This is a genomic window from Kitasatospora sp. NPDC002040 (assembly GCF_040296785.1).
In the GTDB taxonomy this organism is placed as follows: Bacteria; Actinomycetota; Actinomycetes; order Streptomycetales; family Streptomycetaceae; genus Kitasatospora.
Genome location: NZ_JBEOXV010000020.1, coordinates 1 through 57,117 on the forward strand (window position 1 = coordinate 1; position 57,117 = coordinate 57,117).

Annotated in this window: 49 protein-coding genes and 1 pseudogene (1 of these 50 only partly in view); 26 read left to right on the top strand and 24 right to left on the bottom strand. The window is 73.8% G+C overall.

The genetic code is table 11. The features are described from left to right. Positions 1-84 precede the first annotated feature (84 nt). On the bottom strand, positions 85-1,338 hold the full coding sequence (locus tag ABT118_RS28780) for a glycerophosphodiester phosphodiesterase (protein WP_350675150.1): 1,254 nt from the start codon (positions 1,336-1,338) through the stop codon (positions 85-87). A gap of 362 nt (positions 1,339-1,700) precedes the next feature. Between ABT118_RS28780 and ABT118_RS28785 the strand changes: the two genes are divergently transcribed. The 9 genes from ABT118_RS28785 (at position 1,701) to ABT118_RS28825 (ending at position 10,601) form a co-directional block, all read left to right on the top strand. Continuing rightward, positions 1,701-2,003: an urease subunit gamma gene (locus tag ABT118_RS28785; protein ID WP_350675152.1), complete on the top strand. Its 303-nt coding sequence runs from the start codon at positions 1,701-1,703 to the stop codon at positions 2,001-2,003. Between the two features lie 11 nt (positions 2,004-2,014). After that, a complete protein-coding gene (locus ABT118_RS28790; RefSeq protein ID WP_350675155.1) occupies positions 2,015-2,326 on the top strand; it encodes an urease subunit beta in 312 nt (103 codons plus the stop codon). Further along, complete coding sequence (locus ABT118_RS28795; protein ID WP_350675158.1) at positions 2,319-4,040, top strand: urease subunit alpha; 1,722 nt, start codon at positions 2,319-2,321, stop codon at positions 4,038-4,040. The genes ABT118_RS28790 and ABT118_RS28795 overlap by 8 nt, the downstream gene beginning before the upstream one ends. A 1-nt stretch (position 4,041) precedes the next feature. Then, positions 4,042-4,698 (top strand): urease accessory protein UreF, encoded by a 657-nt coding sequence (locus ABT118_RS28800; protein ID WP_350675160.1) that lies wholly within the window; start codon positions 4,042-4,044, stop codon positions 4,696-4,698. Beyond that, positions 4,688-5,362 (top strand): urease accessory protein UreG, encoded by a 675-nt coding sequence (gene ureG, locus ABT118_RS28805; RefSeq protein WP_350675162.1) that lies wholly within the window; start codon positions 4,688-4,690, stop codon positions 5,360-5,362. The genes ABT118_RS28800 and ureG overlap by 11 nt, the downstream gene beginning before the upstream one ends. Continuing rightward, a complete protein-coding gene (locus tag ABT118_RS28810; RefSeq protein ID WP_350675164.1) occupies positions 5,359-6,117 on the top strand; it encodes an urease accessory protein UreD in 759 nt (252 codons plus the stop codon). Before ureG ends, ABT118_RS28810 begins: the two co-directional genes overlap by 4 nt. Before the next feature lie 163 nt (positions 6,118-6,280). Continuing rightward, a complete protein-coding gene (locus tag ABT118_RS28815; RefSeq protein WP_350675166.1) occupies positions 6,281-8,092 on the top strand; it encodes a protein kinase domain-containing protein in 1,812 nt (603 codons plus the stop codon). A gap of 96 nt (positions 8,093-8,188) precedes the next feature. Beyond that, positions 8,189-9,199: a DUF2278 family protein gene (locus ABT118_RS28820; RefSeq protein ID WP_350675167.1), complete on the top strand. Its 1,011-nt coding sequence runs from the start codon at positions 8,189-8,191 to the stop codon at positions 9,197-9,199. Between the two features lie 79 nt (positions 9,200-9,278). Next, the gene (locus ABT118_RS28825; RefSeq protein WP_350675168.1) at positions 9,279-10,601 is read left to right on the top strand and encodes a DUF2254 domain-containing protein; all 1,323 of its coding nucleotides are present in this window, start codon (positions 9,279-9,281) and stop codon (positions 10,599-10,601) included. A 17-nt stretch (positions 10,602-10,618) separates the two neighbouring features. On the opposite strand, the gene ABT118_RS28830 is transcribed toward ABT118_RS28825, so the two are convergent. The 3 genes from ABT118_RS28830 to ABT118_RS28840 form a co-directional block, all read right to left on the bottom strand. Next, entirely contained in the window at positions 10,619-11,698 is a 1,080-nt protein-coding gene (locus tag ABT118_RS28830; RefSeq protein ID WP_350675169.1) for an ABC transporter substrate-binding protein, read from the bottom strand. Next, positions 11,695-12,663, bottom strand: a complete 969-nt coding sequence (locus ABT118_RS28835) for a cytochrome c oxidase assembly protein (protein ID WP_350675276.1) — start codon at positions 12,661-12,663, stop codon at positions 11,695-11,697. Before ABT118_RS28835 ends, ABT118_RS28830 begins: the two co-directional genes overlap by 4 nt. 152 nt (positions 12,664-12,815) lie before the next feature. Continuing rightward, complete coding sequence (locus ABT118_RS28840; protein WP_350675170.1) at positions 12,816-13,289, bottom strand: MarR family winged helix-turn-helix transcriptional regulator; 474 nt, start codon at positions 13,287-13,289, stop codon at positions 12,816-12,818. Between the two features lie 113 nt (positions 13,290-13,402). Here ABT118_RS28840 and ABT118_RS28845 point away from each other — a divergent pair, with 113 nt between their 5' ends. The 6 genes from ABT118_RS28845 (at position 13,403) to ABT118_RS28870 (ending at position 18,478) form a co-directional block, all read left to right on the top strand. Continuing rightward, the gene (locus tag ABT118_RS28845) at positions 13,403-13,813 is read left to right on the top strand and encodes an organic hydroperoxide resistance protein (RefSeq protein ID WP_350675171.1); all 411 of its coding nucleotides are present in this window, start codon (positions 13,403-13,405) and stop codon (positions 13,811-13,813) included. 248 nt (positions 13,814-14,061) lie between these two features. Then, positions 14,062-15,594: a sensor histidine kinase gene (locus ABT118_RS28850; protein ID WP_350675172.1), complete on the top strand. Its 1,533-nt coding sequence runs from the start codon at positions 14,062-14,064 to the stop codon at positions 15,592-15,594. Continuing rightward, positions 15,591-15,998, top strand: a complete 408-nt coding sequence (locus ABT118_RS28855; protein ID WP_350675174.1) for a roadblock/LC7 domain-containing protein — start codon at positions 15,591-15,593, stop codon at positions 15,996-15,998. The genes ABT118_RS28850 and ABT118_RS28855 overlap by 4 nt, the downstream gene beginning before the upstream one ends. Continuing rightward, positions 15,995-16,354, top strand: a complete 360-nt coding sequence (locus ABT118_RS28860) for a DUF742 domain-containing protein (RefSeq protein WP_350675176.1) — start codon at positions 15,995-15,997, stop codon at positions 16,352-16,354. Before ABT118_RS28855 ends, ABT118_RS28860 begins: the two co-directional genes overlap by 4 nt. Then, entirely contained in the window at positions 16,335-16,952 is a 618-nt protein-coding gene (locus tag ABT118_RS28865) for a GTP-binding protein (RefSeq protein WP_350675178.1), read from the top strand. The genes ABT118_RS28860 and ABT118_RS28865 overlap by 20 nt, the downstream gene beginning before the upstream one ends. A gap of 68 nt (positions 16,953-17,020) precedes the next feature. After that, a complete protein-coding gene (locus ABT118_RS28870) occupies positions 17,021-18,478 on the top strand; it encodes a cytochrome P450 (protein WP_350675180.1) in 1,458 nt (485 codons plus the stop codon). A gap of 31 nt (positions 18,479-18,509) precedes the next feature. Here the strand turns inward: ABT118_RS28870 and ABT118_RS28875 are convergent, their stop codons facing one another. The 3 genes from ABT118_RS28875 to ABT118_RS28885 form a co-directional block, all read right to left on the bottom strand. After that, positions 18,510-21,212, bottom strand: coding sequence for a SpoIIE family protein phosphatase (locus tag ABT118_RS28875; RefSeq protein WP_350675183.1), 2,703 nt, complete (start codon positions 21,210-21,212; stop codon positions 18,510-18,512). 86 nt (positions 21,213-21,298) lie between these two features. After that, complete coding sequence (locus tag ABT118_RS28880; protein WP_350675185.1) at positions 21,299-22,072, bottom strand: maleylpyruvate isomerase family mycothiol-dependent enzyme; 774 nt, start codon at positions 22,070-22,072, stop codon at positions 21,299-21,301. Positions 22,073-22,179: 107 nt separating this feature from the next. After that, positions 22,180-23,385, bottom strand: coding sequence for a hypothetical protein (locus tag ABT118_RS28885; protein WP_350675187.1), 1,206 nt, complete (start codon positions 23,383-23,385; stop codon positions 22,180-22,182). 397 nt (positions 23,386-23,782) lie between these two features. Here ABT118_RS28885 and rho point away from each other — a divergent pair. After that, positions 23,783-25,057: pseudogene (gene rho, locus ABT118_RS28890) on the top strand (transcription termination factor Rho); the annotation flags it as partial. Positions 25,058-25,074: 17 nt separating this feature from the next. Here the strand turns inward: rho and ABT118_RS28895 are convergent. The 8 genes from ABT118_RS28895 to ABT118_RS28930 all read right to left on the bottom strand — a co-directional run bounded on the left by ABT118_RS28895 (position 25,075) and on the right by ABT118_RS28930 (position 33,772). Continuing rightward, positions 25,075-26,076, bottom strand: a complete 1,002-nt coding sequence (locus tag ABT118_RS28895) for a 2-hydroxyacid dehydrogenase (protein WP_350675191.1) — start codon at positions 26,074-26,076, stop codon at positions 25,075-25,077. Between the two features lie 159 nt (positions 26,077-26,235). Continuing rightward, positions 26,236-27,282, bottom strand: a complete 1,047-nt coding sequence (locus ABT118_RS28900; protein WP_350675193.1) for a GNAT family N-acetyltransferase — start codon at positions 27,280-27,282, stop codon at positions 26,236-26,238. Next, positions 27,282-27,803: a pyridoxamine 5'-phosphate oxidase family protein gene (locus ABT118_RS28905; RefSeq protein WP_350675195.1), complete on the bottom strand. Its 522-nt coding sequence runs from the start codon at positions 27,801-27,803 to the stop codon at positions 27,282-27,284. Before ABT118_RS28905 ends, ABT118_RS28900 begins: the two co-directional genes overlap by 1 nt. Further along, positions 27,800-28,528 carry a class I SAM-dependent methyltransferase gene (locus ABT118_RS28910; RefSeq protein WP_350675197.1) on the bottom strand — a complete coding sequence of 243 codons (729 nt, stop codon included), beginning with the start codon at positions 28,526-28,528 and terminating at the stop codon, positions 27,800-27,802. Before ABT118_RS28910 ends, ABT118_RS28905 begins: the two co-directional genes overlap by 4 nt. Before the next feature lie 249 nt (positions 28,529-28,777). After that, positions 28,778-29,803: a 6-phosphofructokinase gene (locus tag ABT118_RS28915; RefSeq protein ID WP_350675199.1), complete on the bottom strand. Its 1,026-nt coding sequence runs from the start codon at positions 29,801-29,803 to the stop codon at positions 28,778-28,780. 207 nt (positions 29,804-30,010) lie between these two features. After that, positions 30,011-30,739 (bottom strand): type 1 glutamine amidotransferase, encoded by a 729-nt coding sequence (locus tag ABT118_RS28920; RefSeq protein ID WP_350675201.1) that lies wholly within the window; start codon positions 30,737-30,739, stop codon positions 30,011-30,013. A 119-nt stretch (positions 30,740-30,858) separates the two neighbouring features. Further along, a complete protein-coding gene (locus ABT118_RS28925; protein ID WP_350675203.1) occupies positions 30,859-32,121 on the bottom strand; it encodes a MurT ligase domain-containing protein in 1,263 nt (420 codons plus the stop codon). A gap of 121 nt (positions 32,122-32,242) precedes the next feature. Then, complete coding sequence (locus tag ABT118_RS28930; RefSeq protein ID WP_350675206.1) at positions 32,243-33,772, bottom strand: hypothetical protein; 1,530 nt, start codon at positions 33,770-33,772, stop codon at positions 32,243-32,245. 404 nt (positions 33,773-34,176) lie between these two features. On the opposite strand from ABT118_RS28930, the gene ABT118_RS28935 reads away from it, so the two are divergent. Continuing rightward, positions 34,177-36,528 carry a pectate lyase-like domain-containing protein gene (locus ABT118_RS28935; RefSeq protein ID WP_502884711.1) on the top strand — a complete coding sequence of 784 codons (2,352 nt, stop codon included), beginning with the start codon at positions 34,177-34,179 and terminating at the stop codon, positions 36,526-36,528. 70 nt (positions 36,529-36,598) lie between these two features. On the opposite strand, the gene ABT118_RS28940 is transcribed toward ABT118_RS28935, so the two are convergent. The 5 genes from ABT118_RS28940 to ABT118_RS28960 all read right to left on the bottom strand — a co-directional run bounded on the left by ABT118_RS28940 (position 36,599) and on the right by ABT118_RS28960 (position 43,198). Then, entirely contained in the window at positions 36,599-38,134 is a 1,536-nt protein-coding gene (locus ABT118_RS28940; RefSeq protein ID WP_350675208.1) for a SulP family inorganic anion transporter, read from the bottom strand. Between the two features lie 60 nt (positions 38,135-38,194). Next, on the bottom strand, positions 38,195-38,800 hold the full coding sequence (locus ABT118_RS28945) for a carbonic anhydrase (protein ID WP_350675210.1): 606 nt from the start codon (positions 38,798-38,800) through the stop codon (positions 38,195-38,197). A 317-nt stretch (positions 38,801-39,117) separates the two neighbouring features. Continuing rightward, complete coding sequence (locus ABT118_RS28950) at positions 39,118-40,485, bottom strand: GNAT family N-acetyltransferase (protein ID WP_350675212.1); 1,368 nt, start codon at positions 40,483-40,485, stop codon at positions 39,118-39,120. A 96-nt stretch (positions 40,486-40,581) separates the two neighbouring features. Further along, positions 40,582-42,024: a pyridoxal phosphate-dependent decarboxylase family protein gene (locus ABT118_RS28955; protein ID WP_350675215.1), complete on the bottom strand. Its 1,443-nt coding sequence runs from the start codon at positions 42,022-42,024 to the stop codon at positions 40,582-40,584. A 61-nt stretch (positions 42,025-42,085) separates the two neighbouring features. Continuing rightward, positions 42,086-43,198 carry a hypothetical protein gene (locus ABT118_RS28960; RefSeq protein ID WP_350675217.1) on the bottom strand — a complete coding sequence of 371 codons (1,113 nt, stop codon included), beginning with the start codon at positions 43,196-43,198 and terminating at the stop codon, positions 42,086-42,088. Between the two features lie 291 nt (positions 43,199-43,489). On the opposite strand from ABT118_RS28960, the gene ABT118_RS28965 reads away from it, so the two are divergent. The 4 genes from ABT118_RS28965 to ABT118_RS28980 all read left to right on the top strand — a co-directional run bounded on the left by ABT118_RS28965 (position 43,490) and on the right by ABT118_RS28980 (position 46,877). Continuing rightward, entirely contained in the window at positions 43,490-43,765 is a 276-nt protein-coding gene (locus ABT118_RS28965) for a hypothetical protein (RefSeq protein WP_350675219.1), read from the top strand. A 41-nt stretch (positions 43,766-43,806) separates the two neighbouring features. Then, complete coding sequence (gene glmS / locus ABT118_RS28970; protein ID WP_350675221.1) at positions 43,807-45,633, top strand: glutamine--fructose-6-phosphate transaminase (isomerizing); 1,827 nt, start codon at positions 43,807-43,809, stop codon at positions 45,631-45,633. Positions 45,634-45,661: 28 nt separating this feature from the next. Further along, the gene (locus tag ABT118_RS28975) at positions 45,662-46,018 is read left to right on the top strand and encodes a VOC family protein (protein ID WP_350675223.1); all 357 of its coding nucleotides are present in this window, start codon (positions 45,662-45,664) and stop codon (positions 46,016-46,018) included. 202 nt (positions 46,019-46,220) lie between these two features. Next, the gene (locus tag ABT118_RS28980) at positions 46,221-46,877 is read left to right on the top strand and encodes an NADPH-dependent F420 reductase (protein ID WP_350675225.1); all 657 of its coding nucleotides are present in this window, start codon (positions 46,221-46,223) and stop codon (positions 46,875-46,877) included. Here the strand turns inward: ABT118_RS28980 and ABT118_RS28985 are convergent. The 3 genes from ABT118_RS28985 to ABT118_RS28995 all read right to left on the bottom strand — a co-directional run bounded on the left by ABT118_RS28985 (position 46,849) and on the right by ABT118_RS28995 (position 48,507). After that, complete coding sequence (locus ABT118_RS28985) at positions 46,849-47,517, bottom strand: DedA family protein (RefSeq protein WP_350675227.1); 669 nt, start codon at positions 47,515-47,517, stop codon at positions 46,849-46,851. The two genes, ABT118_RS28980 and ABT118_RS28985, sit on opposite strands and share 29 nt — an antisense overlap. A 21-nt stretch (positions 47,518-47,538) precedes the next feature. Next, entirely contained in the window at positions 47,539-47,733 is a 195-nt protein-coding gene (locus ABT118_RS28990; RefSeq protein WP_350675229.1) for a DUF1918 domain-containing protein, read from the bottom strand. Positions 47,734-47,865: 132 nt separating this feature from the next. After that, positions 47,866-48,507, bottom strand: a complete 642-nt coding sequence (locus ABT118_RS28995) for a TetR/AcrR family transcriptional regulator (protein WP_350675231.1) — start codon at positions 48,505-48,507, stop codon at positions 47,866-47,868. A 231-nt stretch (positions 48,508-48,738) separates the two neighbouring features. On the opposite strand from ABT118_RS28995, the gene ABT118_RS29000 reads away from it, so the two are divergent. From ABT118_RS29000 to ABT118_RS29010, 3 genes are all read left to right on the top strand, one after another. Next, a complete protein-coding gene (locus tag ABT118_RS29000) occupies positions 48,739-48,948 on the top strand; it encodes a hypothetical protein (RefSeq protein ID WP_350675233.1) in 210 nt (69 codons plus the stop codon). A gap of 34 nt (positions 48,949-48,982) precedes the next feature. Further along, a complete protein-coding gene (locus ABT118_RS29005) occupies positions 48,983-50,416 on the top strand; it encodes a multinuclear nonheme iron-dependent oxidase (RefSeq protein ID WP_350675236.1) in 1,434 nt (477 codons plus the stop codon). A gap of 75 nt (positions 50,417-50,491) precedes the next feature. Then, positions 50,492-52,048, top strand: coding sequence for a S8 family peptidase (locus ABT118_RS29010; RefSeq protein WP_350675239.1), 1,557 nt, complete (start codon positions 50,492-50,494; stop codon positions 52,046-52,048). A gap of 32 nt (positions 52,049-52,080) precedes the next feature. Here ABT118_RS29010 and ABT118_RS29015 read toward each other — a convergent pair whose 3' ends face one another. Continuing rightward, positions 52,081-53,052 (bottom strand): phosphatase PAP2 family protein, encoded by a 972-nt coding sequence (locus ABT118_RS29015; protein WP_350675241.1) that lies wholly within the window; start codon positions 53,050-53,052, stop codon positions 52,081-52,083. Between the two features lie 804 nt (positions 53,053-53,856). Here ABT118_RS29015 and ABT118_RS29020 point away from each other — a divergent pair. Beyond that, on the top strand, positions 53,857-56,616 hold the full coding sequence (locus tag ABT118_RS29020) for an AAA family ATPase (RefSeq protein ID WP_350675243.1): 2,760 nt from the start codon (positions 53,857-53,859) through the stop codon (positions 56,614-56,616). 71 nt (positions 56,617-56,687) lie between these two features. Beyond that, on the top strand, positions 56,688-57,117 hold the 5' end (the start) of the coding sequence (locus tag ABT118_RS29025; RefSeq protein WP_350675245.1) for a type I polyketide synthase. The gene runs 8,795 nt beyond the window's last position; the window shows 430 of its 9,225 coding nt (coding positions 1-430); its start codon is at positions 56,688-56,690; its stop codon lies off the right edge, out of view.

The window sequence follows — 57,117 nt, forward strand, 5'->3', positions numbered from 1 at the left end:
GTGCCGTGGCAGCGGGTGGTGGAGTCGGATGCGGTCGAGGTGCCGTTGACCGCGCGGGCGGGCGGCCGGGCACCTGTCGGTGGGTCAGCCCGCGTGGTGGGCGGACCAGAAGTCGGCCCGGGCCAGCACGGAGGTGTCGGCCTGGTCGGTGAAGAAGCCGTCCACGCCCTGGTCCAGCAGGAAGCGGGCCCAGGCGATGGAGTCGCCGAAGGCGTTGGGGTCGGTGCCGCGGCGGAAGTCGACGGGCAGGAAGGCGTTCTCGTTCCGCAGCGTGTACGGGTGCAGCAGCAGGCCCTTGGCGTGGGCGTCGGCGACCAGGGTGGTGACCGGCAGGAGCTTGCCGGTGGCCGGGTCGACCGGGGCGATCAGGTTGGTGGTGGGGCCGAGGCCGTGGGCGAAGCCGGCGATCCAGCGCAGGCCGTCCGGGGTGACCAGGTCGGCGACGGTGCGCTTGTCGCCCGCGAGGACGAAGTCGTAGGGCTGGGTGCCCCGGTCGCCGAGCAGCTGGATCCGGGGGTTGTCGACCAGCTTGGCGAGGCGCTGGAGGCTGCTCGGTTCGAAGGACTGCAGGATGGCCCGGCCGTTGCGCCCGGCCAGCCCGGCCCGGCGCAGCTCGGTGGCCAGGCGCTCCTCCAGCGGCAGGCCGATCGAGCGGAAGTAGCTGGGGTGCTTGGTCTCGACGTACAGCCAGACCTCGCGGCCGGTGGAGCGGGTCCGCTGCCGGGCGAACTCGACCACGTCGCCGAAGGTGGGCACCGCCCAGCGGCCGTCGTACAGGGTGTTGTGCTGGCGCTGGAGCGGCAGGCGCTCCTTCGCCCGCAGGGTGCGCAGCTCGGCCAGGGTGAAGTCCTCGGTGAACCAGCCGGTGACCGCCCTGCCGTCGATGGTCTTGGTGGTCTTGCGGCCGGCGAACTCCTGGTGGTCGGCGACGTCGGTGGTGCCGCCGATCTCGTTCTCGTGCCGGACCACCAGCACGCCGTCCTTGGTCGGCACCAGGTCCTGCTCGATCACGTCGGCGCCGAGGTCCAGCGCGTGCTGGTACGAGCCGAGGGTGTGCTCGGGGCGGTAGCCGCTGGCGCCCCGGTGGCCGACCACCAGCGGGTGCGGCAGCCGGTCCAGGCCGGTGCCGGTGCGCACCGGCGGGCGGGTGCCGGCGCCCTGACGCTCCGTCGGGCCCTCGGTGTCGGCGCGGCCGTCGGCCCGGCCCTCGGTGTCGGCGAAGGCCTCCCCGGCGCCCGCGGTGCTCAGCGCGGCGGCCCCGAGCCCGAGCGCGCCGCTGGTCCGCAGGAACCAGCGGCGCGAGGCGTCGGTGCCCTCAGGGGTGTGATGCTCCGTCATGTCGTCTCCCGGCTCGGCGCGGTGTGATTACCCGTCCGTACGGTAGGAGCCGAGCGGGATCCTGGCGATGACCGGGCGTCGAATCTTGGACAAAGCTCGGACGACCTCCAGGAATTTCCGGGGTGGGGTGTGGGGTGGGGTATTCAGCGGATCCCAAGGCGACGAAACGCCCCGGAAATCGGGTTGTAAACAGTCGTAAAAACGACGGCAAAACCACGCGGGCACCGCTCTGGCCTGGGCATGGTGCGTGCTCGGCCAGTCCGCTACGGTGTGCTGAACGGAGCGCGATCGCCCCCGCAAAAACCCACCCGTGGCACAGTGTTGTGTCCGCACCGGCCGAACTCCCACCGAGGTGCGCGCAGATGAGGCTCACCCCCCATGAGCAGGAGCGCCTGCTCATCCACGTCGCCGCCGACGTGGCCCGCTCCCGGCAGGCCCGCGGCCTGCTGCTGAACCACCCCGAGGCGGTCGCCCTGATCACCTCGCACGTCCTGGAGGGCGCCCGCGACGGCCGTACCGTGGCCGAGCTGATGGCCTCCGGCCGTGAGGTGCTCGGCCGCAAGGACGTGATGACGGGCATCGCCGAGATGATCCCGGACGTCCAGGTCGAGGCCACCTTCCCGGACGGCACCAAGCTGGTCACCGTGCACGGGCCGATCCAGTGACGGCCGAAGGGGTGACACCGGGCGAAGTCCTGTACGGGGAGGGCGAGATCGGCCTCAACGCCGGTCTGCCGGTCACCGTGCTGACCGCCGTGAACGGCGCGGACCGACCGGTCCAGGTCGGCTCGCACTACCACTTCGCCGAGGCCAACCCGGGCCTGGAGTTCGACCGCCGGGCGGCGTACGGGCTGCGCCTGAACATCCCGGCCGGGACGGCCGTGCGGTTCGAGCCGGGCATCCCGGTCGAGCTGCAGCTGGTGCCGATCGGCGGCCGCCGCGAGGTGCACGGCCTGCGCGGCGAGACCGGGGGAGGGCTGGATGCCTGAGTACGCACTGAGTCTGAGCCGGCAGCGGTACGCCGCGCTGTACGGCCCGACGGTCGGCGACCGGATCAGGCTGGCCGACACCAACCTGCTGATCGAGGTCGAGGAGGACCGCAGCGGCGGCGGGGACGAGGCGGTGTTCGGCGGCGGCAAGGTTATCCGCGAGTCGATGGGCCAGGCCAGGACCAGCCGGGCCGAGGGCGCGCCGGACACCGTGATCACCGGCGCCGTGGTGCTGGACCACTGGGGCGTGGTCAAGGCCGACATCGGCATCAGGGACGGCCGGATCACCGCACTCGGCAAGGCCGGCAACCCGGAGACCATGCACGGTGTCCACCCGGAGCTGGTGATCGGCCCGGAGACCGAAGTGATCTCGGGCAACGGGAAGATCCTCACGGCGGGCGCGATCGACGCCCACGTGCACCTGATCTGCCCCCAACTCGCCGACGAGGCGCTCGCCTCGGGCATCACCACCCTGGTCGGCGGCGGCACCGGCCCCGCCGAGGGGAGCAAGGCGACCACGATCACTCCGGGCGCCTGGCACCTGGCCCGGATGTTCGAGGCGATGGACGGTGTGCCGCTCAACCTCGGGCTGCTCGGCAAGGGCAACACCGTCAACACCGTCTCCATGCACGACCAGCTGCGGGCCGGAGCGCTCGGCTTCAAGATCCACGAGGACTGGGGCGCCACCCCCGCCGCGATCGACGCCTGCCTGCGGGTCTGCGAGGAGTCCGGCGCCCAACTCGCCATCCACACCGACACCCTGAACGAGGCCGGGTTCGTCGCCGACACGCTGGCCGCGATCGCCGGGCGGGGCATCCACGCGTACCACACCGAGGGTGCGGGCGGCGGGCACGCGCCCGACATCATCACCGTGGTCTCGGAGCTGAACGTGCTGCCCAGCTCCACCAACCCGACCAGGCCGCACACCGTGAACACGGTGGACGAGCACCTCGACATGCTGATGGTCTGCCACCACCTGAGCCCGCACGTGCCCGAGGACCTGGCCTTCGCCGAGTCCAGGATCCGCCCCTCCACCATCGCGGCCGAGGACGTCCTGCACGACCTCGGCGCGATCTCCATCATCAGCTCCGACTCCCAGGCGATGGGCCGGATCGGCGAGGTGGTGCTGCGCACCTGGCAGACCGCGCACGTGATGAAGGCCCGCCGGGGCGCACTGCCCGGCGACGGGAGGGCCGACAACCACCGGGCCCGCCGGTACGTGGCGAAGTACACCGTCAACCCCGCGATCGCCCAGGGCCTGGACCACGAGATCGGCTCGGTCGAGCCCGGCAAGCTGGCCGACCTGGTGCTCTGGAGCCCGGCCTTCTTCGGGGTCAAGCCCGACCTGGTGATCAAGGGCGGCCAGATCGCCTGGGCCCAGATGGGCGACGCCAACGCCTCCATCCCGACCCCGCAACCCGTGCTGCCCCGGCCGATGTTCGGCGCCCGGGGCCGGGCCCCGGCCGCCAACTCGCTCAACTTCACCTCCCCGGCGGCGATCGAGCACGGCCTGCCCGAACGGCTCGGCCTGGCCAAGCCGTTCACCGCCATCGGCAACACCCGGGGCGTCACCAAGGACCACCTGGTCAACAACACCGCCAGGCCCGAGGTCAGGGTCGACCCGGACACCTTCACCGTCACCGTCGACGGCGAGACCATCACCCCGGCTCCGGCCGCCGAACTGCCGCTGGCCCAGCGGTACTTCCTGTTCTGACATGTCGGCAGCACTGCTCCTGCTCGCCGACGGCCGGTTCCCGGCCGGCGGCCACGCGCACTCCGGCGGGGCCGAGGCGGCGGTGAAGTCCGGCCGGGTGCACGACCACCTGTCGATGGCGGCCTTCCTGACCGGCCGCCTGCACACCACCGGCCTGACCACCGCCGCACTGGCCGCGGCCGCCGCGCTGGCCCCCGACGGGCTGGACGCGGTGGACCTGGCGGCCGAGGCCCGGACGCCGTCGCCCGCCCAGCGCGCCGCCAGCCGGCGCCTCGGCCGGCAGCTGCTCCGGGCCGCCCGGGCCACCTGGCCGCACCCCGTGCTGGACGGCCTGAAAGCCCGTCACCCGGGCGGCGCCCACCAGCCCGTGGTGCTCGGCGCCACCGCCCACGCGGCCGGCCTCACCCCGGCCGACGCGGCGGCGGTGGCCGCGTACGAGAGCGTCAACGGCCCGGCCACCGCCTGCGTCCGCCTGCTCGGGCTGGACCCGTACCAGGTCACCGCCCAACTCGCCCGGCTCGCCCCCGCGTTGGACGCCGTCGCCGCGCAGGCGGTCGAGGCCGCCCGGGCCGGCGAGCTGCCCGCCGCCTCCGCACCCCTGCTCGACGTCTACGCCGAGCAGCACGGCTCCTGGAAGGTACGACTCTTTGCATCGTGACCACGTCGACCCCTACGACGCCTCCGTAGCGCACTCCTACACCGCAACTCCCGTCCGGGCCCTGCGGATCGGCCTCGGCGGGCCGGTCGGCTCCGGCAAGACCGCCACCGTCGCCGCGCTCTGCCGGGTGCTCCGGGAGGAGTTCTCGCTCGCGGTGGTCACCAACGACATCTACACCACCGAGGACGCCGAGTTCCTGCTCCGCAACGCCGTGCTGCCGCCCGAGCGGATCACCGCCGTGGAGACCGGCTGCTGCCCGCACACCGCGATCCGGGACGACATCTCCGCCAACCTGGAGGCGGTGGAGGAGCTGGAGGCGGCGGTCGGCCCGCTCGACCTGGTGCTGGTCGAGTCGGGCGGCGACAACCTGACCGCGACCTTCAGCCGGGGCCTGGTGGACCACCAGATCTTCGTCATCGACGTCTCCGGCGGCGACAAGGTCCCGCGCAAGGGCGGCCCCGGGGTCTCGGGCTCCGATCTGCTGGTGATCAACAAGACCGACCTGGCCCCGCTGGTCGGCGCCGACCTCGGCGTGATGGCCCGGGACGCCAAGGCCCAGCGCGGTGACCTGCCCACGGTCTTCACCGCCCTCTCCAGCCCCGACGGCATCGCCCCCGTGGTGGCCTGGGTCCGGGAGAAGCTGGCCGCCTGGCAGCCGCGTTGACCGCCGTCCCGGGGACCGCCGCGCTCACGGCGGCCGCCCGGGTGCTCGCCGAACCGGACGGGCGGGGCGGCACCGCCCTGCCGGTGCTGGCCGGCGGCGGCCCGTTCGCGCTGCGCCGCACCCTGGGGGAGGGGCCCGGCGCGCACGTGGTGCTGATCGGTTCGATGGCGGCCCCGCTCGGCGGCGACCGGCTGGCCGTGCGGGTCGAGCTCCGGCCGGGCGCCGTGCTCCGGCTCACCAGCGCGGCCGCCACCGTCAGCCTGCCCGGGCCCGGACCGGCGCACTACGAACAGGAGTTGACCGTCGGCGCCGACGCCGAGCTGGACTGGAGCCCCGAGCCGGTGATCGCCGCCGCCGGGAGCCACCTGGTCCTGCGCACCCGGATCGAGCTGGCCGCCGGCGCCCGGCTCCGCTACCGCGAGGAGCAGGTGCTCGGGCGGCTGCACGACTGGACCAGGGGCGGCGGCCCCGGCCGGCTGACCTCCCGCCTGACCGTACGTCAGGCGGGGCAAGTGATCCTCGACCAGCAGACCGACCTCGGCCCCGGCGCCCCCGGCTGGGACGGCCCCGCCTGCCTGGGCGGACACCGCGCGGTCGGCCAGCTGCTCACCGTGGGGCTCCCCGCGCCCACGGCCCCGGCGGCGGGCGACGCGGCCCTGATGGCGCTGCCGGGGCACGGGGCCGCACTGCTCACCGCGCTGGCGCCGGACGGACTGCAGCTGCGCAGGGCGCTGGCGGGGCGTCAAGGCTCTTGATACGTACCGTCCTTGCACCAGGGGCGTAACGTCCGGACCCGGGGGCTGGACGGCCCTGGGGGCTCTGGCAGACTGTGCCCGACCGGCGATCTTTTGGGTCCGGGCATGACAAGGGAGTCAGGGCATGTGGGGTCGGGGGACCGTTCTGGGTGGGCGCTACACGTTGACCGAACGGATCGGCGGCGGGGGCATGGGCGACGTCTGGCGCGCCGACGACCAGGTGCTGGGCCGTCAGGTCGCGGTCAAGGTGCTGCACGCGGCGCTGCTGGAGGACGAGCAGTTCGCCGAGCGGTTCCGCCGCGAGGCCAGGATCCTCGCCGCCCTCAGCCACCCGGGGATCGTCGACGTGCACGACTACGGCGAGAGCGCCGAGGGCTCCGACGACCAGGGCGCCTACATCGTGATGGAGCTGATCGACGGTCAGCCCCTGCACCAGGTCCTCGCCGACGGCGGCCCGATACCGCCAGGCCGGGCGCTCGCGCTGCTGGCCGGGGCGCTGGACGCCCTGCACGCCGCGCACCAGCAGGACATCGTGCACCGCGACATCAAGCCGTCCAACCTGATGGTCCGGGACGGCGACCGGGTGACGGTGACCGACTTCGGGATCGCCCAGGCCGCCGCCAGCACCAAGCTCACCGCCTCGCACGCGGTGCTCGGCACCGCCCTGTACATGGCCCCCGAGCAGGCCGAGGGCGGGGCCGTCACCCCGCTTTCCGACCTCTACGCGATCGGGGTGGTCTGCTACGAACTGCTCACCGGCGAGGTGCCGTTCGGCGGCGAGTCGGTGTTCGAGATCGTGCTCAAGCACGTCCGGGAGCCCGCGCCCGGCCTCCCGCCCGCCTTCCCCCCGGCGGTCCGCCAGTTCGTCGCGACCGCGCTGGCCAAGCAGCCCGGGGAGCGCTACCCGGACGCCGCCGCGATGGCCGCCGCCGCCCGGGCCGCGATCGCCGGCGGCCCGGCGACGGTCCCCGCCACCGTGGTGCCCTCGCCCGCCCTGCTGGCCACCCCGGTCACGGTGGTGGCCGGAGCGGCGGCGAGCAGCGCCCCGACGGTGGTGCAGGAGCGGCGTTCGCGCCGGTCCCGGTTCATGGTCCCGCTGATCATTCCGATCGTGATCACGGTGGGCGCCGGCGGGGCGTACCTGGTCGACTGGCACCCGCAGCAGGGCGACGCCAACGCGGCCGGTGGCCAGCCGAAGACCTCGGTCTCCGGCAGCCCGAACCCCGGTTCGCCCTCGGCCGCTGGGGCCGGCTCGGCCCCCGCCGCGTCGCCCGCCGCCGACGGGACGTCCCCCGCGCCCGGCGCACCGGTGACCGACCCGAACGCCCAGCCGGGCACCGCGACCGGTGCCCAGCCCGGCGGCACCGTACCCAACCCCGGCGGCGGCGCGGCCGCAGGCGGCACCGGCACGGGCAGCACCAACAACGGCGGCGGCAGCACCAACAACGGTTCCGGCGGCACCCCGGGCGGCGGCACACCCGGCGGCGGTGGCGCCACCAACCCGGCACCGACCCGGACCACTGCGGCCCCCACCACTCCGCCGCCCGCGGTGCCGGCCGGCTGCGGCGGGAGCGGCTGGGGCTACATCACCGGGGTCGCCTCCGGACTGAAGCTGGGCCTGGCCGGCCAGAGCCTGGCCGCCGGCACCAAGCCGGTGACGGGCGGGTACACCGGCTACGGCTGGGCGCGCTCCGCGGCGGACCCGGGCGGCTGGTACCAGTTCCACCCGTGCAGCCTGAGCAAGCCCGCGCTGGTGCAGAAGATGATGGCCGACGGCGCGGTCGAACTCGCGGGCGACTTCGAGATCTCGACCCAGTGGACCGTGGGCAGCGCCTCCACCGCGGGGGCGCAGACCCTCCGGGACATCCAGGGCGCCACCTGCCTGACCGACAACGGATCGGGCCGGGCCGCCACCATGCAGACCTGCACCCCCGGCAACAAGTACCAGGAGTGGCGGGTCCCCAAGGCCGGCTGACCCGAGCGGGGTGAACAACGGGCGGATTCCCGGACGGCGGCAGGTCGGATACGGCATAACGGTGGGGAACCCGAACCCGGCCGAAGGATGCCACCGATGCCCCTGAAGAACTACGGCGTGCTCGCCGCCACCGCCGTCGACCGCCGCCGCGAGGGCGCCACCGACACCCCGCACTACCAGATCCACCTGCGCGACGCGCACGGCACCGACTACCGGGCCGCCGTCAACGTCCAGTCGCAGGAGGCTCCTTCGGAGCTGCTGTACGTGGTGGTGGACGACTTCCGGCACCCGCTGACCGGCCTGCTGCCCAAGGCCGGCAGCGGGTGGACCAGGCTGGCGTCCGCGCCGGGCACGGCCGCGCTGGACTTCATCCGGGGCAACCTGTTCGACCCGGCGAAGCTGCGCATCCTGCCGCCGGACCTGCCCGGGGTCGACAACGACCTGGCCGACCTGCTGGACCACCACGTCCAGCGGGCGATCGCCGATCCGGACGCGGCGGTCTACCTGATCGGCGAGCGCTTCGGCCCCGAGGCGAAGGTCCCGGACAAGGTGTTCGGCTTCCTGCCCGGCAACGGCGTGCACGACCTGCACATGAACCAGGGCAACAGCGGCCGGTTCCGCAAGGACGACGGCGTGTACCAGGACGGCGGGCTGATCATCCACCTGCCGGCCGAGGACCGGTGGGTGGCGGTCTTCCTCGCGTTCCAGTCGCAGGGCTGGCACACCGACGACGCCACCGGCCACACCCTGCCGACCGCACCGGACCGCCCGACCGACCACCACGACGCGGCCCTGCGGATCGTCGCGGCCCTGGTCAACCCGGTCGGCCCGGCCCCGGAGCAGGAGACCGTCACCCTGCTCAACGCCTCGGCCGCCGCCGTCGACCTGACGGGCTGGCAGCTGGCCGACCGGGCCAAGCACCGGCTCGCGCTCCCGGCCGGTCCGCTCGCCCCGGGCGCGGTGTTGACCGTGCGGGGCCACGGGGCGTTCGAGCTCGGCAACCACGGCGGGGCGATCACCCTGCTCGACCCGGCCGGCCTGAAGGTGCACGGCGTCGCGTACACCGCCCGCGAGGCCGCCGCCGAGGGCCGGACGATCACCTTCTGACGGTCGGTCACCCCGGTCGGTCACCCGGTCGGCGCAGCACCACGCCGACCGGGCCCGCCCCGCCTTCTAACCTGACGGGATGACCGACCGTCAGCCGCCGGCACCGAGGCGCCTGCGCCACCGCCCGCTCTCGCCGCTGCGCGAGCACCTGCGGGACTCGTTCTGGTTCGCCCCGCTGCTGGCCTGCGTCGGAGCGGTGCTGCTGGCCGGCGGCACCAGCTGGCTGGACGAGGCGCTGGTGCACGAGACGATCGCCGAGACCGGCACCGCCGCCGATCTGATGTCCTCCGCCAGCGGGGCCAAGGCGGTGGTCTCCACGGTCAGCTCGGCGATGCTGACCTTCATCGGTGTGGTCTTCTCGATCTCGCTGGTGGCCCTGCAGATGGCGGCCAGTCAGATGAGCCCCCGGGTGCTGCGGCTGTACGTCCGGAGCCGGATCACCAAGGCCACCTTCTCGACCTGCCTGGCCACCTTCCTGTTCACCCTGCTGGTGCAGCTCGGCTACGACGACACCACCGACCCGACCAAGGTGGTCTCGGTCCCGGTGGTGTCCACCGTGGTGGCCGTCCTGCTGGTGCTGCTCAGCCTGGGGCTGTTCGTGCTGTACGTGCAGTCCACCCAGCGCCTGCTGCGGGTGCCGCACGTGATCGACCGGGTGACCCGGGAGTCGGTGGGCGTGCTCACCACCTACCGCTGGATGGCGCCGGAGGCGGGCCCCCGGCTGGACCCGCCCGAGGACAGCGTGACGCTGCTGCACCAGGGCAGCTCCGGCGTGCTGCGGGACGTCAACCTGGCCCGGCTGGTCCGGGTCGCCCGGCGGCACGACGCGGTGTTCCACCTGGTGCCCCGGATCGGCGACTTCATCGCCCCCGGCACCCCGACCGTGCTGGTCGCGGGCGGCACCCCGCCCCGGCCGCACCGGATCACCTCGGCGCTGAACATCGGCGTGGACCGCACCATGCACCAGGACCTGAGCTTCGGCTTCCGGCAGTTGGTGGACATCGCGATCCGGGCGCTCTCGCCGGCCGTCAACGACCCGACCACGGCGGTGCAGGCGATCGACCGGATCCACCAGCTGCTGGCCATGCTGGCGGGCTACCCGTTCGGCGAGCTGCGCTACCGGGACCGGGACGGCCGGGTCAGGCTGGTCCAGCCGATCCCGGACTGGCAGTGCACCATCGACCTGGCCTTCACCGAGATCCGGATCTGCGGCGCGGGCCAGCCCCAGGTCACCCGGCGGCTCGCGGCCGCGCTGGACGACCTGCTGCGGATCACCCCGGACGACCGCCGACCGCCGCTGCTGGGCCAACGGGCCCTGCTGGAGCGGGCGGTGGCCGAGCAGGTGCCGGACCCGGACAACCGCGCCTTCGCGCTGGCCCCGGACCGGCAGGGCATCGGCTGACCCGGGTCGGTCCGGGCTCAGCCCGTGTGCAGGACCCGGAACCGGTCCGGTCGGGCCGGATCGCGGTCGGCGACCTGGACCGGCGCCCAGGCCCACTGCCGGACGCCGATGCCCGGCACCCGGGAGAACCGGATCGGGCCCCGGGTGCCGTCGACGGCGACCTCGGACCAGCCCTCGGCGGTGCGGGCCCGGTCCGCGCCGTGCGTCCGCAGCAGCGCGGCCAGCACGGCGACGGTGTCGTACCCCTCGAAGGCGACGAAGGACGGGGCCTCGCCCAACCGCTCGCGCAGCGCCGTCCCGACCCGGGTGCCGAGCGGGCCGAGGTGCTCGGGCAGGTAGCGCAGGAACGGGACCGCGGCGCCGTCGCCGCCCAGCAGGGACGCCCATTCGGCGAACTCGGGCTGCCCGGCCGGAGCGCCGATCAGCAGCTCGGCGAGGCGGGGGTCGCGGCGGACGGCCCGGACGATCGGCACGGCCGGCTCGGGCAGCCCGACCAGCAGCAGCAGGGCGGTCGCGTGCTGGGCGGCGAGCTCCTCGACCAGGTCCGCCGGGGTGAGCGCCGCGGCGTCGAGCTCGATCAGGGTGCCGCCGCGCGGGGCGAGGTGGTCCCGCAGGATGCCGGTCCCGGCCGCCCAGTAGACGCTCGGCTGGGCCGCCACGGCGATCCGGCGGTGGCCCGCGCCGAGCAGGAAGTCCGCGTAGACCCGCCAGCCGCGGGACTGCGCCGGGGCGAGCCGCGCGACCCACTCGGTCGGCTCCTCGGTGAGCGCGTCGAGCACCGCCGAGGAGCAGAGGAACGGCAGGCCGAGGGCGTCGGCCCGGGCGGCGGCCGCCCGGGCGACCACGCTGTGGTACTCCCCGGCCAGGGCGGCCACGCCGAGCGCGGCCAGTTCGTCCACGGCCGCCGCGGCCCGCCCGGGGTCGGCGGCGGTGTCGCGGACCAGCAGTTCGAGCGGCCGGCCGGCGATCCCGCCGGCCTGGTTGACCTCGTGCGCGGCCAGTTCGAGACCGGCCAGCAGGTGCCGGCCCGCCTCGACCCAGCCGGGCCTGGTCAGCGGGACGAGCACGCCGATCCGGACGGACGGCGCGGCGGTCATGCGCCCGCCTCGCCGGCCCGGGTGCCGCGCTGGTCGAGCGAGGCCAGGTAGGCGTTGTACGCGACCAGCTCGGCGTCGCCGTCCCGGTCGGCGGCGCGGTCCCGGCGGCGGGCCTGGCGCTCCTCGGACTTGGCCCACTGGAGGGTCAGCGCGATCAGCACGATCGCGGTCGGGATCTCGCCGAACGCCCAGGTGATGCCACCCGCGAGCTTCTGATCGTTGATCAGGTCGGTGCCGGGCGGGGCGGTCGCGGTGCTGAAGGTGGTCACCAGCGGGCTGGTCGCCATCATCACCGCCACGCCGAAGAAGGCGTGGAACGGCATCCCCATGAACAGCTCGATGATCCGCATCACGAAACCCGGCCGGTGCGGCCCCGGGTCCACGCCCATGATCGGCCAGAAGAACAGCAGGCCGACCGCGAGGAAGTGCACCATCATCCCGATGTGCCCGACCCGGTACCCCATCAGGAAGTCGAACAGCGGGGTGAAGTAGAGCGCGTACAGGCTCGCGATGAAGAGCGGGATGGTGAAGGCCGGGTGCGAGACGATCCGCACGTACCGGCTGTGCAGCAGGGCCACCAGCAGCTCGCGCGGCCCCTTGCCGCTGCCCTTGCGGACCGGGCGGAGCGCGCGCAGGGCGAGCGTGATCGGCGCGCCGAGCAGCAGCAGGATGGGGGAGAGCATGGAGAGCACCATGTGCTGGATCATGTGCGCGCTGAACAGCACCATGCCGTAGTCGTTCAGCCCGGTGCAGGTCACCAGCAGGACGGTGCCGAGACCGGCCAGCCAGGCGATGCTGCGGCCGACCGGCCAGCGGTCGCCGCGTCGGACCAGCCGGACCACGCCCGCGCCGTACAGGCCGAGCGCGACCAGCACGCCGAGCAGGAACGGCCAGTCGGGGGACCAGGTCAGAGCACTGTCGGCGGTGAAGGGGCCGAGCGGCTCCATCCCGCCGTGGTGGTGCATCCCGGTCGTGCCGTCGCCCATCGGCGGGTCCTGCTTTCCCTCGTCCGTTCCGGCCGGACCGGGCCGTACTGGCGGTCCGGTTCGTCCGTTTTGCTTCGGGGGTCAGCCTAGGCGCCGTTTATCCCGGGCCGGGCACCGGGGTCCGGCGTGGCTCAGTCCTCGGCGGCGAGGTCGAGCGATCCGGTGACCTTGTGCAGCAGGGCCTGCAGCGCGGTGGCCTCGGCCAGCGAGAGCCCGCTGGCCTCGACGATCCGGCGCGGGACGCAGCCGGCCTGCTCGCGCAGGGCCGTACCGGCTTCGGTGAGGCGGATGGTGACGGAGCGTTCGTCCTCGGTGCTGCGGGCCCGGTGCACGTACCCCGCCGCCTCCAGGCGCTTGAGCAGCGGGGAGAGGGTGCCGGAGTCCAGCCGCAGGTGCGCGCCGATCTGCTTGACCGGCAGCTCGCCGTGCTCCCACAGCACCAGCATCACCAGGTACTGCGGGTAGGTGAGGCCGAGGTCCTTGAGCAGGGTGCGGTAGACGCCGCCGAACGCGCGCGAGGCGGCGTGCAGCGAGAAGCAGATCTGGCGGTCGAGCCGGAGCAGCTCGGTGTCGGGCACCTGCGAGAGGTCGGTCGGCTGGCTCATGCCTCCAGAATAGCTGCGGGCAGCTCAGTTGTGCACAACTGAATTGCGTGCAATGCTTAGCGGCAGAGGGCAGGCCGGACAACGGCCGCCGACCAACGAAGGGACCGGTCACCATGGACGCGCTGTACACCGCTGTCGCCACCGCCAACGGCCGCGAGGGCCGCACCGTCAGCTCCGACGGTCAGCTGGACCTCGCGCTGGCGATGCCGCCGGCGCTCGGCGGCAACGGCCAGGGCACCAACCCGGAGCAGCTCTTCGCCGCCGGCTACGCCGCCTGCTTCGCCAGCGCCCTCGGCCTGGTCGGCCGCCAGGCCCGGGTCGAAACCGGCGAGATCTCGGTCGCCGCCGAGGTCTCGATCGGCAAGGACGAGACCGGCTTCGGCCTCTCCGTGGTGCTCCGGGTCGAGCTCCCCGACGCCCTCGCGGGCGAGACGGGCCTGCTGCTGGTCAAGCAGGCCCACGAGGTCTGCCCCTACTCCAAGGCCACTCGTGGCAACATCCCGGTCGAGCTCGTGGTCGAGTAACCACCCCGTATGTCCCGCAGACCCCGCACGCCCCTGCAGCCCCGGACCGCACTGGTCCGGGGCTGCAGGCATGTGCCCCTAGCACGAACCACTCCGGCCGGGTGCCGGTCTTCCGGGGGGATCCCCCGCACGGGCGAACCCGCCCCGAAGTCGGCACCACGGGCCCCGCGGAGCGAAAGGCTGGTGCGCTCCACCGCTCAGGTGGAGCCGAACCCGTCCCTGTCCCTTCGACCGCTCAGAGGATGCCGATGCTTCGTGCTGGATCGTCACCCGGAGGTTGGCGCTCCGCGTCCGTTCTCCTGTGGCTCCTGCCCACGGCGGTGATGGCGGCCGCCGCGGTCGCCGCCGGATCGGTGGCCGCGACCGGCGACCGCGCGGGAGTCGTCTGGTGCGGGGTCGTGGGCGTGGTGGGCACGGCGGCCGTGGCCGTCGCGGCCGCCGAGGCGGCCCGTCGGGGCCGGACGCTGGAGGCCCTGCGCGAGCGGTACGCCCGACAGGAGGGCGAGCTGCGGCACCGGCTGGCCCGGCAGGAGGCCGAGACGGTCCGGCTGGCCCGGGTCACCCTGCCCGGGCTGGTCGCCCGGCTCCAGCGCGGCGAGTTCACCGCGGACGTGCTGAAGGAGTACGAGGCCCAGGACCCCACCGTCGGCCCGGAGTTCCAGGCCGCCTGGCAGGCGGTGCTGCGGACCGTGCTGGAGGCGGTCGACCGCGAGGAGGGGCTGCGCGAGTCGGCCCAGCGGGCGTTCGTGAACATCGCCCGCCGGGTGCAGGCGATCGTGCACCGCCAGGCGCAGGACCTGCGCGAGATGGAGGACCGGCACGGCACCGACCCGGCCGTCTTCGACGACCTGCTCCGACTCGACCACGGCAACGCGCTGGTGGGCCGGCTGGCCGACTCGATCGCGGTGCTCGGCGGCGCCCGGCCGGGCCGCCAGTGGAGCCGGGCGGTCCCGCTGTACAGCGTGCTGCGCGGGGGCATCTCGCGAATCCTGGACTACCGGCGGGTGGAGCTGCACCCGGTCTCCGAGGTGGCGGTCGTCGGCACCGCGGTGGAGCCGCTGGTGCACGCGCTGGCGGAGCTGCTGGACAACGCCACCCGGTACTCGCCGCCGCACACCGACGTGCACCTGACCGCGGTCGAGGTGCAGACCGGTATCGCGATCGAGATCGAGGACGGCGGCCTCAGCCTGAGCGAGGAGGGCCGGGCCCGGGCGGAGCGGATGCTCGAGGAGGCGGAGGAGGGCATCGACCTCAACGACCTCGGCGAGACGCCGCGGCTCGGTCTGGCGGTGGTGGGGCGGCTGGCCCAGGCGTACGGCTTCCAGGTGTCGCTGCGCCCGTCCGCGTACGGCGGCGTGCGCGCGGTGCTGATCGTCCCGCAGGACCTGATCACCACGGCGCCCGTCGGCGGCCGGGTCCGCACCATCGGCATCGGCGCCGGCCTCCGGCCGGCCTCGGCCGAGCTCTCCCGGTCCGAGGGCGGAGTGCGGCCGTGGGGGTCCACGACGGTCCCGCTGCCCGCCCCGGAGCAGCAGCTCCGGCCCTCGGCGGCCGGCCCGGATCCGGCGGCGGGTGAGCAGCCCCCGAACGGGCTGCCGCAGCGCCGCCGCCATGCCGCACCCTCCCGGACCGCCCCGCCCGCAGGCCCGCGCGCGCCCGGCCCCGCACCGGTACAGCCCGGGATGTGGCTGGCCGCGTTCCACGAGGGGGTGAACGGCAACGCGCCCACCGGCGCGGCCGACCACACCGGTGAAGAGCCGGCAGAGAAGGGCGAGCAGTGACTCAGCAACGGACCAACATGGACTGGATGCTCAAGGAGCTGGCGGACGGTGTGCCGCACGCCCGCCACGTCGTCGTGCTCTCCGCCGACGGCCTGCGGATGGCCCAGTACGGCACCGACACCGACACCGCCGACCGCCTCGCCGCCGCCTGCGCTGGCCTGCAGAGCCTGGCCGCCGCGGTGGGACACGAGTTCCCGGACGGCGACGGCCGGATGCGGCTGGTCGTGATCGAGATCGGCGGCGGCTTCTTCTACCTGATGGCGGCCGGCGCCCGGGCCTACCTCGCGGTGCTCGCGGACGAGGGCGTGGACGCCGGGCTGGTGGGCCAGCGGATGCGCGATCTGGTGGCCCGGATCGGCGAGCACCTCAGCACCCCGCCACGCACCGCCGAGCAGGCCGTATGAGCGCAGCCCACCGGGACTGGGACGAGGGCAGCCCCGAGCGGCTGTACGTGATCACGCGCGGGCGCAGCGAGGTGGCCGGGCGGACCACGTTCGACCTGGTCACCCTGATCGTCGCCCGCTCGGAGCCCGCCCCCACGATGCAGCCGGAGCACGCGGCGATCCTGCGGGTCTGCGCCTCGCCGCTGTCCGTGGCCGAGATCTCCGCCCACCTGCGGCTGCCGATGAGCGTGGTCACGGTGCTGCTGGCGGAGCTCCTGACCGAGAAACGGATCGAGGTCCGGGCCCCGGTGCCGAAGGCGATCCTTCCCGACCACGCCCTGTTGGAAGCGGTGATACGTGGACTTCAGAAGCTCTGAGACGGCGCTGGGACCCCAGCGTGCGGACCTGCTCCCGGCCTCGGCCGCCACGGCGGTCAAGGTCGTGATCGTCGGCGGCTTCGGCGTCGGCAAGACCACCCTGGTGGGCTCCGTGAGCGAGATCCGGCCGCTGACCACCGAGGAGACGATGACGCAGGCCGGGGCGGACGTCGACGACACCGCGGGGGTCGAGCGCAAGACCTCCACCACGGTGGCGATGGACTTCGGCCGGATCAGCATCAACGAGGAACTGGTGCTGTACGTGTTCGGCACCCCCGGACAGGAGCGGTTCTGGTTCCTCTGGAACGGCCTGTTCGAGGGCGCGCTGGGCGCGGTCGTGCTGGTCGACACCCGCCGCCTCGAAGTCAGCTTCGACGTGATCGGGCAGCTGGAGGACAGCGGGGTGCCGTTCGTCGTCGCGGTCAACGCCTTCCCCGAGGCGCCCACCCACCCGACCGAGGACCTGCGGGCCGCCCTCGACCTGCCCCCCGAAGTGCCGATCGTCAGCTGCGACGCCCGGACCCGCGAATCGAGCCGGGACGTCCTGCTGGCCCTGATGCGCTACCTGCACCAGCTCTCCGCCCCACCCGCACGGTGACCGCGCCGCCACGGCTCCTTCGCACCGACCGCTCACGACGCCCGCCATCCGACCCCCCGGAGATACCCGTGACCAGCCCGTTCCGTGACGAAGCCAGCTCCACCCCGCCGCCCGGCTGCCCCGCCCACGGGCTCGGCCCCGGTGGGCTCGGTGCCGACGGGCTCGGCGTCGGCGGCCTCCGGCGGCTCTACGGGCCGGAGGCCGAGGCCGACCCGGCGGCCCTGTACGAGAAGCTGCGCGCCGAGCACGGCGAGGTGGCGCCGGTGCTGCTGCACGGCGACCTCCCGGCCTGGCTGATCCTGGGCCACTCCGCCAACCTCACCGCGATGCGGACCCCGTCCCGGTTCTCCCGGGACTCCCGCCGCTGGACGGCGTTCCAGCAGGGCCGGGTCACCCCGGACTCCCCGCTGATGCCGGTGATCGCCTGGCAGCCGCTGTGCGTGTTCGCGGACGGAGCGGAGCACAAGCGCCTGCGCGGGGCGGTCACCGACGGCCTGAACCGGTTCGACCGGCGCGGCATCCGCCGCTACATCACCCGCTTCGCCGACCAGCTGATCGAGGACTTCGGACCCTCCGGCCGGGCCGAGCTGGTGGCCCAGTTCGCCGAGCACCTGCCGATGCTGGTGATGACCCACGTGGTCGGGATGCCGGAGGAGTACGGGCCCCGGCTGGTCGAGGCCGCCCGGGACCTGATGAAGGGCACCGAGACGGCCATCGCGAGCAACGACTACGTGGTGGCGACGCTGCGCCGGATGGTCGAGCGCAAGCGGGTGGCGCCCGGGGCCGACCTGGTGTCCTGGCTGATGCAGCACGAGGCGGGGCTCACCGACGACGAGGTGCTGGAGCACCTGCGGGTGGTGCTGCTCGCGGCGAACGAGACCACCGTGAACCTGATCGCGGACACCTTGAAGATGGTCCTCACCGACCGCCGGTTCCGGGCCCACCTGTCCGGCGGCCACATGACCCTGCCCGACGCCCTGGACCAGGTGCTCTGGGACTCCGCCCCGATGTCGCTGGTCGCGGGCCGCTGGGCCACCGGCGACACCGAGCTCGGCGGCCAGCAGATCAAGGCCGGCGACATGCTCCTGCTCGGCCTCGCGGCCGGCAACGTCGACCCGGTGGTGCGCCCCGACCTGTCGGAGCCGCTCCACGGCAACCGCGCCCACCTGGCCTTCGGCGGCGGCCCGCACGAGTGCCCCGGCCAGGACATGGGCCGGGCCATCGCGGAGACCGGCATCGACATCCTGCTCACCCGCCTGCCCGACCTCCGGCTGGCCGTCCCCGAGGACGAGCTGACCTGGACCTCGGCCTGGCTGTCCCGGCACCTGGTCGAGCTGCCGGTGAGCTTCTCCCCGCGGGCCAGGCCCGCCGCGGCCGCGACCCTGCCCCCGGCACCGCCGACCGTGGTGCCCGCCATGCCGGCGGCCCCGCCCGTGGTCCCGTCGGTCGTTCCGCCGGTGGCGGTGGCCTTCCCCCGGCAGCGGCGCAGCTGGTGGAGCATCCTGACCGGGCGGCCCCGGCGCTGACGACCCCGGGCGGCCCGGCGCTGACGGCCGGTCAGGGCAGCCGCAGCTCGGCCCAGATGACCTTCCCGCTGTCGGTGTACCTGGTGCCCCAGCGGTCGGCCAGCTGGGCGACCAGGAACAGCCCGCGCCCGCCCTCGTCGGTGGTCGCGGCGTAGCGCAGGTGGGGCGAGGTGCTGCTGCCGTCCGAGACCTCGCAGACGAGGGAGCGGTCGTGCAGCAGCCGGACCCGGATCGGCTCCCGGCCGTAGCGGATGGCGTTGGTGACCAGCTCGCTGAGGATCAGCTCGGTGGGGAAGGCGAGGTCGTCCAGGCCCCAGTCGGTGAGCTGACGCGCGACGTCGGCGCGGACGTCCCGCACCGCGGCCGGGTCCGCCGGCACCTCCAGGACCATCACCTGGCGGTCCGTCAGGACCCGGGTCCGGGCGACCAGCAGGGCGATGTCGTCGGCGGGCTCGGCGGGCAGCAGGGCGTGAAGGACGTCCGCGCAGGTCTGCTCCGGGCTGCGGTCGGGGTGGGCCAGCGCGGTGGTCAGCAGGTCCAGCCCCTGGTCGATGTCGCGGCTGCGGTCCTCGACCAGGCCGTCGGTGTAGAGCACCAGCCGGGCGCCCTCGGGCAGCTCCAGCTCCGCGGTCTCGAACGGCAGCCCGACCAGGCCCAGCGGCGGTCCGGCCGGGACGTCGGGGAAGTCCACCGTGCCGTCCGGGAGCACCACGGCGGGCGGCAGGTGGCCCGCCCGGGCGACGGTGCAGCGCCGGGAGACCGGGTCGTAGATCGCGTACAGGCAGGTGGCCCCGGTGATCGGGGCCTGGTCGCCGTTGGCGGCCTGGTCCTGGTCGATCCGGTTGACCAGGTCGTCCAGCAGGCCGAGGAGTTCGTCGGGCGGCAGGTCGAGCGAGGAGAAGTTGTGCACGGCGGTGCGCAGCCGGCCCATGGTGGCCGCGGCGTGCAGCCCGTGCCCGACCACGTCGCCGACCACCAGCGCGACCCGGGCGCCGGGCAGCGGGATGACGTCGAACCAGTCGCCGCCGACACCGGCCTGCGCGGGCAGGTAGCGGAAGGCCACGTCCAGCGCGTCCTGTACGGGCACCCCGCCTGGCAGCAGGCTGCGCTGGAGCGCGACGGCCATGGCGTGCTCGCGGGTGTAGCGGCGGGCGTTGTCGATGGCGACGGCCGCGCGGGCGACCAGCTCCTCGGCCAGCGCGATGTCGTCCTCGTCGAAGGCGTCCGGCCGCTCGGCGCGCCAGAAGGTGGCGAGGCCGAGCACCACGCCCCGGGCCCGCAGCGGTACCGCGAGCAGCGCGTGCACACCGTGCTCGCGCACCTGCCGGGCGCGCTGCTGGTCGTACGAGAGCCAGGCCGTGACCGCCTCGGTCAGATCGGCCTCGGCCACGGTGCGCCCGCTGCGCAGACTGCGGGCGCGCGGGGTCCCGGGGAGGAACGGGACGCTCTCGCCGACCGGGGTGAACGGACCGCCGGTGCCGGCCGGGCTCAGCCCGGACCGGACCATCGGCGCCCCCGCCGCCGGCTCCTCGCCACGGAGCACCGGCTCGGCGAGGTCCACCGTGACGTGGTCCGCGAAGGCGGGGACCGCCGCCTCGGCCAGCTCCTGGGCGGTCCGGGACACGTCCAGGGTGGTGCCGACCGCCAGGCCCGCGTCGTACAGCAGCTGGAGCCGGCGCCGGACCAGCTCGGCCTTCCCGGTCAGGGCGCGCAGCTCGGTGGAGTCACGCAGCGTCGCGACCAGCCCGGGCGGCCCGCCGTTCCGGTCGGTGGGCCGGACGTTGACCGCCAGCAGCCGGTCCCCGGCGGCCAGCACCTCGTCGGTGACCGGCCGCCCGGAGGCGAGCACCTCGGCCACCCGGCGGTCGAGGCCCAGCTCGGCGACGGGCCGGCCCTCGGCGCCGGCGGGCAGCCCCAGCAGGCGCTCGGCCTCGTCGTTGGCCAGCAGCAGCCGGCCGTCCCGGTCGATGATCAGCACCCCCTCGCGGACCGAGTGCAGCACCGCGTCGTGGTGCTCGTACATCCGGGTCATCTCGGCCGGGCCCAGCCCGCGGGTCTGCCGCCGCAGCCGCCGGCTGACCAGGGCGGCCCCGGCGGTGGCCAGGGCGAGGGCGCCGGCGCCGCCGGCGATCAGGATCGGCAGCTGCTGCTCGGCGCTGTCGCTGACCCGGCTGGTCCTGATCCCGGCCGAGACCATGCCGACCACCTGCCCGTCGGTGTCGGTCACCGGCACCACGGCCTGCACCAGCGGGCCGATGGTGCCGACCACCTCCTCGGTGATCGACTGCCCGGCCAGCGCCGGAGCCGTGGTGCCGACGAACTTCTTCCCGATCCGGTCGGGCATCGGGTGGGTGTAGCGGATCGCGTCGGTGTTCAGCACCACGACGAAGTCGACCCCCGACTTGATCCGGGTCGCCTCGGCCTTCGGCTGGAGCAGCGCGGTCGGGTCGGGGGAGCGGAGCGCCTCGACGATCCCGGGCGAGTTGGCGAACGCCTCCGCCACCGCGAGCGAGCGGTTGCGGGCCTCGCTCGCGCTGTCGCGCTGCGCCTGCAGCGCCGACTCCACGCCGATCGCGACCAGCAGCAGCAGCACCACGAAGACCTGGAGCACGAAGACCTGGCCCGCCACGCTGCGCGGTCCCCGGGCCGCCCCGAACCACCGGCGGCGCCCGTTCGGTTCGGGGACGGCGGCGGGGACGGTGTCGGTCACGGCCGGGTCCGAAATCGGAGCCATGTGCCCAGGTGTACCCCTCCCGGCCCGTCCTGGCCAAGAGGAGTGCGCCGGAACGCCGCCGCGCACCGCCCCGGTCGGGTGCGGGTCTACTCGTTCGGGTCCCACTCCGCGAGCCGGTCCATCGGCTCGGTGGTGCCGGTGGTCTCCAGGCGGTCGAGCGGGATGCGGTCGTAGCAGTAGAGGACCAGTTCGCTCGCGGGGCCCCGGATGGCCAGGTCACCCGGCTCCGCGTCGGCGGCGAGGGCGTCGGAGCGGATGCCGTCGGCGTTGAGGGTCAGGCGCCAGGAGCGGCCCTCGGTCGAGTGCAGGTCGATGGTCGCGGGCTTGAACGGCCAGGGGACGGTCGTCGCCGAGACGGTCGTCAGGAACTCGTCGACGCCCTCGACGGCGATCTCCGTCGGCAGCGGCTGCGCGGCACCCCGGGTGAGCTGGACGTCGTAGGTGTGGACGGCGAGCTCCTGGACCTGGTGCCGGGCCACGGCCCCGCTGGTCTCCGGAGCCTGCGAGCGGCCCCACCAAGTCCAGCAGCCGCGGTTCGGGCCGGCCGCGCGCAGGGCGTCGAGCATCAGCCCGGCCGACTCGGCGAGCCAGGCGTCGAGGGCCTCGGGGTCGCGGGGCGCGGTCGGCGCACCCGTCGGGCTCGTCTTCGCCGGGGGCTCGGCGCCCGGGCCCGCCGTGACGATGGCGGCCTGGCGGCGGCGGCCGTCGCCGAAGTGCTGCGCCAGTTCGCGCAGCGTCCAGTCCGGGCAGGTCGGGACCTGGACGTCGAGGTCGGGGGCGGACGCGATCGCGGCGCGGAACGCGGCCGAGCGGTCCTCGATCAGCCGCAGGACCTCGGGGAACTCCAAGATTTCATGCACATCGGTGGTGTATCACGGCAGTTCGGCCGACCGACAGCGAATTTGTTCCCCTCGGCCGCCGTCCCCGCGACAGGCGGCCTCGCACCGGCCCGACCGGGGACGGCAGGTCAGTCCTGCCAGTAGAAGAGCAGGGTGTCGACGTCGAGCGGGGCGCGGGTGCCGAACCAGTAGACGTGCAGGTCGGCGACCCTGACGGAGCCGGTGTCCCCGTCGATCCAGCGCAGGCCCGCTGCCGCCAGGGCCGGGCGGGCCGTGCAGTCGTCGTCCTCGCCGGAGGCGAACGGGCCGAGGGTGCTGATCCGGATCTCCTCCTCGCCGCAGCGGATCACGTGGTAGGTGCCGTCGCCCTGCCCGTTGTCCTCGCCGCAGTGCACCGGCGGGCTCGGTGCCAGTCCGGCTGCCTCCAGCGCGGCCGTCGCGCGAGTCAACCAGCCTTCCTGGCCGACCGGTTCGGGAGCGGGGGCGCACAGCGCCTCCACCCGCCAGCGCGGATCGGCTGCCGCCTGGCACTGCGGGCCGTACTCGTGCACGATCGCCCGCCGCAACTCCTCGTCCAGGCCCGCCACTTCGACCCGTGGGCTTCCCAAGTTGGCGTACAGCGAGCGCAGTTCGGCCAGGTCCTCGGTGATCCCGTACAGCGCGTACGCCGCCTGGAGCGCGGCCTCCACGGTCGGCGCCGCGGCCGCGTACGCGCGCAGCCGGCCGGGGTCGGTGAGCAGCCGGTGGGAGCGGAAGGCCACCGACCGGTCGGGGTCGGCCAGCGCGTCGGTCACGTCCTGGCCGGCCCGGTGGCGGGTCAGGACGGCGAAGTACCGGTCCTCCGGTCGCCCGTCGCCGAGCTCGGCCAGGACGGCGTCGGCTCCCGCCCGCTCGACCAGTCCGGCGAGCCCGGCCGCTCCGGTGGCCTCGTGGTGCGGCCAGGGCGAGAAGGCCAGGGTGGCGAGCTCACGTGCCGCCGTCAGGTCGCCTTGCCGTCCGCGCGCCTTGAGCACGGCGTTCCACAGGCCGTAGGAGCTGTTCTCGCGCCGGTCTTCGTGCCGCAGCCAGGGCAGCAGCTCCGTACGGTCGCCGAGCAGGTCGAGCAGGGCGATCCGCACCTCGCCGGTCTCGTGCGGGTCCCTGATCCGGGCCAGCAGGTCCGGCACCCGGCGCTCCGGTACCCGGCCGGCCAGAGCCTCGGCACAGGCCGTCCGCCGCCACCACGCGTGCTGCCGACCGGACGCGTACCGGGCCAGCTCCGCTGGCTTCAGTGCGCGCAGCCCGGCCGGGTCCGGCCGGCCCGGGTCCGGCAGCAGGTCTTCGATCGTCCGCATCCGGTGATGCTACGGCGCTGGGCGCCCGGCATGGCGGGTGCTCCGCCGGGTCCGGGACGGTGATGCTTGGCAGACGCGGCCCCTACGCGTTACAGTGCCGACAGGTAGAGATCCGACGCCGCCCCTTCGAGTGCGGGTACCGGAGCTGCCTTTCAGCGAGCGCGGGCCGATCGGTCCTGACGCCGCCGGGCTCGTTCGACAGAGCCACCGCACAGCACCATCGACTCCGCCCGGTACTCCGCCTCCGGCGGTCGGGCCGTCGATTCCTGCCGCGCCGCACCTGCCCCGCCCATGGCCACCAGGCCCGCCGGGGGGTGCCGTCAGCGCCCCGAACCTTTCTTCAGGAGTACCCATGACCACCGCCACCACCACCGAACCGACCTCCGCCACCGCCCTGGACGGCCTGCTGAAGGCCGACCTGCACCGACTCGCCTCCGACCTCGGCATCCCGGGCAACTCCCGGCTGCGCAAGAGCGAACTGGTCGAGGCGATCACCACCCGCCGACACGCCCAGGTGCCCGCACAGCCCCCCGGGCCGGACCGGGACGGCTTCCTCGCGGCCTCCGGCGTGCTGGACGTCCGCGACGGGAAGGCCTTCCTGCGCACCTCCGGCTACCTGCCCGGCCCCGACGACCTGCATGTCTCGGCCGGCCAGGTGAAGACCCTCGGCCTGCGCCGCGGCGATGTGCTGACCGGCGCCACCCGCCCGCCCGGCGGCGGTGACCGGCGTCCGCTGCTGGCCCGGATCGACACCGTCAACGGCCGCACCCCCGACGCCTCCCGCCGTCGGCCCGCCTTCCACGACCTGACGCCGCTGTACCCGCAGCAGCAGCTGAACCTGGAGACCGGGCCGCGTGAACTGACCGGCCGGGTGGTGGACTTGGTGGCCCCGATCGGCAAGGGCCAGCGCGGTCTGATCGTCGCACCGCCGAAGGCGGGCAAGACCATGGTCGTGCAGGCCATCGCGGCCGCGATCGCCCGCAACCACCCCGAGGTGCACCTGATGGTCGTCCTGGTGGACGAGCGTCCTGAGGAGGTCACCGAGATGCGGCGCTCGGTCCAGGGCGAGGTGATCGCCTCCACCTTCGACCGGCCGGCCCGCGAGCACATCGCCGTGGCCGAACTCGCCATCGAGCGCGCCAAGCGCCTGGTCGAACTCGGCCACGACGTGGTCGTGCTGCTCGACTCCATCACCCGGCTGGCCCGCGCCCACAACACCGCCGCCCCCGGCAACGGCCGCACCCTCAGCGGCGGCCTGGACTCGACGGCGCTCCAGCAGCCGAAGAAGCTCTTCGGCGCGGCCCGCAACACCGAGAACGGCGGCTCGCTCACCATCCTGGCCACCGCCCTGGTGGACACCGGCTCCCGGCTGGACGACCTGGTCTTCGAGGAGTTCAAGAGCACCGGCAACATGGAGCTCCGCCTGGACCGCCGCCTCGCCGACAAGCGCGTCTTCCCCGCCGTCGACGTCCGCGCCTCCGGCACCCGCCGCGAGGAGCTGATGCTCGGTCCCGCCCGCACCACGGCCGCCTGGACCCTGCGCCGGATCCTCGGCGCCCAGGAGTCCCAGCAGGCCACCGAACTGCTGCTGGACCGCCTGCGGAAGACCACCGGCAACGCCGACTTCCTCCGCCAGGTCGCCACCAACTCCCCGGCGGCAGCAGCGGCCTGACGGTGCCTCCGGTGGGCTCAGTCGCCGGCGCGGGGGACCAGGGTGTTCTCGCTGCGGCGGCCCGCCATGAAGTCGTCGATGTTCCGGGCCGTGGCGTCGATGATCTGGCCGACCGCGGTCTGGGTGAAGTACGCCTGATGGGACGTCACCAGCACCTGGGGGAAGGTGACCAGCCGGGCCAGGGTGTCGTCGTTGATCCCCTCCAGCGAGCGGTCGTAGAAGAAGATGCCGGTCTCCTCCTCGTAGACGTCCAGGCCGACCCCGGAGAGCTTGCCGGTGCGCAGCGCCTCCACCAGGGCGGCGGTGTCCACGAGCCCGCCCCGGCTGGAGTTGATCAGAATGGCGTCGTCCTTCATCAGGGCGAGCGCGGCCCCGTCGATCACGTGGTGGGTGTCCGGCAGCAGCGGGACGTGCAGGCTGATCAGGTCGCTCCGGGCGAGCAGCTCCTCGCGGTCGACGTAGGTCATGCCGAGGTCGAGGCAGGCCGGGTTCTGCGCGACGTCCCAGCCGAGCAGGTCGGTGCCGAATCCGTGCGCGATCCGGGCGAAGCACTCGCCGATCTTGCCGGTGCCGATCACCCCGACGGTCATGCCGTGGATGTCGCGGCCGAGCAGGCCGTCGAGCCGGAAGTCGAACTCGCGGGAGCGGTTGGCGGCCCGGGAGAGCCGTCGGTTCACCGCCAGCGCCAGCGCCCAGGCGTGCTCGGCGACCGCGTACGGGCTGTAGTACGAGACCCGGGCCACGGTGAGGCCGAGCCGGGCGGCGGCGTCCAGGTCGATGTTGTTGAAGCCGGTCGAGCGCTGGGCGATCAGCTCGGTGCCGCCCGCCGCGAGCAGGGCCAGCACCTCCGCGTCGAGCTCGCAGTTGACGCTGGTGCTGAGGGTCGGGTAGCCGGCCGCCAGCGGCGCGGTGTCCAGGTTCAGGAAGACGGAGAGTGAGCGCAGCTGGTGGCTGCCGTCGAGCGCGGCGTGCAGCAGCGGCTTCTCGTCGGACTGGACCCCGTAGGCGAGGATTTTCATCGGCTTTCCGTCCTGATCGCGGCAGCAGTCCTCTCGTACGCTAGCCGCAAGACGGGTCACGGTCCGTCAGCAACGCGCGCGGGGATTGGGCGGCGGTCGTACCGGGTTCGCCGAGGGGCACGTCCAGGGCGATGCGGGGGATGCGCAGGCGCACCGGCGTCAGGTGGGGGTTTCGGTGAGCCAGGCGCGGAGGGTGCGGGGGGTGAGTCCGTAGCGGCGTTTGAAGTCGGGGTTGCGGCGGCCGAGTTCGATCCACTGGCGCTCGGAGGCGAAGCCGCCGCGCATGATGTGGGCGAAGGCGACGTAGAAGGCGCTGAAGTCCTGCATGGGAGCGAAGCCGCAGGCCCACCAGTGGTAGCGGGTGTCGTCGGTGAGGATCAGCGCGGAGCAGATCAGGCGGTCGGTGATGGAGAGCTCCAGGACGCGCGCGTCGTCGCCGAGCGCACGGACGAAGTCCTGGAACAGGCCGGGCCGGTAGTAGTCGGAGTTGTCGTACTTGGCCGCGGTTGCCCGGGCGAGCGTGACGAAGCCGTCGAGGTCGGCGTCGGCCGGGGCCGCGGTCCGGACGGTGACGCCCGCCCGGTCGGCGGCCCGCAGGGCGCGGGCGAGGTTGCGTCGCGGCATGCCGCGCAGCCCGGCCAGGTACCCGTCGAAGTGTCCGAGGGTGGTGAGGTCCAGGCCCCAGCCGATGTCGATGTCGGCGGGGTGCAGTCCGCGGGTCGTCAGCTGCTGGGCCAAGGGGGTGGCGGCGTCCACGTTGGCCAGGCCCCACAGGTGGGCTCCCCACTGCGCGGCGAGCTGTTCGAGCGCGTCCAGGGCCGTTCGGACGGCGCTGTCGTCGGCGCCCGGACGGAGCGGCAGGACGGTGTCGAAGCAGTGCCAGACGTGGCTGATCAGGGCGGGCTGCCCGGCCGCTCGGGGGAAGTGGTCGGCGATCACGCGCATGGGGTCCACCCCGCGCTGCAGGTAGGCGGGCAGCGCGGCGACCGGCGTGCCGACAGCGTCCAGGACCAGCAGGTAGGCGGCCCGTTCGACCGCGTGCAGGGGATGGAGCTCGAACGCGCGCAGGAAGGGCCGCCGGTAGAAGACCGGGGCGCGCGCGGCCGACATCAGCTCGTCCCACTCCGGCCCCACCTCGTCGATGGCGGTGTGGACGTGGACGGTGAAGTCGGCGCCGGGGAGCGTGAAGCCACCGGCGGCGGCCATCACCGCCCTCCTGGCGCGGGGGGCGGATCGAGGGGGACCGCGATGCGCTGGTCGTTCTTGTCCACCAGCCACTGGTCGGTGTCCAGCAGCCACCACTGGTGGACCGTCAGCAGGTAGAAGCGGCGGGGGCCGTCGCCGCTGAACTCGGTGAGGGGGAGGTCGAACAGCGCCCTCGTCTCCTCGTCGGGGAAGTTGCGCCGGTAGTACCAGGAGCTCAGCTCGTCCAGCTCGGCCGGGCCGACGGCCGCCGCCGTCGCGGTGAACTGCGCACCGTCGAGGGTGAGTTCGCTGTCGAGGCCGGTGAGGAAGAGCGAGCCCGACAGGTGCGGGTCCGCCTCGATGTTGCGGGAGTGCCGGGCGCGGCGGAGCGAGTACCAGAGCAGGCGCAACGGGTCCCGCAGGGGGACGAAGTTGACGGTGGAGGCCCAGGCGCCGTCCGGGCCCGTGGTGGCCAGCGTCATGAAGCGGGCGTTCTCGATCAGGAAGTCGCTGCGCTCCCGCAGCTGCTGTTGGGTGGTCATCGCTGCTCCGCTCCTCGGACGGTCTCCACGATCGCGGCATGGGGCGCGTCGAGGTAGGGCTGGTAGAACGGGTCGCCGGCGGCGTGGCGGGAGGTCCGGTGGGCGTGCCAGCGGTGCTGCTGGAAGCCGGCTTCGGTCAGGGCCCGCTCCAGGGTCGGTGCGCTCCAGTACCGGGCGGTCAGGTGGGCGTCGTGGGAGCCGAACCGCAGGTCGAGGCCGACCGGGGCGCCGTCCTCGCGGGAGCTCTCCTGGTACATCCGGAAGCCGTAGCGGGTGTAGTGGTCGGGGTCGGGGTGGATCGGCAGGGTGAGGAACCGGCCGCCGGGCCGCAGGGCGTCGGCCGCGGTGCGGCAGAGCGCGAGGAGCTCGTCGTAGGTGGTCGCGTACGGCAGCACGTAGACCGACAGGACGAGATCGAAGGTGCCGGCCAGGGCCGGGGGCAGGTCGTCCTGGAGGTAGCGGATGCCGAAGCACTCGTGGCCCTCGCGGCGGCGGGCGTAGTCGATCATCCCGGCGGACCGGTCGAGCCCGGTCACCGTGTCGGCGCCGTTCGCGGCCAGGTACCGGCAGTAGACGCCGCTGCCACAGCCCAGATCGAGGATGCGCAGGCCCTGCGGCGGGCCGACCAGGGCGAGAACACTGGGGAATTCCAACTGCTGCCTGAACGGGAGCTCCGAGAACTCCTCGTACATCGCGGCCAACGCATCGAACGGACTCTCCGACATGTGGTGCGCTCCTTCGCTCAGCGACCCGCGCGCCCCCTCCGCCACTTATTGTTCCGGCTCGCACGGACCCCTGACAGGCGTGAACGCCAGCGCTCGGCCCACGCGTCCGGCGTGCGCGGGGACCTGCCCGCCGCCTCAGGCGGGCCTGGCCCGGACTCGACCGAGGACACCCGTGCCACCGAGCCGGGACAGCAGAAAGGCGGGCCGCTCCGTTCGGAGCGGCCCGCCTTCGGTGCAGAGCAGGCGGGGTCAGATGACGGTCTCGGCCTCGACGTAGCGCTCGGCCGGGACGGTCTTCAGGTCGGCCACCGCGTCGGCCAGCGGGACGAGCTTGATCTCGGTGCCCTGGAGCGCGGTGATGTGGCCGAAGGCGCCCTTGTGGGCGGCCTCGACGGCGTGCCAGCCGAAGCGGGTGGCGAGCACCCGGTCGTACGCGGTGGGGGTGCCGCCGCGCTGGGTGTGGCCCAGGATGACCGGCTTGGCCTCCTTGCCGAGGCGGTGCTCCAGCTCGCGGGAGAGCTGGTTGGCGATGCCGGTGAACCGCTCGTGGCCGTAGATGTCCTTCACGCCCTCCTCCCAGTGCATGGAGCCGGGCTCGGGCTTGGCGCCCTCGGCGCAGACCACGATCGCGAACTTCTTGTTGCGGTCGAAGCGCTCGCGGACCACCTCGGTCAGCTTGTCGATGTGGAACGGCCGCTCGGGCACCACGATCGCGTGCGCACCGGCCGCCATGCCCGCGTTGAGCGCGATCCAGCCGGTGTGACGGCCCATCACCTCGACCACCATGACCCGCTGGTGCGACTCGGCGGTGGTCTTCAGCCGGTCCAGCGCGTCGGTGGCCACCGAGACGGCGGTGTCGAAGCCGAAGGTGACGTCGGTGCAGGCGATGTCGTTGTCGATGGTCTTCGGGACGCCGATCACCGGCAGCCCGCCGTCGCTCATCAGCTTGGCGGCCTTCAGGGTGCCCTCGCCGCCGATCGGGATCACCGCGTCGATGCCCAGGTCGGCGCAGTACTGCTTGGCCCGCTCGACCCCGTCCCGCAGGTGGCTCGGCTGCACCCGGGAGGAGCCGAGGATGGTGCCGCCCTGGGCCAGGATGCCGCTCACCGAGTCGAGGGTGAGCGGGCGGTGGACGCCCTCCAGAAGACCGCGCCAGCCGTCCTGGAACCCGATGATCTCGTCGCCGTGGTCGACCACCCCCCGGTGGACCACGGAACGGATCACAGCGTTCAGGCCGGGGCAGTCACCGCCGCTGGTCAGCACACCAATACGCATTGCTTTGCAACTCCCGAACAGGAACCGGACGGCCGGACTTCCACCATACGGCGACTGCGTCCGACCGGGCAGGCGCCGACGTGGGTGCGTCACCTTTGGCGCACCCTCGCGGTACTGCGCCGGGCACCTAGGAGGGTGTGTGCTCGGCGTGCTCATTGTCGTACGGATCGGGCGGGTGAGTCACCACCCGCCCAACCAGCGGACGGATCAGGCGGGCTGACGGGTCGCCGCGATGCGCTCGGCGCGCAGCGCGTCGTACCAGGTGGTGTCGGCCGGCGGCAGCGCGTTCACGTCCAGCGCCAGCTTGATCAGCATGTCGGCGACGGCGGGGTTACGGGCCATCACCGGGCCGTGCAGGTAGGTGCCGAAGACGGTGTCGCGCCAGGCGCCCTCGGTGCCGTCGCCGGTGCCGTTGCCCCGGCCGACCTGGACCTGGGCCAGCGGCTTGACGCCCGGGCCCAAGTGGGTGATGCCCTGGTGGTTCTCGAAGCCGGTGAGCTGAGGGAGGTTCAGCTGGGGGTCCGTCTCCGCGAGCACGTCGCCCACGCAGCGGGCGCCCTCGCCCCGGCCGGTCCAGACGTCCAGCAGGCCCAGGCCCGGCTGGCGCTCGCCCCGGTCGTTCAGGAACTCGTGGCCGAGGATCTGGTACCCGGCGCAGACCGAGAAGATGATCGCGCCGTTCTCGGCCGCCCGGACCAGGCCCTGGTCCGCCGCCAGCCGCTCGGCCGCCAGCCGCTGCGGACGGTCCTCACCGCCGCCGATCAGGTAGATGTCGCCGCTGGTCGGCACCGCCTGGTCCGAACGGACGTCGATCCGCTGGACGTTCAGCCCGCGCTGGCGGGCCCGGCGCTCGACCACCAGGGCGTTGCCCCGGTCGCCGTAGGTGCTCAGCAGGTCCGGGTAGACCCAGACCAGGCGCAGGCTGCTCTCGCTCATCCTCTGGGACCTTCCGGACTGCGGCCGCGCCTGGGGCGGCTCGGTGGGGTAGGCAGGCGGCTCGGCGGGGTACGCGGGCGGCTGCTGGTAGGGGTTCTCCTGGTACGGGGGAGTCGCCATCAGTTCGCCACCGCCTTGCGCAGCTGCTGGAACGCGGTGTAGTTGGCGATCGCCTCGATCCGCCCGGGCGGAGCCATCCGGACCGCCTGCTCCAGCGTGTCCACCACGTGGAACTGGAGGCCCGCCACCTCGAGCCGGACCGCCAGGTCCAGCTTGCGCTGGCCCATCACGAAGATCGGGTGGCCGGAGAGCCGCTCGTAGTCCACGTCCCAGAGCCAGGAGGTGTCGGTGCCGTCCGCGTCCATCGCGTTGACCGAGAGGATCACCGGGGCCGGCGGCTGGTCGATCAGGGAGAAGGTCTCCAGCCAGCCGGCCGGGTTCTTCGCCAGCAGCAGCCGGACGTCGCGGCCCTGGTACTGCACCACGTCGTAGCGGCCGGCCACCGCCGTGACGGCCTGCATCCGCTGGAGCGCGACCTGCGGGGCGACGCCGAAGACGGCGGCCACCGCGGCCGAGCTGGTCGCGTTGGCCAGGTTGGCCCGGCCCGGCAGCTGGAGCTGGATCGGCCAGGCGCCGCGCTGCGGGTCGATCACGTGGGTGCCCTGGAGCGCCCAGTGCGGCTGCGGACGGCGGAAGCCGCAGTCCTGGCAGAACCAGTCGTCGCCGGGACGCTGCATCACACCGCCGCAGGACGGGCAGGACCAGGCGTCCTCCTTCCACGCCTGACCGGCGGCCACCCAGACCACCTTGCGGCAGGACGAGGCGGCCCAGGTCACCAGCGGGTCGTCCGCGTTGGCGATGATCACCGCGTCGGTGTCCTGGAGGCCCTCGCGCCACTTCTCGGCCATCATCCGGGTCTCGGCGGCGCGGTCCAGCTGGTCGCGGGAGAGGTTGAGCAGCGCTATGGCCTTCGGCCGGGTGTCGCGGGCGACCCCGGCGAGGTACTTCTCGTCCACCTCGATCACGCCGAACCGGGCCTCCGAACCGCCCGCGAGGGCGGCGGTGATCCCGGCGGGCATGTTGGCACCGAGGGCGTTGGAGACCACCGGGCCGGCGGCGCGCAGCGCCTCGGCGATCAGGCGGGTGGTGGTGGTCTTGCCGTTGGTCGCGCTCACCAGCACCACGTCGAGGTGGTCGGAGAGGGTTGCCAGCAGGTCGGGGTCCAGCTTGAGCGCGATCTTGCCGCCGATCACCGAGCCACTGCCCCGGCCGGCCTTCTGCGACAGGGCGGCGGCCACCCGGCCGGCCGTCACGGCGATCTTGGCGCGGGCGGGCAGCGAGGCGTCGCGTACGGCTGCGGCTTCCGAATCGGGGCCTGGCATGCTGAGTGGTTCCTCCTTGCTGCGGCGCCGCTTGCGCGGCAGGACGGGGCCAGCCTACCCACTCCGTCCCCGGCGACCGAGCAGGGGCACTTCTGACGTCCCCTCACACCCACCGGCCGGGTCAGTCCCAGGCCCCGGACGCCCGGCCGACCGGATCGTTGGCCGCCAGCCAGGACGCGGCCGCCCCGGCCTGCTCCGACGGCGGGCGGTCGTCCACCGGCAGCGGCAGCACCAGATGGCGGGCGGGCCCGTCCGGTGAGGTGTCGTGCCGGAACCGGAGCCGGACCAGCCCCGGTTCGTCGTTCTCGGCGAGGACCCACTCCAGCGTGCAGCCCCACCGGGTCAGCAGCTCCGGTTCGGCGCTCAGGCGGCGGTGCAGCGCGTCCGCCACCAGCAGCGCGGGCCAGGCCCAGGAGTCGTCGGCCTGGGCGCGGGCCACCTCGGCGTCGTACTCGGCGGCGTCGAAGCCGACCGTCCGGCCGCCGGGCTCGCGCCAGTGCACCCGGCCGTCCGCCCGCTCGCAGACGGTGCCGGGCTCGCCGTAGTGCGCCCAGCCCGGGCCCAGGCCGGCCGGGGCGATCAGGAAGTCGAAGCCCTGGTCGATGTACCGGTCGCACGGCAGCGGGACGCCGTCGACCAGGACGCAGGCGTCGAGCAGATCGCTCCAGCCCGGGTCGCCGCGGACGGTCCAGAGGTCGAGCCGGGCCGAGCCGGGGCGGGCCGGGTGACGGTACGTCAGCCGGGCCAGGGTCAGTTCCGCCCACTGCGCCCGGGCCCGGGTGAGCGGCGGGTGGGCCGTCAGCGCGTCCGCCAGGCAGCGCCGCCACCGGGGCACGTCCAGGGCGGCGAGGATCCGGTCGACGATTCCGGCGGGCTCGCCGGGGGACCAGTCCAGCCGCCAGGAGTGCCCGGTGGCCAGCTCCTGGGCCAGCTCCAGCAGCAGTGCGTACCGGTCGAAGGTGGGCGGCCAGCGCTCGGAGCGCCGCAGCAGCGCCCGGTAGGCGGGGACGGCGTCGCGGTACCGGTCGATCTGCGGCCGGTGGTGGTCCCAGCGGGACATCGCCAGCAGCGCCCGGCCCGCGTCCAGACAGGTCGACTCGTCGCTGCCCGGGTCGTCCAGCAGCTGGACCAGTCCGACCGCCTCGGCGACCCGGCGCACCTCCGCGCCCGGCATCCGCCGGAACGCGCTGACCTGGTGCAGCAGCCAGCGCCGGGCGGCGGGGGTGCTGCTCGGGCACAGCCCCCGGATCAGGGTGATCCGGTGCCGGGGCCGGAGGCGGTCGGCCAGCCAGTGCAGGTCCGAGGCCGTGCCGCCGAGCGCCGCGAGGGCGGCGCCGGCCCGGGCGGTGAACGGGCGGTACAGGGCGACGGTGCGGACCAGCGGCAGGTCGTAGGCGGTGCCGGCCCGGGCCAGCAGCTCCAGGCCGACCAGTACCGCCTGCTCCGCGGTGCCCTCCCGGACCAGCCGGCGGCCCACCGCTCCGGCCTGGGTGCGGGAGCGTTCGGCCCAGCGGCGGAGGACGGCCAGCTGATCGTCGGTCAGCTCGGGCCGGGCCTCGGGAGAAGAAGGGGAGGGCTTCCACGCAAGGGGCAACGGCCGGTCGGGGGAGTCCTGCAGCAGTCGGAGGACCTGCTCGTACAGGGGGGTCACCGGGCGGTGGGGTGCTCGATTCGACAGCTCATGCCGGGCATCCTGCCAGACCCCGGCCCGTGCCATCCCGTGGTTTCGCCGACCTGTGGCACCGGCGCTCGTCCTGGGCAGTGCTCAGAGTGCCTGTGCAGTAGGGAAGTTGGGGTCGAACGAATTCCGGTTCAGCCCCTTGGCCGGTCCATCGGCTGCTGGTACCGTCCTGGGCTTGAGAGCGCTCTCAGTGGGCCCCCACCCGATCCGTGCACGAGAGCGCTCGCCCACCCCAGTCCCATCGTGACACCTGCCGGGGGCGCCCTCCCGCCGTGCCGGTGCCGCCGTTCCGCGACCGCATCCATGGAGCAGCGCTCGCCCGTCCCGTGCCGTCGCACCCCCGCACCGCGATGAACAGGGAAGGACCCCACCCCATGAGGCTCCAGAGAACCGCTCCACGAGTCCGACCGTCACGGCAGGGCGCCCGTGGCCTCCCGCTGCTGCTGGCCGTGCTGGCGCTGCTGCTCGGCGGACTCGGCCTGGCCCCGGGGACGGCCGCCGCGGCCGACCCCGACTACACCCAGAGCGTGACCGCGACCAGCGGCACCCAGGCGAAGATCTCGTTCACCCCGACCACCGCGGCGCTCTACGTCGACGTGCACTACCTGGTGAACGCGGCCAACCAGCAGAACGTCCGGATGGTCAACGGCTCCGGCACCTGGACCCACACCGTGGGCGGCCTGGCCACCGGCAACGTGCTGGACTACTGGTTCACGTACGAGAAGAGCGGCCCCCAGTACGACACCCCGCACTTCGGCTACACCCAGGGCGGCAGCACCGGTGGCCAGGTGGCGCAGCCGGCCTTCAGCCCGGCCGGCGGGCAGTACGCCTCCGCCCAGACGGTGACCATCTCGGATGCCACCGCCGGGGCGACCATCCGCTACACCCGGGACGGATCCACGCCGAACGGCAGCTCCCCGGTGTACACCGGGCCGATCAGCGTCACCGCCAGCGGCACCGTCAAGGCCTTCGCCCAGCTGGCGGGCAGCACCGACTCCGCGGTCGCCACGGCGGTCTACACCATCGGCGGCACCCCGACCAGCTGCCCGGTGCAGTCGGACACGCCGGACTTCGGCCCCAACGTGCACATCTACGACCCGAGCATGTCCGCCGCCACCATCCAGGCCCAGCTGGACGCCCACTTCAACCAGATGAAGGACACGCTCTCGGCGCAGTTCAGCTCGAACCGGGTGGCCGACCTGTTCAAGCCGGGCACCTACAACGTCAACGACAACGTGGGCTTCTACACCTCGGTGGCGGGGCTCGGCCAGAACCCCGGTGACGTGGTCATCAACGGCAACATCACCGTGGACGCCTTCAACGCCTCGGACGCCGGCAACGCCACCCAGAACTTCTGGCGCAGCGCCGAGAACCTCGCCATCAACCCCGGTGGCGGCACCAACCGTTGGGCCGTGGCGCAGGCCGCCCCGTTCCGGCGGATCGACGTGCGCGGCAACCTGGCCCTCTACCCCGCCAGTTACGGCTGGGCCAGCGGTGGCTACGTCGCCGACAGCCGGGTCAGCGGCCAGATGGCCTCGATCTCGCAGCAGCAGTGGTACACCCGGGACAGCGGCCTCGGCAGCTGGGACGGCGGCGTCTGGAACATGGTCTTCTCCGGCGTCCAGGGCGCCCCGGCCAACACCTTCCCGACCCCGCCCGAGACGGTGCTCGCCACCACCCCGGTCTCCCGCGACGTGCCGTACCTGTACGTCGACAGTGCCAACCGCTACCGGGTCTTCCTGCCGAGCCTGCGCACCAACGCGAGCGGCCCGAGCTGGGCCGCCGGCAGCACGCCCGGCAGCTCGCTGCCGATGAGCCGGTTCTACGTGGTCAAGGCCGGGGACACCGCCGCCACCATCAACAACGCGCTCGCCCAGGGCTGCAACCTGTTCGTCACGCCCGGCGTCTACCACCTGAACCAGACGCTCAACGTCACCCGGGCCGACACGGTCGTGCTCGGCATCGGCTACCCGACCTTCGTCCCCGACAACGGCGTCAACGCGATGCAGGTCGCGGACGTCGACGGGGTCCGGCTCAAGGGCCTGCTGTTCGACGCCGGCACCACCAACTCGCAGGCGCTGCTGACCGTCGGCCCGGCCGGTTCGGCGGCGGGCCACGCGGGCAACCCGACCACGGTCCAGGACGTGTTCTTCCGGATCGGCGGCCAGGTCGCGGGCCGGGCCACCACCAGCCTGGTGGTCAACAGCAGCAACACGATCATCGACCACATCTGGGCCTGGCGGGCCGACCACGGCAATGCCGGCACCTTCGGCTGGACCGTCAACCCCGCCGACACCGGCCTGATCGTCAACGGCAACAACGTGCTCGCCACCGGCCTGTTCGTCGAGCACTACCAGAAGCACGAGGTGATCTGGAACGGCCAGGGCGGCCGGACCATCTTCTTCCAGAACGAGATGCCGTACGACGTGCCGAACCAGGCCGCCTGGAAGAGCTCGGCGTCGGTGAACGGGTACGCGGCCTACAAGGTCGGCCCCAACGTCACCACCCACGAGGCGTGGGGGCTGGGCAGTTACTGCTACTTCAACGTCAATCCGGCGGTGTCCAGCTACCACGCGTTCGAGGTGCCCAACGTGAGCGGCGTGCGGTTCCACTCGCTGCTCAGCGTCTCGCTGAACTACCAGGGCACCATCACCCACGTCATCAACGACACGGGCGCGGTCACCCCGACCGGCACCGTCCCGGTGAACGTGGTGTCCTACCCCTGATCGACCGACCCGGCCCGGGCGGGTGCGCTCCGTCAGGCACCCGCCCGGGCCGGGGGACCTGCCGGACGGTTCATCCCTGCGCGGAGCCTGACGGTCCGTCACCTGTGCCGACGGCGGCGGGGATGCGGACCACGGCGGTGGGGGAGGTGCGCCGGTGGCGTTCCTCCCAGGTCTCCAGGGCGCTCCGGCAGGCGTGGTCGAGGTGACGCAGACCGGTGAGGTCGAGCTGGACGGCGCGGTCGGCCGGCAGGTGTTCGAGGGCTTCCAGCAGGCGCGGGAGCCGGAGGAAAGTGGCGTTGCCGCTGAGGCTGACGCGTATCGGGCCGTCGGCCTCCTGCTCGGTGACCTCGACCTGGAGGTGGGAGGTCTCCCAGGCGGACCTGAGGACCGAGAGGAGCAGGCCGAGCAGGACGCCCTCGAAGAGGTTGGTGGTGACGATGGCGAGGGCGGTGACGACCAGGATCAGCGCCTCGTGGCGGTGCGAACGCCACAGCACCAGAAGGGACTTGACGGGGATGAGCTTGGCCCCGGCGTGCACCAGGACGCCGGCCAGCGCGGCCAGCGGGATGATCGTGAGGGCGGCGGGGAGCAGGGCGGCGAAGAGCAGCAGCCAGAGGCCGTGCAGGACGCGGCTGGCCTTGGTACGGGCGCCGGCCTGGACGTTGGCGGCGCTGCGGACGATGACGGCGGTCATCGGGAGGGCGCCGAGCAGGCCGCAGACGGTGTTCCCGGCGCCCTGGGCGAGCAGTTCCCGGTCGTACTGCGTGCGGGGTCCGTCGTGCAGGCGGTCGACCGCGGCGGCGCTGAACAGGCTTTCGGCGGAGGCGATCAGCGCGAAGGCGAGCACCGTGCCGAGCGCCGCGACGCTGCCGAGCGCCGCCAGGTCGGAGGAGTCGGGCAGGCTGATCACCCCGGCCAGGCCGGCCACGTCCACCTTGGCCACCGGGAGGCCGAACAGGGCGGTGGCGGCGGTGGCCCCCGCGACGGCGGCCAGCGGTCCCGGCACCGTGCGGACCGGGCCGGGCAGTCTGGGCCAGAGGACCAGGACGGCCACCGTGCCGGCGCCGACCGCCGCTGCGGTGAGCGAGGCCCGGGAGGAGAGGGTGTCGGCGACCAGGCCCGGCAGTCCGGTCAGCTTGGCGAGGCCGTCGGCGGGTGCCTTGACGTCCGCCATGGCGTAGAGCTGGCCGGCGATCAGCACCAGGCCGATGCCGGCCAGCATGCCCTGCACCACGGAGACCGAGATGGCCCGGAAGAGTCGGCCCAACCGGGCTGCTCCCATGGCGAGTTGGATCAGGCCGGCGGCGGCGGTGATCACCCCGAGGGTGCCCAGCCCATGCTCCTGCACGGCGCCGTACACCAGTACGGTGAGGCCGGCCGCAGGGCCGGAGACCTGGAGGCTGCTGCCGGGCAGGAGGCCGGTCAGCAGACCGCCCACGATGCCGGTGACCAGGCCGAGTTCGGCCGGGACGCCGGAGGCCACGGCCACGCCGACGCAGAGCGGCAGCGCGACCAGGAAGACGACCAGGGAGGCGGGTAAGTCCGCCTTGAGCGTGGCGAGTCGGTACGGGCGGGCCGGCCGCCGGGGCACGGACTGACGGGGCATCGGGTCCTCACGAGGGTGTTCACGCGGGGCGTGGGGCAGACGGGGAGGGCCGGATCGGCGCTAGAGCGGCAGGAACAGGCCGCTCTCCGGACGGTGCGAGAGCACCAGGCCGGTGTGGATCTCGTAGAACCAGCCGTGCAGTCTGATCCGGCCCTCCGCCAGGCGCCGGGTGATCCCCGGGTACTCGCGCAGGCGGGCGAGTTGGGCCAGCACGTGCCGCTGCACCGGCCCGGCCACGGTCGGGTCGAAGGTCTCGGCCTCGCTGCCGGAGCGCAGCGCCCGGTGGTCGGCGGTGCGGAGCCAGGCCTCCAGGGCCGGGACCAGGCTGAGGTCGTCGCCGCGCACCACGGCGCCGACCGCTCCGCAGTGCGAGTGGCCGCAGACCACGATGTCGCGCACGCCCAGCACCTCGACGGCGTACTCGATGGTCGCGGTCTCGCCCGAGCCGGCCGTCGGGTCGTAGCCGGGGACGATGTTGCCGGCGGTGCGGAGCTCGAACAGGTCACCGGGGTCGGCGCCGGTGATCAGGCTGGGCACCACCCGGGAGTCGGAGCAGGTGATGAAGAGCGCCTGCGGGGACTGGCCGGCGGCGAGGCCGGTGAGTTCGCGGCCGGACTCCCCGGCGCGTCGGGGGAAGGCACGGGCTCGGTCGATCAGCGGTTCCATGGGATGCCTCCTGCGGCCGCTCCCGCGCTTGGTGCTGCGGGAGCGTGGTCGGAGCGGGCAGTCGGGTACGCCGGGGCAGGTCGGAGCTCACTGGCGGTGTACGTCCGGTGACCTGACGTTGCGTCAAGACTCAGTAAAGCACGAGTATGTACCAGTCAAAGTGGCGTCCTGGGGAGGAGGTGTGTTCGTGCGGTTAACATCTTGTTGCTGACGGTCACCCCCGGGCGTGACCGCACGCGCCGGGCGGTCTGTCCACGTGCCAGCAGTACGGCCCCGCCCGGAGCCTTCCCGGGCGGGGCCGTACTGGTGCGCGACGGTCAGCGGCTGGGCCAGGGGGTGGGGAGCTCCTCGGTGGCTTCGGAGAGGTGGGCGGTGATGACCAGGGTGCCGTCCTCGACCTGGTAGTCGAGGGGGGCGGAGAGGCGCCGCATGGTGGAGATCAGGCCGGTGTTGGAGGCGTGGGTGACGGCGTAGACGGTGGGGACGCCCGCTTCGAGGGCCAGTGCGGCCATCCGGCGGAGCAGGTCGACGCCGAGCCCGCGGCGCTGCCAGGCGTCCTCGACCAGCAGGGCGATCTCGGCGGAGTCGTCGTCCCACATCAGGTGGGCGAGCGCGACGATCCGGCCGTCGGAGGTCTCGACCGCGAGGGTCTGGCCGTGCCGGGGGTCGAGCAGGTGGTCGAGGTAGCGGTCGGCGTCCTTGACCGGGCCGTGGTAGCGCTTGCGGAGGGCGTCGGAGGAGCACCGGCCGTGCATGGCCAGGGCGGCGGCCTTGTCGTCGGCGTCGGCCCGACGGACCGTCAGGTCGGCCCCGGCGGGGAGGGTGAGCCGGGCCTCGACCCGGGGGACCCGGGGGCCGAGCAGGGAGTCCAGCTCGACCAGGGCCTGGGCCCGGGCGAACTCGGTCGGGGTGAACGGCAGGTGCGGGCGGCTGAGCTCGATCAGGTCGCCTGAGGGGACGGGCAGCCGCATCACGTGGCCGTCGATCCCGGCCAGGGCCTTGGCGCCGCCGTTCGGGAACTGCCGGATCGTGCACCGGCCGAACAGCCGCCGCAGCGCGACCGGCAGCTCGGCGGCGTCCAGCGCCGTCCGGGTGGCCAGGGCCAGCACGTGGGTCGGCTCGTCGACCAGGTCGTGGGCGTCGGCCTGCTCGGTCCAGATGTCCCGGCCGCCGCCGGCCGCGACGGCCCTGGTCAGGTCGGTCCGGCTGAGCACCTGCGGGGCGCGGACCAGGAACTCGTCGACGGCACCGATCGGCAGCGGGTGGGTCTGCATCGAGACGATGCTGACCTGCTGTCCGGCCAGGGCGGTGCAGATCCGGGCCAGGCTGCCGGGGGAGTCGGAGACGGTGGCGCGCAGCCGCCACAGCGCGGTCTGCTCGAAGTCGCGCAGCGGCCCGGTCACCTCGGCCGGCTCCGCTCCCGGCGGTGCGGCCGGGTCGGGTGCGGGCGGCCCGTGCGGGTGCCGGTGTGCCCACCAGGTGTGGAACACGGCCGTGGCGACCAGGGCGAGCGCCGAGGCGACCAGCAGGACCGGGCCGTCGTGGCCGTGCACCACGGTGTTGGCGACCAGGTCGGCGGCCGCCACGGCGACGAAGACCGCGGCGAGTTCGGTGGTGTCGCGGCGCCAGCGGTGGTTGCGGGCGCTGCGGCGCTGGGCGCGGGAGGGCTGGGAGGAAGTGTCCATGTGAGCATGGTGCTCTTCCGGTGTTTCGCGATCACGAATCCCCCGTGACCTGTTGGTAAATGTCTTCGGATGGCATCCGAACCGCCTCCCCTCAGATCAAGAACCGGTCGGACGCCCCGTCAGTTCCCGCCCGGCCGACCTGACTTCCGCCAGCAGCAGTTCCAGGTCGTCCTCGGTGGTGGCGGCGTTCAGCAGACAGGCGCGGAGCATCTCGTGCCCCTGGTAGAGCGCGCCCGTGACAAAGGCCTGCCCGCGCAGCTGGACGGCGACCGGCAGGTCGCGGTTGACGGCGTCGGTCCGGGCCGGGTCGGCCGGCAGGTAGCGGAAGGCGACGATCGAGGTGTGCACCGGGGCGAGCAGCTCCAGCTCCGGGTCGGCCTCGACCAGGGCGCCCAGGTGCCGGGCCAGCTCGGTGCAGCGGGCGATGTCGGCGACCAGTCCGGCCCGGCCGCGGTGGGCGATGGTGGCCCAGACCTTGAGCGAGCGGAACGGACGGGTCTGCTCCATCCCGTACTCGGAGAACCAGCCGAGCGCGCCGGCCGCCTCGTCGCGCAGGTAGGAGGGGACCAGGCTGAAGGTGCCGCGCAGCTCGTCGGCGTCGCGGACCAGGGCGCAGCCGCAGTCCACCGGGACGCCGAGCCACTTGTGCGGGTCGAGGGCGAGCGAGTCGGCCCGGTCCAGGCCGGCGTACCGGTCCGCGATGGCGGGGTCCAGCACGCCGAAGGCGCCGTACGCGCCGTCCACGTGCAGCCACAGGCCCTCGGCCTCGCAGACGTCGGCGATCGGGTCGAAGGCGTCCACCACGCCGGTGCCGACGGTGCCGGCGGAGGCGACCGCGAGGAAGGGCAGCAGCCCGGCCGCCCGGTCGGCGGCCACGGCCTCGGCCAGGGCGGCCGGGTCGAGCCGGCCGTCGGCGTCGGTGGCGACGGTGCGCAGGTGCCGGCTGCCCAGGCCGAGCAGCTCGACGGCCTTGCGGACGCAGGAGTGGGTCTCGGCGGTGGCGTACGCGACCAGCGGCGGCAGCCCGGCCAGGCCGTCCTCGCGCAGGTCGTGGCCGGCCAGGCGGGCGGCCCGGTTCCGGGCGGCGGCCAGGCAGAGGATGGTGGCCATCGAGGTGCCCGAGGTGAGGATGCCGCCGCCGGCCGGGTGCGGGAAGCCGACCAGCTCGGCGATCCAGCGGACCACGGCCCGCTCCAGGTGGACGTCGGCGTGGTCGCCGCCGGCCGAGCTGGGGTTCATCGCGGCGGCGGCCAGGGTGGCCAGCACCCCGGCCGGGGCGGGGGCGGAGTTGACCCAGCCGAAGAAGCGGGGGTGGCCGTTGCCCATCGGGGCGGTCATCACCTGACGGCCGATCACGTCCAGCAGGCCCTCCAGCGGCATGCCCTCGACGGGCAGCGGGAGGTCCAGCAGTGCCTGCCGGTCGGCCGGGTCCATCGGCTGCCAGACCGGCCGCCCGGGCACCGCTTCGAGGTAGTCGGAGACCAGCTCGGCGGTGGCCCGGGCGGCGGTGCGGAAGTCGTCGGGGGAGGTGTCGTTCACAGTGCTGCTCCATCAGAGGTCATGGAGGCACGGCTTCCTCGGCGCACCCGGTAGGGAAACCTTAGTCGAGAGTGCTGGAAAGGCCCCCTGCGCTGCGGCAGTAACCGGCGATCTCCTTGTTGGTGATCTTCGAGCAGAGCCGGGCGCCCGCGCCGGCCTCGGTGTAGTTGACGGTGTAGTAGCTCATCAGGCCCTGGGTGCAGGCCTTGCGCTGCCAGGAGTCGGCGGCGGTGGCGCACTGGTTGGCGGCCCAGTCCTCGCGGTCCAGGTTGTACTTCATGGTCCGGGAGCCGACGCCCCGGCTGCAGTCGTTGGCACCGCCGCTGGCCTGGCCGTTGAGGCACCACTTGAGTGCGTCGGCGAAGACGTTCTCGTGGTTGGCGTAGTCGTGCGAGCTCAGGTAGAAGGTCGGCGCGTAGAAGAAGCAGGCCGACTGGAACAGCGAGGGCTGGTCCTTGCAGGGGTAGAGCGGGTCCTTGGCCAGCGCGGCGGGGTCGAGGTTGGCCTTGGCCTTCTCGTCCTCCTCGTCCGGGCCGAACAGCTGCATGAACAGGCCCTCGGAGCAGGTGATCTTCCGGCTGTCGGTGGGGAACTTGTTGCACAGTGCGCGGGCCTTGGCCACGTCCTGCTTGGCGACGAACATGGTGCCGTGGCCGACGCCGTGGATGCACGGGCCCTTGTTGGCCGGGGCGCAGAGCTTGAGCAGGTCCTCCTCCGGGTTGGCGGAGGCGTTCAGCATCTCCTCGACCGCGCCGTGCAGGTAGCCCGCCGCGCAGGTCTCGTGCGGGAAGGAGATGACCTTCTGGAAGTCCGCGTGGTAGCGCTTGACCGCGGTGTGCCCGAGCTCGTGCGCGATCGGGTGGCAGAACCGGACGGTGTAGGGGAGCTTCTTGCTGATCGCGTCCAGCTCGGCCAGCGCGACGCCCGGGTCGGTGGCCTCCATCTTGGCCATCAGCTTGTTGCGCAGGGTGGAGCGGGTCCACACGGCCGGGTCGCCGGTCGGGCTGGGGGAGGCGGCCGGGCCGCTGCTCTGGCCCGGGGCGGGGGCGCCCGGCTGGGCCGGGGCCGCGACCGGTGCGGCGGTCTGCGGGGTCCACTGGGTGACGGCCACCGCGCCGAGCCCGAGGATGCCGAGCAGGAACGCGGTGATGATCGCGAAGAGTCGCGGTTGCATGAGCTGTGGTCCCCCGGCGGATCGCTTCGGACGGTTGCGTCTCCCATCCTGGCGTTCCTCGTCCGAAACTGAACGTTTCTGACGGCCATTCGGGATGTGTCGGCCAGGCCGTTCCCCGAGCGGCCGACTGGTCAACGAGGGAGAGCGCCCCCCGGTCACCAAATGCACACACTCTCACAGGACGCGCACGGACCGTCCCCCGGGGCCGCCCGGAGCCGAACGCGGGAAGTCCTGCCCGATTTCGGGCAGGATTCTTGGAGTCAGCGCGTTCGACGCCTAGGCTCCCCTCTCGTGCCCGTCTCACCACACCCTCACGAAGACCTGCTCGCGCACCTCACCCGGACCACCCCGCTGGGGCCCGGCGAGGCGGCGCGGGTGATCGCGGAGGTGCTGGCGTACTTCTCCGAGAGCACCGAGGAGTACGTCCGCCGCCGCCACGGTGAGCTGCAGGCGCGGGGCCTGACCAACGAGAAGATCTTCGCCCGGCTGGCCGGTGAGCTCACCGCTCGCCGGGTCGCGGCGCCCGAGCTGACCGCCCGTCAGCTGCGCCGGATCGTCTACGGCTGAGCCCGCCCCACCCGAAGCGACGTGACAAGAGGAGATCCACCATGTGCGGCATCGTGGCCTACATCGGTCCCAAGGACGCCACCGCGTTCCTGCTCGAAGGGCTCCAGCGGCTGGAGTACCGGGGCTACGACTCGGCCGGGGTGGCCGTGGTCGGCAAGGCCGGCAGCCTGAAGGTCTGCAAGACCAAGGGCCGGGTGGCCGACCTGGCCGCCGCCGTCCCCGCGCGGTTCAAGGGCACCACCGGCATCGGCCACACCCGCTGGGCCACCCACGGCGTGCCCAGCGACGCCAACGCGCACCCGCACCTGGACAACGCCGAGCGCATCGCGGTCGTGCACAACGGCATCATCGAGAACGCCGACGAGCTGCGCGCCAAGCTCACCGCCGACGGCGCGGTGTTCCGCTCCGAGACCGACACCGAGGTGCTGGCCCACCTGGTCGCCGCGCACGTCGGCGAAGGCGTCGAGCTGGAGGACGCGGTGCGCGCCGCGCTCGGCCACGTGGTCGGCACCTACGGCATCGCGGTGGTCGACGCCGAGCAGCCGGACCGGATCGTGGTGGCCCGCAACGGCAGCCCGATCGTGCTCGGCCTGGGCGAGAAGGAGATGTTCGTCGCCTCGGACGTCGCCGCCCTGGTCCGCTACACCCGCCAGGTGGTGCACCTGGAGGACGGCGAGCTCTGCACCGTCCGCGCCGACGGCTTCCGCACCTTCACCGAGGACGCCCGTACGGTGACCCGCCAGCCCTCCACGGTGGACTGGGAGATCGACTCCTACGACACCGCCGGGTACGAGCACTTCCTGCTCAAGGAGATCCACGAGCAGCCCGCCTCGGTCGAGCGCACCCTGAGCGGCCGCCTGGACGAGCGCTTCGCCACCGCCCACCTCGGCGGCCTCAACCTGGACGCCCGCGAGCTGCGCGAGATCCGCCGGGTGAAGATCCTCGGCTGCGGCTCCGCCTACTACGCCGGTGAGATGGGCGCCCAGCTGATCGAGGAGCTGGCCCGGATCCCCGCGCACAGCGAGCCCGCCTCCGAGTTCCGCTACCGCAACCCGGTGATCGAGGCCGACACCCTCTACGTGGCGGTCAGCCAGTCCGGCGAGACCTACGACACGCTGGCCGCGGTCCAGGAGATCAAGCGCAAGGGCGGCCGGGTGCTCGGTGTGGTCAACACCGTCGGCAGTGCGATCGCCCGCGAGTGCGACGGCGGCATCTACCTGCACGCCGGCCCGGAGATCTCGGTCGCCTCGACCAAGGCCTTCACCTCCACCGTGATCGCCTTCGCGCTGCTGGCCCTGCACTTCGGCCGGATCCACGACCTCTCCCCGGCCGACGGCCGCCGGATCGTCGCGGGCCTGAAGGCGCTGCCGGACCAGATCCGGGAGATCCTGGCCGGCGAGGAGAAGATCGCCGAGCTGGCCGGGGAGTACGCCAAGCACGACGGCATGATGTTCATCGGCCGGGTGCGCGGCTACCCCGTCGCCCGCGAGGGTGCGCAGAAGCTGAAGGAGATCAGCTACGTGCACGCCGAGGCGTACCCCGCCAGCGAGCTCAAGCACGGCCCGCTCGCGCTGATCAACCCCGAGCTGCCGACCGTCGCCCTGGTGCCGGACGACGAGCTGCTGGACAAGAACCTCACCACCCTCGGCGAGATCAAGGCCCGCTCCGGCCGGGTGCTGGCGATCGCCCACCGCACCCCCGACGCCAAGCTGGCCGACCACACCATCCTGGTGCCGCGCAGCGAGCCCGAGCTGGACCCGCTGCTGCTCAACATCCCGCTCCAACTGCTCGCCTACTACGCGGCGGTGGCCCTGGAGCGGGACGTGGACAAGCCGCGCAACCTGGCCAAGAGCGTCACCGTGGAGTAATCCGCACCGGGTCGGTAGGGTCCGAACCATGGATCTCGCATGGGAGCAGGTAGTGGTGGACTGTGCCGACCCGGTGGCGCTCGGCCGCTGGTGGGCCGAGGCGCTGGGCTGGACGGTGCTGGACGACGACCCGGAGGAGTTCGAGATCCGTCCGGCGGACGGCCGGATGCCGGGCATCCTGTTCGCCCGGGTGCCGGAGCCGAAGACGCTGAAGAACCGGCTGCACCTGGACTTCCGCCCGGCCGACCAGGCCGCCGAGGTGGCCCGGCTGCTCGCGCTCGGCGCCCGCCCGGCCGATGTCGGCCAGGGCGAGCAGACCTGGCGGGTGCTCAGCGACCCGGAGGGCAACGAGTTCTGCGTGCTCTCCTCCCGGCGCCCGGCCTGACCCGACGGTGCCCGGCCCGACCCGGCCCCGGGTCAGGCCGGCACCGGGATCAGGCGGCTGGTGAAGTGCCCGATCCTGGGCCCGTCGGCCCTGGGCCGGCCGGTCGCCACGCTCGCCGGTCCCTCGTACGGACGTTCCGGCCGGGGTGACGCCGGGTCAGCTAGGGTGACCGCAAAATCGGTCGAGGACGGGGAGCGCAGGCATGCGGGTCGGGATCATCGGTACGGGCACGGTCGGGCGCACGCTGGCCGCGAAGCTGGTGTCGCTCGGGCACGAGGTCACGCTCGGCTCACGCACCAAGGAGAACGCGGCCGCGCTGGCCTGGGCCGAGCAGGCCGGGCCGTACGGGCACAGCGGGACGTTCGCCGAGGCGGCCGCCTTCGGCGAGCTGGTGATCAACGCGACCTCGGGCGTGGTGGCGGTGCAGGCGCTGCGGCTGGCCGGGGCCGAGCCGCTGGCGGGGAAGGTGCTGATCGACGTCTCCAACCCGCTGGTCTTCTCCCCGCTCGGGGAGGTCTCGCTGGAGCCGGTGAACAGTGACAGCGTCGGCGAGCAGATCCAGCGCGAGTTCCCCGCGGCCCGGGTGGTGAAGGCGCTCAACACCGTCAACTCCGAGGTGATGGTGGACCCGGGCCGGGTGCCGGGCGAGCACAACCTGTTCGTCGCGGGCAACGACCCCGAGGCCAAGGCCGAGGTGGTGGCGCTGCTGACCGAGTTCGGCTGGCCGCAGGGCTCGGTGCTGGACCTCGGCGACATCACGGCCGCCCGGGCGCTGGAGATGCTGATGCCGTTCTGGCTCAAGCTGATGGGCCACTACGGCCACGCGGACTTCAACTACTCGATCCGCCGCGCCGGCTGACCCCGGACCGGTCGCGGTACCGCCGGTGGCGCCGCCACAGGCGGTACCCGACCAGCGCGGCCAGCAGCACACCGAGCGCCACCAGCAGGAACACCTGGTAGCGCATCACCTGCGCGTACAGCGGGCCGATGTTGCCGCCGGCCAGGTACCCGGCGGTGGACCAGACCCCGACCCAGAGCACGGCGCCGAGCACGTTGGCCGGCAGGAAGCGCTGCCAGCTCATCCCGGTGGTGCCGGCCACGATGCCGTTGGTCTGCCGCAGCACGTCGACGAACCGGGCCACCGTCACCACCTTGGCCCCGTGCCGGTCGAAGAACGCCTCCCCGCGCGCCATCCGGGCCGGGGTGAGCAGCACGTACCGGCCCCAGCGCTCCACCAGCCGGTGGCCGCCGGTGCGGCCGAGCAGGTAGCCCAGGCTGTCCCCGGCCACGGCGGCCACCAGCGCGATCGCCACCACGGCGACGATGCTCAGCCGGCCGGTGCCCGCGTAGACGGCGGCCAGCACCAGCACGGTCTGGCCGGGGACCGGGACGGCGCAGTTGTCCAGGAAGACGAGAACCCCCACTGCCAGGTAGCCGTAGCCGTCCAGCAGCGGGGTGAGGTGCTCGAGCGGGCCGGGAAGTGGTGCGGGGGTGTCCACGGGGCTCCGGGGGAAGTGGGGTCAGTGGGCGGTCTGCTGACGCTCGATCACGGTGTCGGGGCCGGGGTAGACCAGCCCTTCGTGGCCGTCCTCGAAACGCACCAGGTACGGGGGCTGCCCGTCGGCGCCCCGGACCTCGATGATCTCGCCCTGCTGGTCCGCCATCCCGACCGACCTGCTGTGGGTGTGGAGGTGATCGCCTGCCGTCGCTTGCATGGTCTGCTCCTCGTCGGGTGCGGTTGCCGTCCCGATCTCCACTGTGCGGCGCGGCGCGGGCAGCCGCAACGCCCGGCTCCGGCGGCGGCCGGTCAGGCCGGGCCGGCGGGTCCGGCGGGTCCGGCGGGTCCGTCACCCGTCGGGGTCGGCCAGGTAGCGGCGGAGCAGCCGCTTGCACTCGGCGATCAGGGCCTGGTCGCCCTCCGGGTCGTCCCGGAAGGCCAGCTTGAGGACGGCGTCGGCGCTCTCCATCGCCACCCGCAGGGCGGTCGGGTAGTTCGGCCCGGTGAACAGGCTGCCGCCGAGGGTGCGCAGCCGGACCGCCACGGCGGCGTTGTTCTCCAGCTCCCGGTCCAGCAGGTGCCGGTCGTCGGCGACCCCGGCCGGGAGGACCTCGACCAGGCCGAAGTCCAGGTGGCCGAAGCCCGGCACGGTGCGCTTCATCGCGACGAACTCGTCGATCGCCAGGTCGACGAAGCAGGAGATGTCCGCCGGCTCCTCGGCGTCCAGGCGGCGGGCCAGGCGCTCCAGGTAGTGCTCCAGGTTCCGGGCGGCGAGGGCGGCCAGCAGGCCCTCCTTGCCGGAGAAGAACTGGTACAGGGTGCCGATCGGGACCTCGGCCCGGTGCGCGGCCTCCTTGGTGGTCAGCCCGCTCGCGCCGGCCTCGTCCAGCAGGCCCGCGCAGGCGTCGAGCAGCCGCTCGTACCGCTCCTGGCTGCGCTGCTGCACCGGACGGCGCCGGGCGGGGACGGCAGCACCGATGTCGGACTTCATGCGTCCACTGTGCCGCATCGGGCGGACGGGGCGCGAATCACCGGCCCCGGGTGCGGTGGGTCCCGTGTCCGGCAGGGGAGTTGGGGCCCGGAGCGGCGGCCGGGCCGGACCGGCAGTTCAGCGGCAGCTTGCGGGCTCGGCCGCCTGATCCGGCCGGATTCCACGGCATGCTTCTCCCCACGTCACCCGCTACCGGTGCCCGGGAGTCCGGGCGCCAGACAGGAGGTACCCGTGTCGTCCACCACGCTCGTCGCCGCGGCCCCGGTCGAGACCACCCTCTCGCTCTCGGCCGCGGCCGGCCTGGACCGGATGGCCGCACCGGTCAGGGCCGCGGTCAACCAGGACAACTGCCCGAGCTGCCACTCCGGCTTCGACTGGTCCTTCGGCCGGTCGGCCGAGTTCACCCTGGGCGGCTCCGGCCTGGCCGGCCTGGCCGGCTGAGGCGGCGGCCGGGCGGCGCGGGGAGGTCGGGGAGATGGCGCGGCTGGGGGTCGGGCTCACCTATGTCCGGGGCCTGGAGCGGCTGTTGGAGGAGTGCGGGGACCGGCTCGACGTGATCGAGGTCGAACCGCAGACCTTCTGGCGGTCCCGCCCGGACGGGACCGTCGCGACCGACCACGAGGCCCTGCGCCGGCTGGCCGACCTGCCGGGCGCCCGGCTGCTGCACGGGGTCGGCAATCCGGTCGGCGGCTCGGTCCTGCCGGACGCCGAACACACCGCTCTGGTAGGCGAGTTGGCCGAGCAGCTGGCGGTGCCCTGGGTGAGCGAGCACCTGGCGTTCAACCGGGTCGGCGACGCCGGCGGCGGCGGGACCGGCTTCCGGACCGGTTTCATGCTGCCGCCCCGGCAGACCCCGGCCGGGGTGCGGCGCAGCGTCCGGTCGGTCCGGGCGATGGCCGAGGCCCTGCCCGTCCCGTTGGCGGTGGAGCTCGGCACCAACTACCTCAGGCCCCGGGCCGACGAGCTGAGCGACGGCGCCTTCGCCGCCCGGGTGGCCGAAGGGGCCGACTGCGGACTGCTGCTGGACCTGCACAACGTCCTGGCCAACGAACGCAACGGCCGCGGCAGCGTCGACGCGCTGCTCGCCGAACTCCCGCTGGACCGGGTGCTGGAGGTCCACCTGGCCGGTGGCTTCGAGCACCGCGGCTACTGGCTGGACGCCCACAGCGGGCTGCCGGACGAGGACCTGATCCGGCTGGCCGGGCGGGTGCTGCCCCGGCTGCCCGCGCTCCGGGCGGTGCTGTTCGAGGTCACCGCCTCGGCGGCGCCGGGCCTGGAGGCCGGTGCGGTACGGGAGTTGACGGACCGGCTGCGGGAGCTCTGGCCGGCTGCCGCGGTCGCCGCGCCGGCCCCGCTCCGCCGGCCGGACCCGGCGGTGCCCGGAGCGGGACCGGAGGAGTGGGAGGCCGCTCTCGGCGGGCTGGCCGTGGGCCGGGAGCCCCGGACGGTGCTGGAGCGGGAGCTGGCGGCCGACCCGGCGGTCGGGCTGCTGCGCGAGCTGATCCTGGAGTTCCGTGCGGGCGCCCTGGCCGGGACGCTGGTGCACACCGTCCGGCTGCTGCTGCTGACCCTGGGCGAGGCCGGGGTGCGCGAGCTGATCGCCGAGTACGCCCGCCGGCGCACTCCCGAACTCTTCGCCACCGAGGAGGCGTTCGCCTTCGCCGAGCATCTACGGCGGTGCCGTCCGGCGGTGCCGCTGCTGCCGGACGTGCTCGAACTCGACCTCGGCCTGATGCTGGTCCGGCTGGACGGCGAGCCGCGCACGGTGACGGTCGGCACCGACCCGACCGTCCTGCTGACCGAACTCGGCGCCGGACGGCTGCCGGTGGACCCGCCGCGCGGCAGCTACCGGCTGCGGCTGGTGGACGACCGTGCGGAGGCGGGCCGTCCAGCCTTGTCATCCTCCTGACGATGCGTCAATCTCCATGAGTAGTAGGTGAGTTGACTACCCGACTTGCCACTGGGGGGATGAAGGGGGATGCCGATGACAGCGAGGCGGCAGGTGATCAGGGGGCTGGCTGCGGGGGCGCTGGCCCTGGTGCTCGGGGCGGGCGGTGCGCTGCCGGCTGCGGCGAGCGGTCCGGAGGGGGTGGTGCGGGGCGTCGGGGCGCCGGGGGCGATCGCGGGCAGCTATCTGGTGCTGCTCGCCCCTGGGGCCGGAAAGTCGGTCTCCGCGCAGGGAGCGTCGCTCGCCGCACGGTACGGCGGCAAGGTGCGGCGGAGCTTCGGTACGGCGCTGCAGGGCTTCTCCGTCGACCTCACGGAGCGTCAGGCGCGCCGGCTGGCGGCGGACCCGGCGGTCGCCGAGGTGGTGCAGAACGGCAGGGTCTCGCTCGACGGGAGCCAGACCGGGCCGCCCTCCTGGGGGCTGGACCGGATCGACCAGAAGCGCCCGCCGATGACCGACCGCTTCGACTACCCGGCCGGGGCCGGGCAGGGCGTCACGGTGTACGTCGTCGACAGCGGGGTGCGGATCAGCCACGAGGACTTCGGCGGCCGGGCCTCGTACGGGTTCGACGTCATCGACGGGGACACCGAGGCCGACGACGGCCACGGTCACGGCACCCATGTCGCGGCCACCGCAGTCGGTGCGACCTACGGGGTGGCCAAGCAGGCGAAGGTGGTGGCGGTGCGGGTGCTCGACAACGGGGGCAGCGGCACCGTCGACGGGGTGGTGGCCGGGATCGACTGGGTGGTCGCCCACGCCGTCAAGCCCGCCGTGGTCAACCTGAGCCTGGGTGGCGATCCCAACGACGTGCTGGACACGGCCGTGCGCAACGCGGTCGCCTCGGGCCTGACCTTCACGGTCGCGGCGGGCAACGGGAGCATCGACGCTTCGGAGCACTCCCCGGCCAGGGTGCCGACGGCCATCACGGTGGGGTCGACCGACAGCGACGACAGCGTCTCCTGGTTCTCCAACTACGGACCGCTGGTGGACATCCACGCCCCTGGCGCCGACATCACCTCGGCCGGGATTGCGTACGACGAGGACTCCACCACCATGTCGGGCACCTCGATGGCCTCCCCGCACGTGGCAGGCGCGGCGGCGCTCTACCTGGCCGACCACCGCACGGCCACGCCCGCCCAGGTGTCCGCCGCGCTGACCGCCAAAGCCACCGCCGGGTCGCTCTGGGGGCTGCAGGACGACACGGCCGACCGGCTGCTGTACACCGGGAGCCTCCCGAACCGGCCGCCGGGCCTCCGGTTCACCAACGACGACGACGTCGTGATCCCCGAGACCGTGATCGAGTCGTCCCTGACCGTCAGCGGCGTGGCGGGGCACGGCCCGGCCGACCTCGATGTGGTGGTCGACATCGAGCACCAGTGGCCGGACGACCTGGAGATCGACCTGATCGCACCCGACGGCACCACGTACCGGCTCAAGGATGCGGTCTGGCTGGGCTCGTTCGACGCCGGGGTCCACACGATCTACGGTGTGGACGCCTCCGCCCGGACGGCCAACGGGGTCTGGCGGCTGCGGGTGGCGGGCGGCTCGGAGTACTTCGAGGGCTTCCTCGACCGCTGGGCGCTGCAGTTCTGACGCACCGTCGCCCTTCCTGACCACCCGGGCGGTCAGGGAGTGGCGGCCCCGGCCCTGCGCCGGGCGCGGTGGTCCAGCAGGTGCTGGACCACCCGGACGATCACGAACGCGTAGACCCAGCCGATCAGGATGTCGATGACGAAGTGCTCCGCGCCGTACACCAGGGTGAAGGCCATCGCGATCGGGTACGCGGCCAGCAGCACCCGGAGCCGGCGGCCGGCCATCGGCCAGAAGAACAGCGCGATCAGCATCGGGTACGCGGCGTGCAGCGAGGGCATCGCGGCGACGTCGTTGGCGAACCGGCTGCCGTCCTCGAACACGGAGGCGGCCCGGGGCAGCTCCGCCTGGGCCAGCACGTCGCCGACGATCCGCGTCACCGGCGCGATGGCGCCCCGCTCCGCCGCCATCCACGGCGGCACCGCCGGATAGAGGACGTAGGTGAGGAACCCGGCGTAGGTGACGGCGAGGTAGCAGGCGAGCAGCCGCCGGAATCCGGTCCGGTGGCGCCGCCAGAGCACCGCGAGCAGCACGAACATCACGAAGAAGTGCGACATGTAGACCGTGACGGCGGCGTAGTCGTACCAGTGCGCCGTACCGGGGGTGTAGAGCGCGTCCTGCAGCCGCACCGTCCAGGTCCGGCCGAACCCGAGCGCGGTGTCGACCGCCAGCTGCGGCCGCAGGTGCGGTGCCCAGGGGGTGTGGGCGCCGTAGCCGCGCAGCAGCCCGTACGTCCAGACCACCGCCATCACCGGCAGCCAGTCCCGCAGCACCAGCAGCGTGCGGCGCCAGCCCTCACCGCCGTGGACGGCGGCCGCCAGCAGGGCGCCGATCAGCCAGAGGAACACCAGGTCCTCGGTGTAGGGCAGGCCGTTGCGGTCCGTCCAGCGGGCGAGCAGGAAGAAGTAGAGCGGCCAGGCCGCCCAGCGGACGTACCGCCACCGCCCGGCGGAGGCCGGGGACGCGGTGGCGACGGCTGATGACAGGGGCGCGTGCAGGTCGGTCACAGCAGACTCTCCGTGTACTGCGCACGAGCGGGGGGCTCGCACGTGCCCAGGCAGCCTGCCATGCACGGATGAGCCCTACCTGGGAGTTTGCTGGTGCTCCCGTAAGAGGGTGTACGTCCGGTCCGCCCGCCCGCCGGGCCGGGAAGCCGCCGGCGGGCGGGCGGGCATGTCGCAGATGCCTCCCCGCGTTTCTGGTCTCCTGTCGCCGTGCGGCCGGTGGCCGCCGGGCGGGGCGGACGTCGGTCAGGGCCGGCCGGGCAGGATTTCTCAACGCGGTGATTCGTGCACGCGGGGGCGGCCGCTGGAGCAGGCGTCGGGCCGGGCGGAACGGCCCCGGAGGGTTGACGGAGCGTCAGCGGGCCGGTGCGCCGATTGACTCCGCTGCCAGGGGATTCATAGACTCGAACTCAGGTGGACTCCGTCAGGTAGTGGTCTGTGGTCGCAGCAGCGACCGCAGCCGGGCCGGGAGGGCCGCCGGAGCAGGTGTCCCGGGTGTTCCCGGTGACACGGCGTCACACCCCACGCCCAGGGCGTGGTGGACCGGGGGGACGGAAGCGGGATGGCAGCGGAGCAGGTGATGGCCGGCCGGGGTGCCGCGCGCCTGCGTCTGGTGGCCAGGCTCGACGTCGACCTCCACCGCCGCGCCAGCTCGCTCTGTCGCTGAGGGCGGTCGGTTCGGCGCAGCGGCAGACGCGCGCAGCGGACCGACGGACAACGATGTCCCCCCGCTTTTCCTGAATCCCGCGCGCGCGGAGGGCACTCCGCCTGCCCGCCCCGGCACGCCGCCTGCTCCAGGAGTACCCGATGGCCACGTACCTCTCCCTGCCGTCTGCCCCGATCGATCCCCCCAGAGCCCGGCCGACCGGGCGCGAGACCGAGTTCGGCCGCCTGGTCGAGGGCCTGGAGCGCTGCACGGCCGGGGTCGGCGGGGTGACCGCGCTGCACGGATCGGTCGGCAGCGGCCGCACCGAGCTGCTCTACAACTTCACCGACCTGGCGGCCCGCCAGGGCGTCCAGGTGCTGCTGGGCACCGGCTCGCCGCTGGAGCGGGAGTTCCCGCTCGGCCTGGCCCGGCAACTGTTCCAGAGCGCCGACCTGGACCAGAGCGAGGCCGAGAGCGCCGAACGGCTGCTCGCCCAGGGCGTGGCGGAGGGCTCCGGTCCGGCCGCGGCCGACGGCGGGCCCGGCCAGCTCACCCAGCGCACCCTGGAGGGGCTGTTCGGCCTGGTCCGGCGGCTGGCCGGCCGTGGTCCGGTGCTGGTCGCCGTGGACGACCGGCAGGACGCGGACCCGCAGTCGCTGGAGTTCCTGCTCTACCTGGTGCGCCGGACCAGGAACGCGCCGGTGCTCACCGTGCTCGGCTCGCGCGAGACCATGACGCCGCCCAACCCCTTCTTCGAGGTGGAGCTGGCCCGCCAGCCGCACCACCGGCAGGTCCGGCTGGAGCTGCTGCCCGTCGCGGTGGTGGCGGAGCTGTTCCGCGAGCGGCTGGGCAACGGCGCCGCCGACCGGCTGGCGGCCGAGGCGCACGCCCTGACCGGCGGGAACCCGCTGCTGGTGCACGCCCTGATGGACGATCAGGAGCGGGCCGGCGGCACGGCCGGCGGGCTGGTGGTGGGCGAGGGGTACCGGCGCGGGCTGATGCACTGCCTGCACCGGATCGACCCGCTGGCGCTGCGCTGCGCGCGCGGCGTCGCCGTCCTCGGCCCCGGGGCCGGGCCCGAGCTGCTGGCCGAACTGCTGCTGCTGGTACCGGACTCCGTCACCCGCGCGCTCTACCTGCTGAACGCGGCCGGCCTGTTCCGGGGCGACGGCTTCCGCCACCCGACGGCCGGGGGCGACCTGCTGGCCGCCGTCCGGCCGAGCGAACTGGCCGCACTGCACCGGCGGGCGGGCGAACTGCTGCGGCGGCGCGGGGCGGCGGAGCAGGCGGTGGCCGAACAGTTCCGCGCCGCCGAGGGGCACCTGCGCAGTCCCTGGGCGGTGCCCGTGGCGGTGCCGGCCGAACCTGCGGACGAGGCCGTGCCGGACCCGGTACCGGACCCGATCGATGCAGCGCCCGCGTCCCCGTTCCCGTCGGACCAGGAGGAGCAGCAGGCACAGGAGATCCCGCCGCTCCCGGCCGGGGCGGACCGGATCGAGTGCGTGCCGTCCCTGCCCGGAACGGTCACCGACCGGGCCTCCACCGTCCGGCACGAGCTGCGCTCGATCCGCTACCTGTACTGGCACGGCCGGGTGACGGAGGGTCAGGACGCGCTGGCCCGGTTCGAGCAGGCCGGGGCCGACCAGGACGGTGCGGCGCGGCTGCGCTCCTGGCTGGCGTACTGGTACCCGGGCCTGCGGGACGGCGGCAGCGCGGGCCCGGACCGGACCGCCTACCGGGCGGACGGTCTGCGGCTGCTGGAGGCGCTGCTCGCCGGTACGGTCGAGCCCGCCGAGGCGGTGCTCCGGGCCGAGGCGGTGCTCCGGGCCGGCGGTCTTGGCGGCGTACCGACCGACTCGCTGACGGCCGCGCTGACGGTGCTGCTCTACACCGACCGGGCGGACCGCGCGGCCCGCTGGTGCGACCAGGTCGCCGAGCGCTCCGGGGCGCGGGGGAACCCGACCCTGCAGGCGATGTTCTCCGCGCTGCGGGCCGAGACCGCGCTGCGGCTGGGCGACCTGCGCACGGCCGACGAGCAGGCCAGGGCCGCCTTCGCCCAGGTCCGGCCGGAATCCTGGGGCGTGGCGGTCGGCCTGCCGCTCTCCACCCTGGCCACCGCCCGCACCGCCCGGGGCCGGCACCAGGACGCGGTGCACTACCTGGAGCTGGCCGCGCCGGAGGGGATGGAGCTGACCCCGGCCGGGCTGCACCACCGCTACGCCCGGGCCGGCCACCTGCTGGCGACCGGCCGGGCGGAGGAGGCGCTGGCGGACTACCGGGGCTGCGGCGAGCTGATGGCCCGGTGGGGGGTGGACCACCTGCCGGCCCTGGCCCCCTGGCGGATCGGTGCGGCCCGGGCGCAGCTCGCGCTCGGCCGGCCGCACGCCGCCGCCCACCTGGCGGACCAGCAGCTGGCCCGGCTCGGCCCGGCCGGGCACGCCCGGATCCGCGGCCTGGCGCTGCGTACCCGGGCCGCCGCCGGGGAGCGGGCCGAGCGCACCCCGCTGCTGGAGCGGGCGGTCGGCCTGCTGGAGGAGGCCGGGGCCGAGCACGAACTCGCGCAGGCCCTGGCCGAGTTGAGCGAGGCCCACGGCACCGACGGCGACCCGGGCCGGGCCCGGGAGACCGACCGCCGGCTGCGGGGCACCCCGGCGCTGTCGGTGGTGCCGGACACCGAGGCGACGTCGGCCCTGGAGGGCCTGTCGGAGGCCGAGCGCCGGGTGGCCGAGCTGGCCGCCCGCGGGCTGTCGAACCGTGAGGTGGCGCGCAAGCTCTACGTCACCGTGAGCACGGTGGAGCAGCACCTGACCCGGGTCTACCGGAAGCTCGGCGTCCGCCGCCGGGCGGACCTGGCCCAGGTGGTCCCGGCGGCCGGAGCTGGGGAGTTGACGGGCGCTAGGGGTACAACAGGGGTTGCGTAGGGGCCCGGCGGGGCAGGGCGCGCGGAACGCTGAGGGCAAGGAAACAGCCTCCCCTCAGGAGTGAACCGACCATGCCTCGCCCGGACCTGTTCGACCCCTCCGCACCCGACGGTGCAGTGCCCGACACCGCCTCACCCGACGCGGTGGCCGTGGTGGGTGCCGCCTGCCGGCTGCCGGGGGCGGCGAGCCCGGCCGCCTTCTGGCGGCTGCTGGAGTCCGGGGGGAGCGCCGTCGGGGTGTACCCGCCGGGGCGGTTCGCGGCGGGGGAGCAGCCCCGGGCGGGCGGCTACCTGGACGAGGTCGGCACCTTCGACCCGGAGTTCTTCGGAATCTCGCCGGCCGAGGCGACCGCCGCCGACCCGCAGCAGCGGCTGGTGCTCGAACTCGCCTGGGAGGCACTGGAGGACGCGGGTGTGCTGCCCGCCGCCCTCGGCGGCTCCCGGACCGGGGTCTTCGTCGGAGCGATCGGTGCCGACTACGCGGCGCTGGCCGCCCGCACCG

Coding starts and splice junctions, on each gene's coding strand:
- ABT118_RS28830 (WP_350675169.1), bottom strand. CDS start 11,698: ATGACCGCCGCGCCGTCCGTCCGGATCGGCGTGCTCGTCCCGCTGACC.
- ABT118_RS28780 (WP_350675150.1), bottom strand. CDS start 1,338: ATGACGGAGCATCACACCCCTGAGGGCACCGACGCCTCGCGCCGCTGG.
- ABT118_RS28825 (WP_350675168.1), top strand. CDS start 9,279: ATGACCGACCGTCAGCCGCCGGCACCGAGGCGCCTGCGCCACCGCCCG.
- ABT118_RS28860 (WP_350675176.1), top strand. CDS start 15,995: ATGAGCGCAGCCCACCGGGACTGGGACGAGGGCAGCCCCGAGCGGCTG.
- ABT118_RS28905 (WP_350675195.1), bottom strand. CDS start 27,803: ATGACCACCCAACAGCAGCTGCGGGAGCGCAGCGACTTCCTGATCGAG.
- ABT118_RS28950 (WP_350675212.1), bottom strand. CDS start 40,485: ATGGACACTTCCTCCCAGCCCTCCCGCGCCCAGCGCCGCAGCGCCCGC.
- ABT118_RS28915 (WP_350675199.1), bottom strand. CDS start 29,803: ATGCGTATTGGTGTGCTGACCAGCGGCGGTGACTGCCCCGGCCTGAAC.
- ABT118_RS28800 (WP_350675160.1), top strand. CDS start 4,042: ATGTCGGCAGCACTGCTCCTGCTCGCCGACGGCCGGTTCCCGGCCGGC.
- ABT118_RS28940 (WP_350675208.1), bottom strand. CDS start 38,134: ATGCCCCGTCAGTCCGTGCCCCGGCGGCCGGCCCGCCCGTACCGACTC.
- ABT118_RS28995 (WP_350675231.1), bottom strand. CDS start 48,507: ATGAAGTCCGACATCGGTGCTGCCGTCCCCGCCCGGCGCCGTCCGGTG.
- ABT118_RS28960 (WP_350675217.1), bottom strand. CDS start 43,198: ATGCAACCGCGACTCTTCGCGATCATCACCGCGTTCCTGCTCGGCATC.
- ABT118_RS28845 (WP_350675171.1), top strand. CDS start 13,403: ATGGACGCGCTGTACACCGCTGTCGCCACCGCCAACGGCCGCGAGGGC.
- ABT118_RS29020 (WP_350675243.1), top strand. CDS start 53,857: ATGGCCACGTACCTCTCCCTGCCGTCTGCCCCGATCGATCCCCCCAGA.
- ABT118_RS28875 (WP_350675183.1), bottom strand. CDS start 21,212: ATGGCTCCGATTTCGGACCCGGCCGTGACCGACACCGTCCCCGCCGCC.
- ABT118_RS28920 (WP_350675201.1), bottom strand. CDS start 30,739: ATGAGCGAGAGCAGCCTGCGCCTGGTCTGGGTCTACCCGGACCTGCTG.
- ABT118_RS28820 (WP_350675167.1), top strand. CDS start 8,189: ATGCCCCTGAAGAACTACGGCGTGCTCGCCGCCACCGCCGTCGACCGC.
- ABT118_RS28835 (WP_350675276.1), bottom strand. CDS start 12,663: ATGCACCACCACGGCGGGATGGAGCCGCTCGGCCCCTTCACCGCCGAC.
- ABT118_RS28935 (WP_502884711.1), top strand. CDS start 34,177: ATGAGGCTCCAGAGAACCGCTCCACGAGTCCGACCGTCACGGCAGGGC.
- ABT118_RS28785 (WP_350675152.1), top strand. CDS start 1,701: ATGAGGCTCACCCCCCATGAGCAGGAGCGCCTGCTCATCCACGTCGCC.
- ABT118_RS28795 (WP_350675158.1), top strand. CDS start 2,319: ATGCCTGAGTACGCACTGAGTCTGAGCCGGCAGCGGTACGCCGCGCTG.
- ABT118_RS28980 (WP_350675225.1), top strand. CDS start 46,221: ATGCGGGTCGGGATCATCGGTACGGGCACGGTCGGGCGCACGCTGGCC.
- ABT118_RS28975 (WP_350675223.1), top strand. CDS start 45,662: ATGGATCTCGCATGGGAGCAGGTAGTGGTGGACTGTGCCGACCCGGTG.
- ABT118_RS28925 (WP_350675203.1), bottom strand. CDS start 32,121: ATGCCAGGCCCCGATTCGGAAGCCGCAGCCGTACGCGACGCCTCGCTG.
- ABT118_RS28910 (WP_350675197.1), bottom strand. CDS start 28,528: ATGTCGGAGAGTCCGTTCGATGCGTTGGCCGCGATGTACGAGGAGTTC.
- ABT118_RS28850 (WP_350675172.1), top strand. CDS start 14,062: ATGCTTCGTGCTGGATCGTCACCCGGAGGTTGGCGCTCCGCGTCCGTT.
- ABT118_RS28840 (WP_350675170.1), bottom strand. CDS start 13,289: ATGAGCCAGCCGACCGACCTCTCGCAGGTGCCCGACACCGAGCTGCTC.
- ABT118_RS28990 (WP_350675229.1), bottom strand. CDS start 47,733: ATGCAAGCGACGGCAGGCGATCACCTCCACACCCACAGCAGGTCGGTC.
- ABT118_RS28885 (WP_350675187.1), bottom strand. CDS start 23,385: ATGCGGACGATCGAAGACCTGCTGCCGGACCCGGGCCGGCCGGACCCG.
- glmS (WP_350675221.1), top strand. CDS start 43,807: ATGTGCGGCATCGTGGCCTACATCGGTCCCAAGGACGCCACCGCGTTC.
- ABT118_RS29010 (WP_350675239.1), top strand. CDS start 50,492: ATGACAGCGAGGCGGCAGGTGATCAGGGGGCTGGCTGCGGGGGCGCTG.
- ABT118_RS28945 (WP_350675210.1), bottom strand. CDS start 38,800: ATGGAACCGCTGATCGACCGAGCCCGTGCCTTCCCCCGACGCGCCGGG.
- ABT118_RS29005 (WP_350675236.1), top strand. CDS start 48,983: ATGGCGCGGCTGGGGGTCGGGCTCACCTATGTCCGGGGCCTGGAGCGG.
- ABT118_RS28900 (WP_350675193.1), bottom strand. CDS start 27,282: ATGGCCGCCGCCGGTGGCTTCACGCTCCCCGGCGCCGACTTCACCGTC.
- ABT118_RS28895 (WP_350675191.1), bottom strand. CDS start 26,076: ATGAAAATCCTCGCCTACGGGGTCCAGTCCGACGAGAAGCCGCTGCTG.